Origin of the sequence: Streptomyces sp. NPDC021225 (genome assembly GCF_044332865.1) — a bacterium.
In the GTDB taxonomy this organism is placed as follows: domain Bacteria; phylum Actinomycetota; class Actinomycetes; order Streptomycetales; family Streptomycetaceae; genus Streptomyces.
In genome coordinates, this window is record NZ_JBIRPV010000012.1 from 224,667 (window position 1) to 280,003 (window position 55,337).

Consider the following 55,337-nt stretch of genomic DNA (forward strand, 5'->3'; position numbering starts at 1 on the left):
GGCCGGCAAGTTCGACCTGACCTTCCATGTCGAGGGCTTCGGCACGGCCGTGATAGGCGCGTTGATCATCTCCATCGTCTCCTGGGCGCTGCACGTCGTGCTTCCCGACGACAAGGACTGACCGCCGTCGAGGATGATGGGACGCATGAGAGCCCCGTCGCCCTACCGTGTCTGTTTCGTCTGCACCGGCAACATATGCCGCTCGCCGATGGCCGAATCCGTCTTCCGCGCCTACGCCGAGGAAGCCGGGCTCGACGGCCGTGTCGAGGTGGACAGCGCGGGCACCGGCCCGTGGCACGAGGGCGACGGAGCGGACGGCCGTGCCATCACCACGCTCACGGCCCACGGCTATGAGCAACGTCACATCGCGCGCCAGTTCCAGGCCGCCTGGTTCTCCGGCCTCGACCTGGTGATCGCTCTCGACAGCGGCCATCTGCACGAGCTGCGCGCCCTGGCCCCGACGCCGGAGGACGCCGCGAAGGTGCGGCTGCTGCGCGGCTACGACCCCGAGGCCGACCCGGACGCCCCCGGCGGCCTGGACGTGCCCGACCCGTACTACGGCGGGCCGGAGGAGTTCGAGACCTGCCTGGTGATGATCGAGGCGGCGAGCGAGGGGCTGCTGGACGCGGTGAGCGAAGCCCTCGCCGCCTCGGAGCCGACCCCGGGACCGGCCGCGGAGGCGACTGCGGAACCGGCCGCTGAGCCGACCGCGGCGCCCGCCGCCCGGAAAGAGGACGCATGACCGGCGACGGCACCCGGGCGGTGCGGGCCGGGCTGCCCGAGCCCGAGGCGTACGAGCCGACCCTGCCGGGCCCGGCCTTCGCCGCCCACTACCACCTGCCCGGCGACGCGGACCTGCTCCGCGGCCCGTACACCTACGGCCGGGACGCCAACCCCACCTGGACCCGGCTGGAGCGGGCGATCAGCGAGCTGGAGTCGCCGGACGCCGAGGCCGAGACGGTGGTCTTCGCCTCCGGCATGGGCGCGATCTCCGCGGTGCTGCTGTCCCAGCTGGGGCAGGGCGACGCGGCCGTCCTGCCCTCCGACGGCTATCAGCTCCTGGCCCCGCTGGGCGAGCGGCTTGCGGGCTACGGCATCGAGGTGCGCACCGCGCCCACCGGCGGCGACGCCCAGCTGGCCCTCCTGGACGGCGCGCCGGACGCCGACAGCGGGCCCCGGCCCGTCAAGCTGCTGTGGATCGAGTCCCCGGCCAACCCCGGCCTGGACGTGTGCGACATCCGCCGCCTGGCCGACGCCGCCCATGAGCGGGGCGCGCTGGTCGCCGTGGACAACACCCTGGCCACCCCGCTCGGCCAGCGCCCCCTCGAACTCGGCGCGGACTTCTCCGTCGCCAGCGGCACCAAGGCGCTCACCGGCCACGGCGACGTCCTGCTCGGCTATGTCACCTGCCGCGACCCGGGCCTCGCCGCCTCCGTGCGCACCTGGCGCAAGATGGCCGGCGGCATCCCCGGCCCGATGGAGGCATGGCTCGCGCACCGCTCCCTGGCCACCCTCCAGCTGCGCGTCGACCGCCAGGCCGCGACGGCGCTGGCCCTGGCCGAGGCGCTGCGCGGCCGCCCCGAGGTCACCGGGCTGCGCCACCCCGGGCTGCCGACCGACCCGGCGCACCGCGTGGCGGCGGCCCAGATGCACGGCGGGCGCTTCGGCTGTGTGGTCTCCTTCGTCCTCCCCGGGCAGGAGCACGCCGATCGCTTCCTGGCCGCGCTGCGCCTGGTCGACGGCGCGACCAGCTTCGGCGGCGTGAGGTCCACGGCCGAGCGGCGCGGGCGGTGGGGCGGCGACGCCGTGCCGGACGGCTTCATCCGGTTCTCGGTGGGCGCCGAGGACCCGGACGACCTGATCGCGGATGTGCTGCGGGCGCTCGACAAGGCACTCGACAACGCCCCCGACAAGGCTTGACGCGTCACAAGCGGTCACGCGCCCCCGCGGGATCAGGCCATGCTTCACGGGCGTCTCAAGCCTCCCCCCTCGTGGCTTGAGACGCCCCGGTTCCCTCGTGGAGAACCGCTCGAACAAGGCTAGTTGACTCAGCGTCAGTGTCCAATCACAGTAGCGACATGGACCTATCGGCATATTTATAGTTGGCCTGCGGCGGGGGTGCGTCGAGCGGAGGGGAACCGCATGGATCTGGCCCTCTTGCGCACATTTGTCACGGTTCACCGGGCCGGGTCCTTCACCCGCGCCGCCGCGCTGCTCGGGCTCTCCCAGCCCGCCGTCACCGGCCAGATCCGTACCCTCGAACGCCAGCTGGGCCGCCCCCTGTTTCTGCGCACCGCGCGCGGGGTCGTCCCCACCAGCGTCGGCGAGGAGCTCGCCCACAAGGCCGCGCCCCACCTCGACGCGCTGATGGAGATCACCGAGGCCGGGCTCGACGACAGCTCCGTCGCCCGCACCCTGCACCTCGCGGGCCCCCCGGAGTTCACCGCGCTGCGGGTCCTGCCCGCCCTCGCCCCGCTCATCAACCAGGGGCTGGGGGTGCGCTGCGCCTTCGGCAGCGCCGAGGAGCTGTTCGAAGGGCTGGCCGCCGGCCACCACGACCTGGCCGTCACCACCGCCCGGCCCCGCGGCCGGCTGCTGGCCGCCGTCCCGCTGTGCGACGAGGAGCATGTGCTGGTGGCCGCCCCCCGCTGGGCGGCCCGGCTCGGCGGCCCCGCGGTGTTACAGGTCAAGGGCGTCAGCGCGCTGGAGCGGCTGCCGGTCGTCGAGGTCCATGAGAGCCTGCCGCTGATCACCCGCTACTGGTCGGCCGTCTTCGACGCCCCGCCGATCACCGCGGGCACGGTCATCACCCCGGACCTGCGGGCCGTCCTCGCCTGCGTCGCGGCGGGCGTCGGCCTCGGCGTGCTGCCGCGCTATCTGTGCATGGACGCGCTGGACGCCGGGGAGGTCGTCGCCCTGCTCAACCCCTCGGTGCCGCCGCTGCGCACCTACTTCCTGGTCATCCGGACGGGCGCGCTCGCCCTGCCGCACATCGCGCGGGCGCACGAGTGGCTGCTGCGCGCCGCTGTCGACTGGTGAGTCGAGAATGACCGGTGAGTCGCCCTTGACCGGTGGGTCGGGGTTTCACCGGGCGGCACATGCGGCAGATCTCCACCATGACCGAACGACCTGTGGTCAAGCGCACCGCCCGTGCCATCCTGCTCGACGGGGCCGCCGAGCCCCGGCTGGTCCTGATCAAGCGGACCAAGCCCGGCGAGGAGCCGTACTGGATCACGCCGGGCGGCGGGATGGAGCCCGAGGACACCACGGTCGTCGACGCGCTGCACCGCGAGGTCGACGAGGAGCTCGGCGCGAAGGTGACGGATGTGGTGCCCGCCTTCGTCGACACCGTCCCGCACCCCGACGAGGCCTCGGCCGGCGTGAAGGTGCAGCACTTCTTCGTCTGCCGCCTGGGGTCCATGGACCTGTCGCGGCGCCATGGCCCGGAGGTGGACGAGCCCTGCGGGGAGTACGAGGTGGTGCGCGTCCCCTTCACCCGCGAGGGGATCGCCTCGGTGGGAGTGGTGCCGCCGTCGCTGCGCGCGTATCTCGACGCGAACATCGAGGGCGTGCTGGCGCTGCTCGCCGACGACCTCGGCTGACCCCGGCCCCACCGGAGCCGGACCGGCCGGCTACCCGAACCAGCCGCTGAACGGCTGCCCGGCGCCCTCGGGCGCCCGCTCCCGCGCCCTGGCCAGCACGCGCTCGGCCTCCCGCTGCCACGCCTCGGGGCGCACGGGCACGGTCCCTGTCCCAGGCCCCGCCGCCCCTGCCGCGGGCTCCGGCTGCGGCTCGGGCTCGGGCTCCGGGCGGGTCATGGGCTCGCGACGCCCCTCGCGCACATCGGCGGCCGCGCCGAAGAAGTCGCCGCCCTTGCGCTTGAAGTCGTCCGTGCCCCAGTCCCGCTCCCGTTCGGCGGAGCCGCCGGCCCCGCCGCCGTCCGCGCCCCCGACCGCCGGGGCACTGTGCCGCCGCTGCGAGGACACCTTCTGGAGGTGCGGGATGTGCTTGGCGCAGTGGATGTACGCCTCCTCGACCGTCACCTCGACCCACACCACCGCCCGCCGCCCCGGCACCGGGTCGACCGGCAGCCCGGGGTGGGCGGCGCGCATCTCGGCGTCCGCCACGACCCGCGCCCGGCCGTTGATGTGCAGGCCGATCCGGTCGCGCATGAAGTCGATCATGAGAATCCCGAGGTGGGGATTCTCCTCGATGTTCCCGAGGCTGGCCAGGACGCCATTGCCCCGGTACTCGGGGTAGGCCAGGGTCCGGTCGTCGAACACCCGCAGAAATCCGGGCGGCCCGGCGCGGAAGGTGCTGTCGCACTCGCCGTGCCCGTCGGCCGTCGCCAGGAAGAACATCTCCTGGCGGGCCACGAACTCCCGCATCCGGTCGTTGAGCCGGTCCAGCACCTGCTCGTCGTAGAAGCGGTCGGCGCGGTCGACCGTGTCCAGGCGCCGCTGAAGCCGATGTTCGCCTTCGCTGCCCGGACGGCTCGTACGGTCCAGGTCGGCCACGGGCGCGCCGGCCGCCGCGGTCCGTGCCGCCGCGATCCGTGCTGTCGCCGTCGTCGCCGTCGCCCGCTCGTGCTCGACGTCGTCCACGCTCACTCGTCCCTCACCCTGCGTTCGCTCGAGTCAGTGATCCACTGCTCGCCCAGCCCCCAAGTCCCCTGCTCCTCACTACTCACTACTGCGTCACGGCCCCCCGCCGTGTTGCAGTTCCCGTCGCCCGCGGGTCCCCGCCGACCCCCCGTCGGCTAGTCCCCCGCCGCCACGAGCTCTTCGAGGGAGTCGTGCCGGATGCGGTGCGAGGGGATTCCGATGCCTCTCAGGGTGTCCACCCCGCTGCGGATCATCCCGGCCGGCCCGGAGAGATACGCGTCGTACGTACTCCAGGGGCCGTACTGCCGCACGGCGTCCGGCAGCCGGCCGCTGAGCCCGTTCGTCGGGCTGTCGGAGACGACCGGGCGGACCGAGAGCCAGTGGTGGGCCTGCGCCAGCCGCAGCATGGTGTCGATGTCGTACAGGTCGTGGTCGCTGCGGGCGCCGTAGAAGACCTCGACCGGGCGGTTGCGGCCGTGCTCGGCGACGTCCTCGACCAGGGCCTTGATCGGCGCTATGCCGGTGCCGCCGCCCAGGCAGAGCAGGCCGTTGTCGCGGGAGTGGTCGATCACCATCGAACCGGCCGGGGGGCCGAGGCGGATCACATCGCCGGGGCGGGCGCGGTGCACCAGCGCCGAGGACACCCAGCCGGCCGGTACCGCCTTGACGTGGAAGGACAGCAGACCGTCCGCGCGCGGCGCGGAGGCGAAGGAGTAGTGCCGCCACACCCGGGGCCACCAGGGGGTCTCCAGGGAGGTGTACTGGCCGGCGAGGAAGGGGTACGGCTGGTCGGGGCGCACCGTGATGACCGCGATGTCCTGGGTGCGCAGCTCATGGCCGACGACCTCGGCCTGCCACCACGCGGGCGCGCGCAGCTCGTCCTCGGCGGCCGCGTCGATCATGATCTGCGAGATGGCGGTGTACGCCCGGACCCAGGCGCCCTCGGCCTCGTCGCTCCAGGTCGTGGTCGCGTAGCGGGTGAGCGCGCCGATCAGGCACTCGCCGACGGCCGGGTAGTGCTCCGGCTGGGTGCCGTACTTGCGGTGGCCGCGGCCGAGCCCGGAGAGGTACTCGGTGAGGATGTCCGGGTCGTCCACCAGCTTGGCGGCGGTCAGCAGGGCTCTGAAGAGCCGGTCGCGCTGGGCGTCCATCGCGGCGGGGAACAGCGGCCGCAGATAGGGGTGCTGGACGAACAGCAGCGCGTAGAAGTACGAGGTGACCTTGTCCGCGATGGGCTCGACCTCGGCCATCGTGCGGCGGATGAGGATCGCGTCGGGCGACGCCGTCGGGTCCCCGATGAACTGGTCCTCCGGCCGGACGTCCTGCGCGCCGGGCGCCTCGTCGGGGCGCTGGTGCTCCTCGCGCTCCCGTACGGGCCTGGCCTCGACTCCGGCTCCGGCCCTGGAAGGAGACGGCGGCGGAGGCGGGGGCGGAGGCGGCGCGGGGGATGCGGTCGGCGCGGGGGATGCGGGCGGCGCGGGGGATGCGGTCGGCGCGGGCGGTGCGGGCGGCGCCGGGGTCTGTGTACGGCGGTCGGCGCCCGTGCCGACCGGCCGTATCGGGCTCACCGGGCGGCTGGGCGCCTGGCGGCCGGCTTCCTGGTCCGGACCCGGGGACGCTTCCTCGTCCCGCCTCCTGCTCGGGGTGAACCAGCCCCAGTCGCCACTGCTTCCGCCGGTGCCGCCGGTGCCGTCGTTGCCGGCCGACGACGTGGTGGTCGGAGCGTCCATGGTTGCCTCGCCTCGAACGTCTTTCTGTCGGTCTTCGCACTTCCGAAGCCGGAATGTGCCCGCAATTCCCCGCTCTGTGCCACTGGTTCAGGTGAGTTTGGTCCGGATGGCCCGCCCCGTACTTCTCCATGGGCAGCATGCCATGCTTGTCCACCGCACAGGACAGATAGTCGGAACTCCGGGTAACGGCACCTGTGTTCCGTTAGGCTGGATTGTCCCGATGTAGCCCTGCGACAACAGCCGCGCAGAACCCGGATCCGACCCTACCGGGCCCGGATGAATTCACAAGCCCCAACTCCAGTGGTTCCGTTACACCCGGCAACCTGCGTAATTACTGGTAGCTACCTGCCAATTCGTAGGCCTCTCGCAGATCGCGGCCGGTATAGCCGTGCGATGCGATTTCGCTCACATGATGGTCGGCGTTGACCGCGATCGAGACCGGCACCACGGCGAACAGCTCCGCGTCCGACATCGAGTCGCCATAGGCGACGCAGTCCTCCCTGCTCAGACCGAACTTCGCACAGAGTTCATCGGCGATGCGCACCTTGGCCGCCGGGGTGAGGATGCCCTCCGGATCCAGCGGCTCGCGGAACGGCACGGCCGGCCAGCGCGACCCCTGCGCGGCGTCCGCGCCCCATTCCAGCAGCCGCTCCACGAAGAAGCCGGGAGAGAGCGAAATCACCGCGCACCGCTCCCCGCGCTCCCGGATGTCCGCCCACACCTCGTGGATACCCGCCAGCCACGGCGCCTCCTCGAACGCCGCCGCCACTTGCCGCTCCGTCAGCTCCCCCCACAGCGCGCAGGCCCGCACGGCGAACTGCGCGGTGCTCAGCTCCCCGTCCGCGAACGCCCGCTCCAGCTCGCCGATCTCCCGCTCCACCCCGAGCTGACGGGATATCTCGACGGCTGCGGCCGAGCCGTGGATGAGCGTCCCGTCCAGATCGAACAGATGCAGTCTGGTCATGAGGGCGAGCCTAGGGCCTGCCCGGGCCCGGGGCGTGTCCGGGCTCAGGGCCTGCCCACGGCCCGGTACGCGCGCGGAGTACGGCGGGAGTACGCCCGGATACTCCCGCCGTCAGACGCGGTGCGGACCCCCGCGGACGACCGTGGAGACATGAAGCCGAACCTTTCGCGGCCCGCCCGCAGGGCCCTTCTCGTCGTCCATGTCGTCGTCTCCGTCGGCTGGCTCGGGCTCACCCTGTGTCTGCTCGCGCTGGGCATCGCGGGGGCGGCCTCAGGATCGGCGGACACCGCCGAGGCCGCCTATCGCGCCATGAAGATCTTCGGCGACTGGCTGATCGCGCCGATCAGCCTGGCGTCCCTGCTGAGCGGGGTGGCGCTGTCGCTCGGCACGCCCTGGGGACTGGCCCGGTACCGCTGGGTCGTCACCAAGTTCTGGCTGACGGTGCCCGCGGCGGGCGCCTCGATCTTCGCGCTGCGGGCCGAGATCGCCTCCGCCGCGGCCGACGCCTCGGCGGGCCGGGCCGTACCGTCCTCCGTCGATCTGGTCATCGCGCCCTCGGTGGCGCTGGGCGTCTATCTGTTTCTCACCGCCATCTCGGTCCTCAAGCCGTGGGGGCTGACGGCGCGCGGGCGGCGGCTGCGGGCCGGTTCCCGCCCCACCGGGGCCGGGACGCGCTCCGGCCGCCGCGTGGCCGCCCGCTCACAGGCGTGAGGGGGGCCGTGCGTACAGGCGACGGGCGGCAGCCGGGCGACGGGAGGGCGGGCGCGCAGCGCTTCCGTTGAGGGTGGTGGTGGGCGACGGGAGGGCGGGCGACGGGCGGGCGGGTCAGCGTACGGCTGCCTCGTCTGCCGTCTCAGGGGCGGGGGACGCACCGCCCGCGGCGACGACCCGCCCACCGGTGCGCGCGGTGCGCCGTTCGAGCGCGGCCGAGAAGACGGCGGTGGCGAGCGCGGCGACGGCCATGAGGGCGCCGACCCAGTTGGGCGCGGTGTAGCCCCTTCCGGCGGAGATGACGAGCCCGCCGAGCCAGGCGGCCAGGGCGTTGCCCAGGTTGAAGGCGCCGATGTTGGCCGCCGAGGCGAGCGTCGGCGCGTTCGGCGCCTGGTCCATGACCCGCTTCTGGAGCGGCGCCACGGTCGCGAAGCCGAAGGCCCCGACCAGCACGATCGTGACGGCCGCCGCGACCTTGTCATGGGCGGTGAAGCTGAACGCCGCCAGGACGACGCCGAGCCCGCCGAGGGTGATGTACAGCATCCGCATCAGGGACCGGTCGGCGTAGCGCCCGCCGATCAGGTTGCCGCCGACCAGGCCGAGGCCGAAGAGGACGAGCAGCCAGGTCACGGAGGAGTCGGCGTAGCCCGCCACGTCCACCATCATCGGCGTGATGTAGGTGATCGCGGCGAAGACGCCGCCGAAGCCGAGCACGGTCATGGTCATGGCCAGCCACACCTGCGGATTGCGGAACGCCGCGAGCTCCTGGCCGAGGCGGGCGGCGGCCGGGCCGGGCTGCCGGGGCACGAGGGCGGCGATGCCGGCCAGCCCGAGCACGCCGAGCCCGGCTACGGCGAGGAACGCGGCGCGCCAGCCGAGGGTCTGGCCGATCCAGGTGCCCATGGGCACGCCGACCACGTTGGCGATGGTCAGGCCGGTGAACATGGTGGCGATGGCCCGGGCCCGCTTGTCGGGGGCCACCAGGTCGGCGGCGACGACCGCGCCGATGCCGAAGAAGGCGCCGTGCGCGAACGAGGCCAGCACCCGCCCGGCGAGCAGCAGCAGGAAGGCGGGGGCGAGCGCGGAGAGCAGATTGCCCGCGATGAACAGCCCCATCAGCATCATCAGCATCTGCTTACGGGCCAGCCGGGTGCCGAGCAGGGTCAGCAGCGGGGCGCCGATGACGACGCCGAGGGCGTAGCCGGTGGTCGCGTATCCGGCGGTGGGGATCGAGACGTGGAACTCGTCCGCCACCTCGGGCAGCAGTCCCATGATCACGAATTCGGTGGTGCCGATGCCGAAGGCGCCGATGGCGAGCGCCAGCAGGGCGAGAGGCATGTCGTGGAGTCCTCAGAACGATTGCGCGGAAGTTTTGGACGCGTCGACAATAATTGCATACGCACTTACTTGCAAGCGCCGACATTTTCATCGAGTGCACTACGCTGGGGGACACGACACCCAAGGAGGGGTTCCATGCCGGATGTGCAGACCGAGGAGCCGTTGGCCGACGAGCCGCTGCCCGGCGGGCAGGCCCTCGCCCAGGGCTGGTGCGCCCTGTCCGCCCTGCACGGCCGCATCGAGACGCGCGTCGAGCGCGCGCTACAGGCCCGTCACGGGCTGAGCGTCCGCGAGTTCTCGGTGCTGAACGTGCTCAGCGCCCAGCACGACGGCCCGGGCGGCCATCTCCAGATGCGCCAGCTCGCCGAGTCCGTCGTGCTCAGCCAGAGCGCGACCACCCGCCTGGTCACCCGCCTGGAGGACCGCGGCCTGCTGTCCCGCTACATCTGCCCGGACGACCGCCGCGGCATCTACACCAACGTCACCGCGGCGGGCCGGGAACTGCTCGACCAGGCGCGCCCGACCAACGACACCGCGCTGCGCGAGGCCCTGCAGGACGCCGCCGCACGGCCCGAGCTGGCCCCGCTGGTGACGGCCGTCGAAGGGCTGTGGGCCCCCGCGTAGGCTGCCCGCCATGAGCAACCTCGAGATCCGCGGTGCCACCACCGAGGACATACCGGCCATCGTGGCCATGCTGGCCGACGACCCGCTCGGCGCCCGGCGCGAGTCCCCGGACGACCTGGCCCCCTACCTGGCGGCGTTCGAGCGGATCACGAGCGACGGGGGCCAGCGGCTGGTGGTCGCCGTACGGGACGGCCGCACCGTCGGCACCCTCCAGCTCACCGTCATCCCCGGCCTGTCCCGGCAGGGCGCCACCCGCTCGATCATCGAGGCCGTCCGCATCCACGCCGACGAGCGCGGCGGCGGGCTCGGCACCCAGCTGATCGAGTGGGCCGTCGACGAGTCGCGCCGCGAGGGCTGTGTGCTGGTGCAGCTCACCTCGGACGCGACCCGTACCGACGCCCACCGCTTCTACGAGCGCCTCGGCTTCGAGGCCTCGCACGTGGGGTTCAAGCTCGCGCTCTAGAGAACGCCGAGGTCGATCGCCTCGGCCATCCGCCGGTAGCCCGCGTCATTGGGGTGCTTGTGGTCGCCGCTGTCGTACGCCGGGTCGAGCGTCTGCGGATCCGACGGCGCGGCCATGACGGCGGCGAAGTCGACCACCGCGTCGAACTCGCCGGAGCCGCGGATCCACGCGTTGATCGCGGCGCGCTTCGCCTCGGAGCGGGCGGTGTGGTACTCGGCGCCCTTGAAGGGCAGGATCGTGGCGCCCACGACCCTGACGCCGCGGGCGTGGGCCCGCGCGATCAGCTCGCGGTAGCCGGCGATCACCTGCTCGGCGGAGACCTGCGGATTGGGCTTGTAGGTGGGCAGATCCACCTCGCTGAAGCCGATGTCGTTGAGCCCCTGGAGCAGGATCACCGACCCGACGCCCGGCTTGTCCAGCACATCCCGCTGGAACCGGGCGCCCGCCCGGTCCCCGTACCAGGGCGAGTCGTGCAGCAGCAGATTTCCGCCGATGCCGGAGTTGAGGACCGGGCGCGGGGTGCCGGCGGCCGCCAGGCGCTCGGCCAGCAGATCCGGCCAGCGGCTGTTGGCGTCGTACGTCGAGCCGAAGCCGTCGGTGATGGAGTCGCCGAACGCGACCACGGATCCGCGGCGCCCGGTGCCGCCGGTCAGCTCCACGTCCGACAGGTAGTACCAGGAGTGGGTGGACGCGGTGAACGCCGCGCCGTCGCGGTCGGCGCCGTGGTCGCCCTCCGCGCGATAGGTCTTCGCGTACGCCTGGGCGTGAAACGTGGCCGGGCCGGTCGGCTCGGCGAAGTACAGCGTCACCGTCAGCGACTCGAAGGGCGCCACGCGCACCGGCGCCGCGTCGCTGGCCGCCTCGCCGCCCGCCGGGATCGTCACCTCCCGCCGGTGCCCGAAGGTCAGCCTGCGGGCGCTTCCGGCCTCGACCGACGCTCCGCGCGCGGTCCGGGCGACGGTCGCGCCCGCGATCCGCAGCGGCTCGTCGCCGTAGCGGTTCGACAGCCGGATCCGGGCCGCGGTGCCACCGGAGGTCACCCGCACGACCTGGCGCACGGTCTGGTCGGCGAAGCCCTTGAGGGCCCAGTTCTCCTCGAAGCCCTCACTGGGGCGCTGGACGGGGGCGGCCCACCCGGCCGACCAGACGGTCCCGGGTCGGGCGCCCGGGGTTCGGGCGGCGGCCGGGCCGGAAGCGGCCAGGACGGCGGTCAGGGCGAGCAGGGACGCACCGACACGCAGCGCTGAGGAGCGCATGACGGATCTCCTTGGGACATGGCGGACGCGGGGCCGCCGGATGTGGGTACGGAGATCAGCCTGCGGAGGTACACGGCGGTCACCCAGCCCCCGGCGGTGCGTACCACCGCCAGGGTCAGGCACGGATCGGAGCCGGGGCGCGCCTCACGCCCCCGGGCGCCACCCCTTCGGGTCCACCCCGCCCGGCACCGCGCCATCGGGCTCGTACGGCTCCCGGGTGAAGACGAAGGTGCCCAGATCGAGGTGGACGTTGTCCGCCCCGCCGTACGGGCCGCCGCCCGCGCCCCGCACCACGCGCAGCGTCTCCCCCGCGTAATAGCCGTCGAGCCCGGTCCAGGTGCCGTCCGGCTCCGCCCGGAACCGCGAGCCGCGCCCCCTGCCGTTCAGCGGGCTCAGCTCAAGACCCCGCTCGGGGCGCAGACGCAACAGGAACGGGGTGGGGCCCCAGTACCAGGGCCCGGTCAGGGCCACCAGCTCCGGATCCGCCTCGGTCAGCGGCCGCCACGGCGCGGGCACCGGCGGCTCGTGCTCGGCCGCGATCCGTACGAGGTCGGCGGCGACGGCGCCGACCGCGGGCCCCGAGGTGGCGTTGGCCAGCGCGATCCCGGCCAGCCCGTCCTCCGGGCTCGCCCACAACGCGGCCAGGAAGCCCGGCATGGAGCCGGTGTGGCCGATGAGGACGCGGCCGTCGCGGCGGGCCAGCTGGATGCCGAGCCCGTAGCCGCCGTCCCAGTCGTCGTCCTCGGGCGCGACCGCCGGGGCGCGCATCTCGGCCAGCGTCCGGGCGCCCAGCACCCGCTCGTCCCCGTCCATCAGGAAGGCCGCGTACCGGGCCAGGTCGGCGGCCGTCGACCACAGCTGTCCGGCCGGGGCCATCCGGCCGGTGTCCACGGCGGGTTCGGGCAGCAGCGCATCCGCCCAGGGGTGCACCGCCCAGCCCTCGGCGTGCGGGGCCCGGGGCAGCGGCGAGGTGCGCCCCATCCCCAGCGGCTCCAGCACCTCACGCCGCAGCACCTCGTCCCAGGGCGCGCCGCGCAGCCGCTCGACGAGCGCGCCCAGCAGCGCGAAGCCGGGGTTGGAGTAGTGGTGGCGGCGGCCGGCGGGGTGGCGCAGCGGGCGCTCCCCGAAGATGTCGGCCGTCTCGGGGCGCAGTTCGCCCGGCGTGCGCTCCCACCACGGGCCGCGGGCCTCCGCGGCCAGGCCCGAGGTGTGGGAGAGCAGCTGGGCGATGGTCGCGTCCCCGGCCTCCGGCACGTCCAGGTGGCGGGACAGCGGGTCACCGAGGCGCAGCAGCCCCTCGTCGCGCAGCCGCATTACCAGCACCGCCACAAAGGTCTTGGTGAGCGAGCCGATGCGGTACTGGGTGTCCGCGTCCGGCGTGCGCCCGCCCACCCGTCGCCCACCACCACCCTCAACGGAAGCGCTACGCGCTCCAGCCTCGCTCACCTCGCCGCGCGCGCCCACCCACCACAGCCGTCCGTCCCGCACCACCGCGCCCACCAGGGACGGCGCACGGCCCTCCGTCTGGCCTACGGCGATCCGGCGGAGCAGGGCACGGCGGGTGGCGGGCAGCGGCGACGCGGTCTCTTCCATGGGCGCGGTCATGCCCGCACCCTATGGCCCGCGTCCCATGCCCGACGGGGCAATTTCGTACGCCCGTTGGCCTTGACGTCGGCGTCAACGTCTACCGTCGAGGCCATGCGGATCGGAGAGCTGGCCGAACGGGCGGGTACGACCACCCGCACACTGCGCCACTACGAGGCGCTCGGGCTGCTGCCCGCACGCCGCGCGGGCAACGGATACCGGGCGTACGACGAGGACGACCTGCGGCTGCTGCGGCAGATACAGACGCTGCGGGACTTCGGCTTCGGTCTGGAGGAGACCCGGCCGTTCGTGGAGTGCCTGCGCGCCGGCCACCCCGCGGGTGACTCCTGCCCGGCCTCGCTCGCGGTGTACCGCCGCAAGCTGGCCGAGCTGGACGACTGCATCGCGCGGCTGAACGGTGTGCGGCGGCAGGTCGGGGCACAGCTCGCCGAGGCGGAGCGGGCGCTGGCCGCGCTGAAGGCCGCGGCGGCGGCGCCGGGGGGACCCGAGCCACGCTGCGAGCTGACACCCCAAGAGCCCCACGAGCCGCATGAACCGCATGAACCGCATGAACCGGAGACAGGACCGAGAGGGGAACGGAATGGCGACGACACAGACCGGGACAGGGGGAGTGGTCACGGTGACGGACGACACCTTCCAGCGGGAGGTCCTGGAGTCCGCGCTCCCGGTGCTCGTGGAGTTCACGGCCTCGTGGTGCCCGCCGTGCCGGATGATCGCGCCGGTGCTGGCCGAGGTGGCGCGGGAGGAGGCGCACCGGCTGAAGGTGGTGGAGCTGGACGTGGACGCCAACCCGGGCACCACGGCGGCGTACGGCGTGCTGTCCATGCCGACGCTGATGGTGTTCCAGGACGGTGAGCCGGTGCGGTCGATGGTGGGCGCCCGCCCCAAGCGGCGGCTGCTGGAGGAACTGGCCGACGTGATGTAGCCGACGTGGTGGCGACGCCCGGATCGCCCAACACCCCTCCGATAGCATGTTCGGCCTCATGACGATCGCCGCCAACATCTATCAAATCGGCCAAAACAATTGATATCTATAGCGTCTCGGGTGTTTTCGCGAATAAATAGCAGCATAAAGTTCGCCGCGTGGCGTCAACCACGGGCGATACTGTGGGCCACGGCGGGTCTGGTGACCCTCGGATTCCTCATCGCGCTGGAGATCGCCGCACGTCACTACGGCCTACCGGGGCCGATGACCAATCAGGCGCGAGAGGTGATCTTCCCCCCCAAATCGGGGCCTTTGCTGTACGCCAGCATGGCGTTGATGATGGTGGTGCTCCCCTGGCGGGAACGGCTCATCGCGGCCGGTGTCGCGATCGGCATCGATGTCGTCTTCTTTCTGGTGCGGTGGGCGGCCGGCGCCGAGATCACCGAGGGCCACCCCTTCGGCAACGGCGCGTTGTGGGTGGTTCTGGGCTATGCGGTCATCGCTGTCACGCGCCGCACCGGCCCGGAACGTGTCCTGCTGCTGAAGGGTGTCGGGCTGGCCCTGCTGCTGGTGGCCGGCCGCAAGACCGGCGATATCTGGCTGCTCATCACGTCGAAGGCCCACCCGATGGTGCTCGACCCGTATGTGGCAATCGCCGATCACGCGCTGGGCAACCCGTCGTGGCTGGTGGGCCGGATGGTCGAGGCCACCGGTCCGATCGGCACCCATCTCCTCGACTGGGTCTACGTTCAGCTCGCGGTGGCCGCGGTGGTCGTCTCGCTGTACCAACTGCGCAACGTGGCGGTCGAGCGCCGCTTCCCGAGCCATTACCTGGTGCGCACCTTTCTGGTGATCGGCCTCCTCGGGCCCGCCATCTACATGATCTTCCCGGTGGTCGGACCGGTCTTCGCCTACGGCCCGGGCGCCTCCGGCACCGGCGGCCCGCAGTGGGCGCTGGCCAACCTGTGGCCGGACACCCCGCCGCCGATCAGTGCCCCGCACGCGTTCACCTACGACGACATCACCCCACGCAACTGCATGCCCAGCCTGCACACGGCATGGGCCACCGCGATCTTCATCCACTCCCGCAAGGGCCCACGGACTCTGCGGTTCGCGGGCACCTTCTGGCTGATCGCCACGCTCACCGCGACGCTGGGATTCGGCTACCACTACGGCGCGGATCTCATCGCCGGCGTGGTGTTCACGCTCACCATCGAGGCAGCGCTGCGCTCGCACGAACGTGGCTGGGACCGGTCGGGAATCCAGCTGGTCGCCTACGGCACAGCGGTCTTCGCCGCGCTCCTGGCGTCGTATCGCTATCTGCCGATGAAGATGGCCGAACATCCGTGGGTGTTCGGACCACTTCTCCTGCTGGCGATGGGCTCCGTGATCTACGGCTACGTACGGACCACCAGACTGTGGGACCCGACGCCCGCACCGGCGCGGCAACCGCAACCGCAACCCGAACCGGTGTGAGCCCTTCGTGCCGCTCGATCAGGTCTGGGCCATGTCCACGAAGCGCGAGTAGTGGCCCTGGAAGGCGACCGTGATCGTGGCCGTCGGACCGTTACGGTGCTTGGCCACGATCAGGTCCGCCTCGCCCGCGCGCGGCGACTCCTTCTCGTACGCGTCCTCCCGGTGCAGCAGGATGACCATGTCGGCGTCCTGCTCGATGGAACCACTCTCGCGCAGGTCCGAGACCATGGGCTTCTTGTCCGTCCGCTGCTCGGGTCCACGGTTGAGCTGCGAGAGCGCGATGACCGGGACTTCCAGCTCCTTGGCCAGCAGCTTGAGGTTTCGCGACATGTCCGAGACCTCCTGCTGACGGCTCTCGGGGCGCCGCGCGCCACCGGACTGCATCAGCTGGAGATAGTCGATGACGACCAGCTGGAGATCACTGCGCTGCTTGAGCCGGCGGCACTTCGCGCGGATCTCCATCATCGACAGGTTCGGGGAGTCGTCGATGTAGAGAGGGGCCGCGGACACATCGGGCATACGGCGGGCCAGCCGCGTCCAGTCCTCGTCCGTCATGCTTCCGGACCGCATGTGATGCAGCGCCACCCGCGCCTCGGCGGACAGCAGTCGCATCGCGATCTCATTGCGCCCCATCTCCAGGGAGAAGATGACGCTGGGCATGTTGTTCTTGATGGAACAGGCGCGCGCGAAGTCCAGGGCGAGGGTGGACTTGCCCATCGCGGGACGGGCGGCGATGACGATCATCTGGCCGGGGTGCAGCCCGTTCGTCAGCGCGTCCAGGTCGGTGAAGCCGGTGGGCACACCGGACATCTGCCCGCTGCGGGAGCCGATGGCCTCGATCTCGTCGAGCGCGCCCTCCATGATGTCGCCGAGCGGCAGATAGTCCTCGCTGGTGCGCTGCTCGGTGACGGCGTAGATCTCCGCCTGGGCGTTGTTGACGATCTCATCCACATCGCCGTCCGCCGCGTATCCCATCTGGGTGATGCGGGTGCCGGCCTCGACCAGACGGCGCAGCACCGCGCGCTCATGGACGATCTCGGCGTAGTACTCGGCGTTGGCGGCGGTGGGGACCGACTGGACGAGGGTGTGGAGATACGAGGCGCCGCCGACGCGGGCGATCTCGCCGCGCTTGGTGAGCTCGGCGCCGACGGTGATGGGGTCGGCCGGCTCGCCCTTGGCATACAGATCGAGGATGGCCTGATAGACCGTCTCATGGGCGGGGCGGTAGAAGTCGTTGCCCTTGAGGACCTCGACGACATCGGCGATGGCGTCCTTGGACAGCAGCATGCCGCCCAGGACGGACTGCTCGGCGTCCAGGTCCTGCGGGGGAACGCGCTCGAAGCCCGCCCCCTCCCAGGTGCCCGACTCGCGGCCGCGCTCATGCTGTTCGTCACGGCCCCGGCCGCCTTCACCGCGACGGAACCGGGGGGAAGGCAACCGGTCGACCGGGCCGGAGTCCGCCCAGGGGTCGTCCATGGGCTCGGGCATGCTCACCCCGCCACCTCCTCCCGTCCGCGGTGCGGACCTCACCGCGCGTCTCTTTCTTACGCCACGGCTATGACAAACAGGGCGCCCGACGTCCGGTTCCGACGCTTCGGATTCGAGTGGAATCGAGGCCGGAACAGGCGGCGGGCGCCGCACCACGGTAGGCCCGTCTCCCCCCTCAGCCAACTTGGTTATCCACAGGGCATGTGGATGATGGGGGCCATCCTGTGGAGAAGTCCCGCGATCCTGTGCACGGGCCGGGGGACAGTGCTGTGGACAAACACACAATCAACCCAGACTTGCGCGACTGACCTGCGGTTTCTTCATCCAGGGGCTGTGCAGGAGAAAAACTTCGGCGCCTGGATCAAGATCGCGACAAACGGCGCAGAGAACAGCGTCCCGCGCCATCGCATGTAAGGGATGCCCTTGGGTTGTGTCTCTTACCTGTGGAAGATTAGATTGCCCTCATGACTCTGGCCCCAGCGACCGAGCGGAAGACCGCCCGGCGACACGATCGCGAGATCGTCGCGCTCGCCCTTCCCGCCTTCGGCGCACTGGTGGCCGAGCCACTCTTCGTCATGGTCGACAGCGCCGTCGTCGGCCACCTCGGCACCCCACAGCTCGCCGGACTCGGCGTCGCCGCCGCCCTGCTCACCACCGCCGTCAACATCTTCGTCTTCCTCGCCTACGCCACCACGGCGGCCGTCGCCCGCCGCGTCGGCGCGGGCGATACGGCCGGAGCGCTCCGCCAGGGGCTGGACGGCATCTGGCTCGCCCTTCTCCTCGGCGGCGCCGTCATCGCCGTCACCCTGCCGACCGCCCCTGACCTCGTCGGGCTCTTCGGTGCCTCGGGCACCGCGACCCCCCACGCCGTCACCTATCTGCGCATCAGCTCGCTCGGCATCCCCGCGATGCTGGTGGTGCTCGCCGCCACCGGCGTGCTCCGCGGCCTCCAGGACACCCGGACCCCGCTCTATGTCGCCATCGGCGGCTTCGCGGCCAACGCCGCCCTGAACGCCGCCCTGGTCTACGGCGCCGGGCTCGGCATCGCGGGCTCCGCCTGGGGCACGGTGATCGCCCAGTGCGCCATGGCCGCCGTCTATCTCACCGTCGTCGTACGAGGCGCCCGCCGCCATGGCGCCTCGCTGCGCCCGGATCTGGCCGGGATACGGGCCTGCGCCCACGCAGGGGTGCCGCTGCTGGTCCGTACGCTGGCCCTGCGCGTCGTGATGGTGATCGCGACCGCGGTGGCGGCCCGGCTCGGCGACGATGAGATCGCCGCCCACCAGATCGTGCTGTCGCTGTGGAATCTGCTGGCGTTCGCCCTGGACGCCATCGCTATCGCGGGCCAGGCGATCATCGGGCGGTATCTGGGCGCGGGCGACTCCGAGGGAGCGCGCGCGGCCTGTCGCCGCATGGTCCAGTGGGGCATCGCGTCCGGAGTGGTGCTGGGCCTGCTGGTCATCGCGGCCCGCCCGCTGTTCATCCCCCTGTTCACCTCGGACCCGGCGGTGCGCGACACCCTGCTGCCCGCCCTGCTGGTGACGGCCGTCATCCAGCCGGTGGCCGGTGTCGTCTTCGTCCTCGACGGGGTGCTGATGGGCGCGGGGGACGGGGGATATCTGGCCTGGGCGATGATCGCCACGCTGGTCGTCTTCGCCCCGGTCGCGGTGCTGGTGCCCTCCCTGGGCGGCGGACTCACGGCCCTGTGGTGGACCATGGCGCTGATGATGTCGGTCCGGCTGGCCACCCTGTGGCTACGGGCCCGCTCGGGCCGCTGGGTCGTCACCGGCGCGGTGCGCGGCTGAGCCCGGTAGGGCGGGCCGACACAACCACAGCGGACGAACACCGCGGTGGAGGAACACCGCGGTGGACAAGCACAAGGGCCGCGACCCCGGCGTGGGTCGCGGCCCTCAGTCGTGCAGTGCACGGGGACCACCGGTCAGGCGGCGACGACCTCGACGCCCACCTTGGCGGCAACCTCGGCGTGCAGACGCACCGAGACCTGGTGCGCGCCCAGGGTCTTGATCGGGGCGCCCACCTCGATCCGGCGCTTGTCCACGTCGGGGCCACCCGCGTCCTTGATCGCCGAGGCGATGTCGGCCGGGGTGACGGAGCCGAAGAGACGGCCGGCGTCGCCGGCGCGGGTCTTCAGGCGCACCTTGACGCCCTCGAGCCGCGCCTTGACCTCGTTGGCCTGCTCGATCGTGGCGATCTCGCGGATGCGACGACCGCGGCGGATCTGCTCGACGTCCTTCTCGCCGCCCTTGGTCCAGCGGATCGCCAGACCACGCGGAACCAGGTAGTTACGGGCGTAACCGTCCTTGACGTCCACGACGTCGCCGGCGGTGCCGAGGCCGGAGACCTCGTGGGTGAGGATGATCTTCATGACTCGGTCACCCTTCCCTTATCGCGCGGTGGAGGTGTAGGGCAGCAGCGCCATCTCACGGCTGTTCTTCACGGCCGTGGCGACGTCACGCTGGTGCTGGGTGCAGTTGCCGGTGACCCGGCGGGCACGGATCTTGCCGCGGTCGGAAATGAACTTCCGCAGCAGGTTCGTGTCCTTGTAGTCGACGTAGGAGATCTTCTCCTTGCAGAACACGCAAACCTTCTTCTTAGGCTTGCGAGCAGGCGGCTTCGCCATTGTCTCTCTCCAGTGTGATCAAGAAGTTTGTGCTGGTCGCCCAGACCAGGCCCGGCACGTTTCACGTGAAACAGCGGTTTCACGTGAAACGGCGCATACGACCTAGAAGGGCGGCTCGTCCGAGTAGCCGCCGGAGTTGCCGGAGCCGCCGCCCCAGCCACCGCCACCGCCGCCCTGCTGACCGCCGGCCGGGGCGCTGGTCGCCCACGGGTCGTCGGCCGGAGCGCCGCCGCCCTGCTGGCCGCCGCCACCGGGGCCGCCGCCCCAGCCACCGCCGCCACCCTGGCCGCCGCCCTGGCCGCCGCCGTATCCACCCTGGCCGCCGCGGCCAGCGGTCTTGGTGACCTTCGCCGTGGCGTTGCGCAGGCTGGCGCCGACCTCATCGACGTCCAGCTCGTAGACCGTGCGCTTGACTCCCTCGCGGTCCTCGTAGGACCGCTGCTTCAGCCGGCCCTGCACGATGACGCGCATGCCGCGCTGAAGCGACTCGGCGACGTTCTCCGCTGCCTGCCGCCACACCGAGCACGTGAGGAAGAGGCTCTCGCCGTCCTTCCACTCGTTGGTCTGCCGGTCGAAGGTACGGGGAGTGGACGCGACACGGAACTTCGCGACCGCCGCACCCGACGGGGTGAAGCGCAGCTCGGGGTCGTCGACGAGATTGCCGACGACCGTGATGACGGTCTCGCCTGCCATTGGGGGAACCTCTCGGCGGGTACTGCTGGGCTGCTTGCTACTCGTTGCGATTCGGCCCGATGACCGCTGAACGCTTTACGCGGTCAGTGGGTCTCGGGACGGAGGACCTTGGTCCGGAGGACCGACTCGTTCAGGTTGAGCTGACGGTCGAGCTCCTTGACGACCGCGGGCTCGGCCTGCAGGTCGATGACCGAGTAGATGCCCTCGGGCTTCTTGTTGATCTCATACGAGAGACGACGACGGCCCCAGGTGTCGACCTTCTCGACCTTGCCGTTGCCCTCGCGGACGACGGAAAGGAAGTTCTCGATCAGCGGGGAGACAGCGCGCTCCTCGAGATCGGGGTCGAGGATGACCATCACCTCGTAGTGACGCATGTGGAACCCACCTCCTTTGGACTCAGCGGCCACGGTCGATCCGTGGCAGGAGGGTCGTGATGCGTACCGCATCGGCGTCTGCACAGACACCGCTGCGGACGGTACAGACTACCCGGCGACTGCCGCCGGGTTGAAATCCGGCGGTCTCCCGCCGCAATCTGTACACATCGGGTGTGAGCGGCGTTACAGTTTCGCCGCTTTGCCATATGGGCCTATACGGAGGTGCCCCATGGCACAGGCAGCACGACCTCACCACGGACTTCTCTCCTTCCTCGACACCGATGGCAAGTCGCATCCGGTCGAGAACACCTTCGCCGCGGCGACCCTGCTGATCGGCGTGATCGCGTTCATCACCGCCCATTTCCCCGATCTCCACCTGCTCAGCTCGTGGACGGGCCTGGTCGGGATCATCACCGGACTGTGGGGACAGCTGATCTCCGCGACCACCGGCGAGCGGTTCCTTCTGATCATCGGGCTCGGCGCATCCGCCGTCGGCTTCTATCTCGGCATGGCGCACGGCGGCCTCTTCGGCGGCGTCCTGGGCTGAGTTCCGGCCCGGCCCGTTGCCCCCGGGCCCAAACGGGGCGCGTCCTTGTCGCAGTAGGCTTCGGCGCGAGAGCCGGAGCCCCGACCACGGGGACAAACCTGCCGAGGAGCGCCCCGCATGAGCCTGACCCTGAGGACGATCAGCCGAGAGCAGCATCTGGCATACATCCAGAGCCTGCCCGCGGCCAGCCACATGCAGGTTCCGGCATGGGCTGACGTCAAGACGGAGTGGCGCTCGGAGAGCCTCGGCTGGTTCGACACCAGTGGCCAGCTGGTCGGCGTCGGCCTCGTCCTCTACCGGCAGCTGCCCAAGATCAAGCGCTATCTCGCCTATCTGCCCGAGGGCCCGGTCATCAACTGGTACTCGCCCCACCTCGAGGACTGGCTGCGCCCGATGCTCGCGCACCTCAAGCAGCAGGGCGCCTTCTCCGTGAAGATGGGCCCGCCGGTCATCATCCGGCGCTGGGACGCCGCCGCGATCAAGTCGGGCATCCAGAACCCGGATGTGAAGCGGCTGCGCGACATCGAGGCGACGTTCATCGAGCCTCGCGCCTTCGAGGTCTCCGACCGGCTGCGCCGCATGGGCTGGCAGCAGGGCGAGGACGGCGGGGCCGGCTTCGGCGATGTCCAGCCCCGGTACGTCTTCCAGGTGCCCCTGGAGAACCGCTCCCTGGAGGACGTCCACAAGGGCTTCAACCAGCTGTGGCGGCGCAACATCAAGAAGGCCGAGAAGGCCGGCGTCGAGGTCGTCCAGGGCGGCTACGAGCACCTGGCGGAGTGGCAGCGGCTCTACGAGATCACCGCGGAGCGCGACCACTTCCGGCCGCGCCCGCTCAGCTACTTCCAGCGCATGTGGCAGGCCCTCAACAGCGAGGACCCCAACCGGATGCGGCTGTACTTCGCCATGCACGAGGGCGAGGCCGTCGCCGCGGCCACCATGCTGATCGTCGGCGGCCACGTCTGGTACTCCTACGGTGCCTCCGCCAACCACAAGCGCGAGGTCCGGCCCTCGAACGCGATGCAGTGGCGCATGCTGCGCGACTCCTACGCGCTGGGCGCCACCGTCTATGACCTTCGTGGCATCAGCGACTCGCTGGACGAGAACGACCACCTCTTCGGTCTCATCCAGTTCAAGGTGGGGACCGGCGGCGAGGCCGCCGAGTACCTCGGCGAGTGGGACTTCCCCCTCAACAAGCTGCTGCACAAGGCGCTGGACATCTACATGTCGCGCCGCTGACTTCGCCGAGTTCTTGACTCTCCACCTACGCTGCATACCTCCAATACACCGCGGCAACGAGAAAGGTTCCGGGACCGGCCAATGGCGCTCACCCTCTATGTCGACACCGCGCGCTGGCGGGCGCACCAGCAGTTGGTGATCCAGCAGTTCCCAGGCATAGTCCCGGTCTGCAAGGGCAACGGGTACGGCTTCGGCCACGAGCGGCTGGCCGAGGAGGCCGCCCGCATCGGCGCCGACATCCTCGCGGTGGGGACCACCTACGAGGCCGCCCGGATGAAGGACTACTTCAGCGGCGACCTGCTGGTGCTCACCCCCTTCCGCCGGGGCGAGGAGCCCGTGCCGCTGCCGGACCGGGTGATCCGCTCGGTGTCGTCGGTCGACGGTGTGTACGGCCTGGTGAACGCGCGCGTGGTCATCGAGGTCATGAGCAGCATGAAGCGCCATGGCGTCGCCGAGGCGGACCTCCCCAAGCTGCACGCCGCGATAGAGAACGTCCGGCTGGAGGGCTTCGCCATCCACCTCCCCCTCGACCGCACCGACGGACTGGACGGGGTCGAGGAGGTCATCGCCTGGATGGACCGGCTGCGCGCCGCCCGGCTGCCGCTGCACACCATGTTCGTCAGCCACCTCAAGTCCGAGGAGCTGGGCCGCCTACAGCAGCAGTTCCCGCAGACCCGGTTCCGCGCACGCATCGGCACCCGGCTGTGGCTCGGCGACCACGACTCGACCCAGTACCGGGGCGCGGTGCTCGACGTCACCCAGGTCGCCAAGGGCGACCGCTTCGGCTACCGCCAGCAGAAGACGGCCTCCGACGGCTATCTGGTGGTCGTGGCGGGCGGCACCTCCCACGGCGTCGGGCTGGAGGCCCCCAAGGCCCTGCACGGCATGATGCCGCGGGCCAAGGGCGTCGCGCGCGCCGGGCTCGCGACCGTCAACCGCAACCTCTCGCCGTTCGTGTGGGCGGGCAAGCAGCGGTGGTTCGCCGAGCCGCCGCACATGCAGGTGTCCATCCTGTTCGTACCGAGTGATGTCGCGCCCCCGCAGGTGGGCGACGAGCTGGTGGCCCACCTGCGGCACACCACGACGCAGTTCGACCGGCTGGTCGACCGCTGAGCCACCCGGCACGGCCCGGAGTGACCAGAGCGACCGGAAGGGCCCGGAGCCGCGCGATCACCTCGCGGCTCCGGGCCCTTGGCCGTGCTCGTCCCGCCCCGCGGGAGCTCACTCGCGTCTGACGCCCCACTCCACCCGCGCCGGCTCCTCGTACGCCGGCGCGTGCCGCGCCTCCCCCAGGACGAACACATCCGGGGCCCGGTCCAGCACACCGCCCGACGGGTCGTCCGACCCGTCCCTGCGCACCACGTCCCGCTCGGGCACCAGCACATCCCGCACGACCAGGGCGCACAGATACAGCGTCCCCAGCACATGGACGATGATCGCCAGCTGGTACCCCTCCGGCGGCAGCCCCCGGTGCTTGTCACCGCTGCCGATGTACGCCAGGTACATCCAGATCCCGAGGAAATACATCACCTCGCACGCCTGCCACACCAGGAAGTCGCGCCACCGCGGCCGGGCCAGGACCGCCAGCGGGATCAGCCACAGCACGTACTGCGGCGAGTAGACCTTGTTGGTGATCACGAAGGCGGCGACGACCAGGAACGCGATCTGCGCCAGGCGCGGCCGCCGGGGCGCGCACAGGGCGAGCGCCGCGATACCGGCGCAGGCCAGCAGCATCAGCAGCGTGGCGTACAGGTTGACGTTGTCGAGGGAGCTCCCGGTGCGCTGGGAGATGACCAGCCACACGGAGCCGAAGTCGACGGGCCGGTCCCGGCTGAAGGTGTAGAAGGCGAGCCAGCCCTCGCGAATGTGGAAGCCCCCGCGGCTGCTGATCATCACCGGGACGTTCACGACGAGCCAGGCCCCCAGCGCCCCGCCCAGCGCCGTCCCGAAGGCGCGCAGCCGGCCGGCCCGCAGGCACAGCACCAGCACCGCCCCGAGCAGCAGTATCGGGTAGAACTTCGCGGCCGTCGCCAGCCCCAGGAAGACGCCGGCCGCCAGCGGGCGGCCGCGCGACCACATCAGCATCCCGATGGCCGTGAGCGCCACCGCGAAGAGGTCCCAGTTGACGGTCGCGGTGAGCGCGAAGGCGGGGGCGAGGGCGACGAGCAGGGCGTCCCAGGGGCGGCGGCGGTGCGTACGCGAGACACAGACGGCGACGACCGCGGCGCAGACCATGAGCATGCCCGCGTTGACCATCCAGTAGATCTGCTCCTGGTGCTGGAGCGACCCGCCGTGCGGGGTGAGCCGGGAGGCGACCTCCATGAAGAGGCCGGTGAGGACCGGATACTCCAGGTAGTCCATCCCGTCCGTGGCGCCCGGTATGCGGTGGAAGTAGGGAACGACGTTTTCCGCGAAGCCGCGGCCCGCGTACAGATGCGGTATGTCGGAGTAGCAGGCGTGGGTGTACTGGCCGGTGACGCTGGAGAACCAGCCGCCGTTGTAGCAGGGGATCTTCTGCACCATGCCGAGGGCGAACATCCCGATGGCGACGAGCGCGATGATCCGCACGGGGGTCCACCAGCTGACGCCAAGCAGCGCCCGGCGCCCGGCCGGGCCGCCGATCAGCTCGCTGCCGGCCGCGGCCACGGCGTCCTCGGCGGTCGGCCGTACGGGCTCGGCCTCGGGGTCCCTGCGCACGCTCGTCATGGGATCCATCCTGCCGTACGGGCCGGGGGAGGGCCGTGAGGCCCGCCCCAGAGGCCCGCGCCGCCTCGGGGCGGCGAAGGGGCCGGGGCGGCCCGGAGAGCCCCGGAGAACGGCGGCGGCCGCGCCGGAGCGGATGACGCTCCGGCGCGGCCGCCGATGGTGGTACGGGCGAGGGTCGCTCACCTGCGGGCTCAGCCGCCTGCGTCAGCCGCCTCCACCGAACCAGCCGCCGTTATCGCTGCCCGGGGGTTCCGTGCTCGGCGTGCTGGTGCCGCCACCGTTGCCGTTGCCCCCGTTGTTACCGTTCCCTCCGTTGTTGTTGCCGCCGTTGTTGTTGCCCCCGTTGCTGCAACCGATCTCCAGCGGGTCACAGGTATCCGTCGGGGACGGGCTGTTGGTCGGGGTCTCGGAGGACGGGGTCTCGGACGGGGTCTCCGAAGGCGTCTCGGACGGAGTCTCCGAGGGGGCCGTCGTCGTGGGCGGAGCGGTCGGGCTCGCGCCGTCGCCGAAGATCTCCTTGCCGATCGGCTCGGGCTTCGGGAAGTTCTCGACCTTCTTGCCCTTCATGGCCTGGCGCATGTAGTCGGCCCAGATCTCGGCCGGGTACGAGGCACCGTGGATCGACGCCTCCGGTCGGCCAGTGCCCACGCCGCGCATGGACAGGAACTTCTGGTTCTTGGCCTTGTCGTTCACCCGCCACATGCCGATCGCTGTGGACAGCTGCGGGGTGTAGCCGGAGAACCAGGCCGACTTGTTCTCATCGGTGGTACCGGTCTTGCCCGCGGCGGGACGGCCGATCTGCGCCGAGGTGCCGGTGCCCTTCTCGACGACGTTCTTCAGGACGTCGGTGACGTTGTCGGCCACGTTCGGGTCGAACGCCGTCGTGAGCTCGTAGTCGTCCTTGTGGTTGTAGACCTCGATGCCCTTGTGCTCGACCGTGTCGACCGAGTACGGACTGGCCTGCTTGCCGCTGGCCGCGAAGGTCGCGTACGCCCCGGCGAGCCGGATGGCGCTCGGGGCCGAGGTGCCCAGGGAGAACGTCGGGGTGATCGAGGCCAGCTGGTCCTTGTTGAGACCCGCGGCGATCGCCGCGTCCCGCACCTTGTCGGTGCCGACGTCCATGCCGAGCTGGATGAAGGGGGTGTTCACCGAGAACTGCATCGCGGTGCGCAGGTTGATCTTGCCCCGGTCCTCGTCACCGTCGTTTCTCTGGTGCCACTCCTTGCCGTCCTTGTCGTGCCAGACGGTCCCGTTGTAGTCCCGCAGCGTCAGCTTGTTGTCGCCGTTGTAGATGCTCTTGGGGGAGACCACAGTGCGTTCCGAGTCGGGCTGATCCCGCGGACCGTCCTTGTCGCGGACGCCGTTGGTCATGGCGGCGGCCAGCACGAAGGGCTTGAAGGTGGAGCCAACCTGGACACCGGTGTAGTCGGCGTTGTTGGTGTAGTGCTCCAGGGCGTTCTTGCCACCGTAGATGGCGACGATCTTGCCCGTCTTGGGTTCCACCGAGGCCCCGCCGAACTGCACGTACTTGTCATACTGAGGCCGGAGCTTCGGGTTGATATTTTCCTTGGTCACCTTCTTCACGGCCGTCTCGAGCTGGTCCATCTTGTTCTGGTCGAAGGTGGTGTGGATCTGGTAGCCACCCTTGTCCAGCATGTTCTTGGTGATCTTGCTGTTCGCGATGATGTAGTTGTCGGCCAGGTCGGTGAGATAACCGATCTGGCCTTCCTTGTTCGTCGCGACCTTCGGCTCCCGCGGCGTCGGGAACCTCTTGGCGATGAGCTCCTCGCTTTCGGCCTTGGACATCCTCCCCACCTCGGCCTCGCGCTTGAGGATCCACTCCCAGCGCAGCTTGGCCCGCTTGGTGTTCGCCGTCTTGCTCGCGGCTGCGCCGTAGCCGCCGGCCGGGTCGTAGAGGTTGGGGCCGTTGAGGGTCGCGGCGAGGAAGGCGCTCTGGCTCGGCGTCAGGTCCTTGCAGTCTGTGTCGTAGTACGCGCGGGCCGCCGCCTGACAGCCGTAGGCGCCACGCCCGTAGAAGGCAGTGTTCAGATAGCCGGCGAGGATGTCTTCCTTGTCCATGGTCGCGCCGACCTTTATGGAGATGAACAGCTCCTTGACCTTGCGCGTGACCGTCTGCGACTGGTCCAGGTAGGTGTTCTTGACGAACTGCTGGGTGATGGTGGAACCGCTCTGCGTGGCCCCGCCCTTGGCCATGTTGACGACCGCGCGGGCGATACCCATCGGGTCGACGCCGTTGTCGTCGTAGAAGCTGGCGTTCTCCGCGGAGATCACCGCGTTCTGCATTCCCTTCGGGATCTCGCTGAGGGGCACGATCTGGCGGTTGTACTCACCACCGCCCGAGACCACCATCTGCTTGCCGCTCGCCCAGTAGTAGACGTTCTTCTCAACCTTGGACGCGGCCTGCGCGTTGGGCACCTCCACCAGCCACAGCCCGATGCCCACGGCGCCGACAAGCATGGCGAAGAAGAAGAGGAAGGTCCCGGTCACCAACCTCCAGGACGGGACCCAGCGCCGGAAACCGTCCTTGCCCGCGCGCGGGTAGTCGATGAAGCGTTTCTTGACGGGGCGTCCATCGCCGCCCCCCCGCCCTCGGCCGCCGGCGGCGCGTCGACCGCCGCCGTGGCCACCGCCCCCGGCATCGGGATCGGCTCCTCTTCTGCGGCCGGAGCCGCGCTGTGCGGCGCGCCGGGCTTCGGCCCGGCCGCCGTAAGGGCGCTCCTCCCCATGCGGGGCGGAGCCCGACCCGGTGGCGCTTCGCGGCTCGGCCGCGCGGCGGCCTGATGACTGCTGCGCGGCGCGCCGGGCCGCTGCTCGTCCGCCGCCTTGTGGCTGCGGCGGCTTGCGACGGTGCTCGCTCATGGAACGACTACTCCTCGGGCAGGCGCTATCGCCTGAAAGCGGCAGGTGGCTTTCGGTCCCCCCGATGTGCGCTCCGGCCACCGGTGGCAACCGGGCGCACTTCATCCAGGACGAGGACGCCTGATGGCGTCACTTGGTTCCCGGTGCTGTGCATGGCGAACAGAGTACGCACGGTCAAAACCAGCCGAGGCGTGATCTTCGCTCCATAACAGTCAGTTCGCGTCCCACGAATTGGTGATGTGACGCCGTTCACGATGGTCCCTCTTGTCCCGCCACCATCACGGTTCTATCGTCTGGATGTATCGAGTCGATACATCAGCTCGGCATAAAGGACCCAGGAGACAGAGGAGGCGGGTGTGGGCAGACGCTCGGGTGTGCTTGAGTTCGCCGTCCTCGGCCTGCTCCGCGAGTCCCCGATGCACGGCTACGAGCTGCGGAAACGCCTGAACACCTCGCTCGGGGTGTTCCGTGCGTTCAGCTACGGCAGTCTCTATCCCTGCCTCAAGACGCTGGTCGCCAACGGATGGTTGATCGAGGAGCCTGGCAGCGCGCCCGAGGAAGCCCTCGCGGCGACGCTCGCCGGCCGCCGCGCGAAAATCGTCTACCGGTTGACGGCGGAGGGGAAGGAGCGCTTCGAGGAGCTGCTCGCCCACACCGGCCCGGACGCGTGGGAGGACGAGCACTTCGGCGTCCGCTTCGCCTTCTTCGGACAGACGTCGCGGGATGTGCGGATGCGGGTCCTTGAGGGGCGGCGCAGCCGCCTCGAGGAGCGCCTGGAGAAGATGCGGGCCTCTCTCGCCCGCACCCGTGAGCGGCTCGACGACTACACCCTCGAGTTGCAGCGGCACGGGATGGAGTCGGTGGAACGTGAAGTCCGCTGGCTCAACGAGCTGATTGAGAGCGAGCGGGCCGGGCGCGATCAGCGCGGCGGCCCCGCGGGCCAGGACCGGCCCCAGAAGCTGGAGCAGGGCCGGTCCCCCGAGCTGGCCCCGTCAGGAGAGCAGGACCAGTCAGAAGATACGGGCGGCCTGCCCCGGCACCGGGGTGGTTCCCGGCCGGATCCGTCCGATGACACCACCAAATGAGGCCCCGCACCCCGCAGGGCTTCGTCGAGTACACACAGGGAGCAACCGGAATGGGTTCGGTTCGCGTAGCCATCGTCGGCGTGGGCAACTGCGCCGCCTCGCTGGTGCAGGGCGTCGAGTACTACAAGGACGCCGACCCGGCCACCCGCGTGCCGGGTCTGATGCACGTGCAGTTCGGCGACTACCACGTGCGTGACGTGGAGTTCGTGGCCGCCTTCGACGTGGACGCGAAGAAGGTCGGCCTCGACCTCGCCGACGCGATCGGCGCCAGCGAGAACAACACCATCAAGATCTGCGACGTGCCCTCGACCGGTGTCACCGTGCAGCGCGGCCACACCCTCGACGGCCTGGGCAAGTACTACCGCCAGACGATCGACGAGTCCGAGGAGACTCCGGTCGACGTCGTCCAGATCCTCAAGGACAAGCAGGTCGACGTCCTGGTCTGCTACCTCCCGGTGGGTTCCGAGCAGGCGGCGAAGTTCTACGCCCAGTGCGCCATCGACGCCAAGGTCGCCTTCGTCAACGCGCTTCCGGTCTTCATCGCCGGCACCAAGGAGTGGGCGGACAAGTTCACCGAGGCGGGTGTCCCGATCGTCGGGGACGACATCAAGTCGCAGGTCGGCGCCACGATCACGCACCGGGTCCTGACGAAGCTGTTCGAGGACCGCGGTGTGGTGGTGGAGCGCACCATGCAGCTGAACGTCGGCGGCAACATGGACTTCAAGAACATGCTGGAGCGCGAGCGCCTGGAGTCCAAGAAGATCTCCAAGACGCAGGCCGTCACCTCCCAGATCACGGACCGCGAGCTGGGCGAGGACAACGTCCACATCGGCCCGTCCGACTTCGTGGCCTGGCTGGACGACCGCAAGTGGGCCTACGTCCGGCTCGAGGGCCGCGCGTTCGGCGACGTCCCGCTGAACCTGGAGTACAAGCTCGAGGTGTGGGACTCCCCGAACTCCGCGGGCGTCATCATCGACGCGCTGCGCGCCGCGAAGATCGCCAAGGACCGCGGCATCGGCGGCCCGATCCTCTCGGCCTCCTCGTACTTCATGAAGTCGCCCCCGGTGCAGTACTTCGACGACCAGGCGCGGGAGAACGTGGAGAAGTTCATCAAGGGTGAAGTCGAGCGCTAGCGAGACAGAGTGCTGAGCGCGGCTTGATCACGGGCCTCCGGGTAATCCACCCGGAGGCCCGTGTGGTGTGTGAGGCTGGCGCCATGCCCGTTGTGCGTGATCTCCGCGTACTGCTACAGCTGCGCGACTTCCGGCGTCTCCTGGCCGTTCGTCTGCTGTCCCAAACGGCCGACGGCGTCTATCAGGTCGCGCTGGCCGCGTACGTGGTCTTCTCCCCCGAGAAGGAGACCTCGGCCGCGGCGATCGCCTCTGCCATGGCGGTCCTTCTGCTCCCCTACTCCCTGCTGGGCCCGTTCGCCGGCGTGCTGCTGGACCGGTGGCGCCGCCGACAGGTCCTGCTCCATGGCAACGCCCTGCGCTCCGCGCTGGCCGCCGGCACGGCGGTTCTGGTCCTCGCGCAGGTTCCCGACTGGCTCTTCTACGTCTCCGCGCTGTCGGTCACCGGCGTCAACCGTTTCGTCCTGGCCGGGCTCTCCGCCTCGCTGCCGCGAGTCGTCGACAGCCAGGAGCGCCTGGTGATGGCCAACTCCCTGTCCCCGACAGCGGGAACGCTCGCGGCCACCGCCGGTGGCGCCCTGGCCCTCGTGGTGAGCATCGCGGTCCCGGACGGCTCATCGTCCGACGCCGTGGTGGTCCTGATGGGGTCGGCGCTCTATCTCAGTGCCGCGGTCGCGGCACTGAGAATGCCGCCCGGACTTCTGGGACCCGATCCATCCGCGCTCCAGCCGCGCCTGGGCGCGGCCCTGCTGAGTACCGTGCGCGGCCTGGCCGCCGGTCTGCGTCACCTGTGGGAGCGCCGGGATCCCACTGTGGCTCTGGCGGCGATGACATCGATGCGCTTCTGCTACGGCGCGCTGACGGTGATGGTGCTGATGCTCTGCCGGTATGCGTGGGCACGGACCGAGTCGGAGGGCCTGGGGCTTCTGGGGCTCGCCGTGGCCGTCTCGGGGGCGGGATTCTTCGCGGCGGCGGTGATCACTCCGGGGGCGGTGGCCCGGCTGAGCCCCACCTCACACCCGGACGGCAGGCTGCGCTGGATCACGGTGTGTGCCGCGTCCGCGGCCGTGCTGGTGCCGGGACTGGGGCTGCCCTTCGAGCTCACTCCGATGCTGGCCGCCGCCTTCGTCCTCGGTCTCATCACCCAGGGAGCCAAGATCGCCACCGACACCGTGGTGCAGTCCTCGATCGCCGATGACTTCCGCGGCCGGATCTTCTCCCTGTACGACGTGCTCTTCAACGCGGCCTTCGTCGGGGGAGCCGCGATCGCCGCACTGACGCTGCCGCCCGACGGCCGCTCGGCCACCCTGGTGATCCTGGTGGCCACGCTCTACGCGGCGACCGCCCTCGGCGTCATGTTTCACGTGAAACATGACGAGCGCGAGGCCGCACAGGCCGATGTTTCACGTGAAACCTGATGGGTCAGCCCTGAGGCTCAGCCGCCCACCACTCCTGGAGTGCCACGACCACGGCGTCCCGCTCCATGGGGCCGTGCTCCAGCCGCAGCTCCAGCAGATGCTTGTACGCCTTACCGACCTGCGGGCCCGGCCCGATGCCGAGAATCTTCATGATCTCGTTGCCGTCCAGGTCCGGCCGGATGGCATCGAGCTGCTCCTGCTGCTGCAACCGCCCGATGCGCTCCTCCAGCCCGTCGTACGCGCGCGACAGAGCGGCCGCCTTGCGCTTGTTGCGCGTGGTGCAGTCCGAGCGGGTCAGCTTGTGCAGCCGCTCCAGCAGGGGGCCCGCGTCCCGTACATAGCGCCGGACCGCCGAGTCCGTCCACTCACCCGTGCCGTAGCCGTGGAAGCGCAGATGCAGCTCGACCAGGTGGGAGACGTCCTTCACCAGCTCATTGGAGTACTTGAGCTTGATCATCCGCGACTTGGCCATCTTGGCGCCCACCACCTCGTGGTGATGGAAGGAGACCCGGCCGTCCTTCTCGAATCGGCGCGTGCGGGGCTTCCCGATGTCATGCAGCAGAGCCGCCAGCCGCAGCACCAGGTCGGGCCCGTCCTTCTCCAGGGCGATGGCCTGCTCCAGCACGGTCAGCGAGTGCTCGTACACATCCTTGTGGCGGTGGTGCTCATCACGCTCCAGGCGCAGCGCCGGAAGCTCCGGGAGGACATGGTCGGCGAGCCCGGTGTCGACGAGGAGCCGCAGCCCCTTGACAGGATGGGCGGCCAGGATCAGCTTGTTGAGCTCCTCGCGCACCCGCTCGGCCGAGACGATCTCGATCCGGCCGGCCATCGCCTTCATCGCGGCGACCACCTCGGGCGCCACCTCGAAGTCGAGCTGGGCCGCGAAGCGCGCGGCGCGCATCATCCGCAGCGGGTCGTCGGAGAAGGACTCCTCAGGGGTGCCGGGTGTACGCAGCACCCTCGCGGCGAGGTCCTCCAGACCGTCGTGCGGGTCGATGAACTCCTTCCGCGGGAGCGCGACGGCCATGGCGTTCACCGTGAAGTCCCGACGGACCAGGTCCTCGTCGATGGAGTCGCCGTACGAGACCTCGGGCTTCCGCGACGTACGGTCGTACGCTTCCGACCGATAAGTCGTGATTTCGATCTGGAACCCCTGATTCGCCCCGTCTCCGTTCCGGCCCTCCTTGCGGCAGCCGACCGTGCCGAAGGCGATGCCGACCTCCCAGACCGCGTCGGCCCATGGGCGGACGATCTTCAGCACATCCTCCGGCCGCGCGTCCGTGGTGAAATCCAGATCGTTACCGAGACGGCCCAGCAGCGCGTCCCGCACCGATCCGCCGACCAGGGCAAGGCTGAACCCGGCCGCCTCGAAGCGGCGGGCAAGGTCATCGGCTACGGGAGAAACTCGCAGAAGCTCGCCCACGGCGCGACGCTGCACCTGGCTGAGCTCGTTGGTCGACTGCGAGTGGTTGCTGTCAGTGTTGGCGTTCGGCACAACAGAACAGGGTACGTGGCCACAGGCCCCGGAGCCTCCTCGTCGATCCAGGCATCGAACCGGTGACGATCTTGTGGAGCCCTCCACAGCACTTCATCACAGCGAGCATCGTTACCATTTCGTGGACGCATATTGCGGTGACCACTGACGACTACTGACGACGAGGGACGGGCGAGCGCGTGGCCGAGCCGGCAGAGCTCCAGGGGACAACTTCCGCTCGCGCCCGCCGGTGGCTGCGGCGCTCAGGGGCGCTGCTCGCCGCGGCGCCCCTGCTGGCGGGTGTCCTACAGATCCCGGCGGCCCCCGGCGCCCACGCCCAGCCCGCCCCGGCCCAGGCCAAGGCCACCGGTTCGCGCACCGTCGACGTCGCCATCGACTCGCTCACCCCGACCACGCCGTCGAAGAGCGACACGCTCACCATCGCCGGGACGGTTACCAACAAGGGCCGCTCGACGATCAACGCCTCCTACGTCAGCCTCCGGGTCGGCCCGACCATGAACGGCCGCAACGACATCGACACGGCCGCCAAGCGCAAGGACTACACGGTCGGCCTCGACGGCACCGAGGTCGCCGGCAAGTACGAGCAGAAGATCGGCAACCTGCCCGCCGGCATCAGCCGTGACTTCACCCTCTCCATACCGGTGAAGGAGCTGAACCTCGGCGGGAGCGGCGTCTATCAGCTCGGTGTCTCCCTCACCGGCCAGACGCGGAGCCAGCCCTGGCCCCAGGTGATGGGCATCGAGCGGACCTTCCTGCCCTGGCAGCCGACCGCGGCCGCCAAGAGGAGCAAGCTCACCTTCCTGTGGCCGCTCATCTCCTCCACCCACCTCACCGCCCGCACCGGCGCCGATGAGCAGCAGACGCCGATCTTCCAGAATGACGACCTCGCGGCGGAGCTCGCCCCCGGCGGACGGCTCCAGCAGCTCGTGGCCCTGGGCAAGAACCTGCCCGTCACCTGGGTGATCGACCCGGACCTGCTCGCCACGGTCGACGCGATGACCAAGCCGTACGAGGTGCAGGGCCAGACGGAGGACGAGACGACGGACGGCCGGGGCCAGGCCGTGGCCAAGCAGTGGCTCAACGACCTCCAGCAGGCCATCGAGGGTCACCAGGTGGTGGCCCTGCCCTTCGCCGACCCGGACCTCGCCTCGCTCGCGCACCGCGGCAAGGCCACGGGCGCCCTCAGGCACCTCCAGACCGCCACCGCGCTCGCCTCGATGACCGTGGACACTGTTCTGCATGTGAAGCCCCGTACGGACTTCGCGTGGCCGGTGAACGGCGCCGTCGACTCCTCGATCGTGGACGTCGCCACCTCCGCCGGCGCACACAACATCATCGCCCGCAGCGACAGCCTGCGCGAGACCGGCGATCTGCCCTACACGCCCACCGCGGCCCGCCAGATCGGCGGGGGCAATACGGCGGTGGTCGCCGACGCCCGGCTGTCCACCGCCTTCATGGGCGACATGACGAGGGCGGAGAACGCCACCCTCGCCGTCCAGAAGTTCCTCGCCCAGACCCAGATGCTCACCCTCCAGGCGCCGGACAAGCAGCGCAGCGTCGTCGTGGCCCCGCAGCGCATTCCCACCACCAGCCAGGCCCAGGCGATGGCGGCGGCCCTGGGCGGGCTCTCCGGCCGCTGGACGCAGCCTGCCACTCTGGGGGAGGCCGCCAAGGCCCAGCCCGACCCGCGCGCCACCCAGCGGGTGCCCTCAGCCCGCTCGTACCCGGCCGCGCTGCGTCGCCAGGAGCTGCCGACCGACGGATTCCGCAAGATCCAGCAGACCCAGGCGACCCTCGACCGGTTCGAGGAGATCCTCACCGCCAAGGACCGCGTGGTCACCCCGTTCGGCAGCGCGATCACGCGGGAGATGTCCACCTCGTGGCGCAACGACCCACGGGGCGCGACCGGCTTCCGTGACTCCGTCCAGGCCTACCTCCAGGGGCTCACCGAGAAGGTGCGCCTCGTCAAGAAGACGGACATGACCCTGTCGGGGCGCAGCGCCACGATTCCGGTGACCGTCCAGAACAACCTTCTGCAACCGGTCCAGCTGCGGCTGGTCCTGCGGTCCGGCCAGGGCAACCGCCTGGCGGTCGGCGACCCCCAGGTGGTCACGGTCCAGGGCGGGCACAGCCAGTCGGTGAAGTTCGGCACCACGGCCAACGCGAACGGACGTGCCTGGGTGACCGCCCAGATGTACACCGTGGACGGCCAGGCGTACGGCCCCGAGATGTCCTTCACGGTGAATGTCACCGAAATCACGTCCACGGTCATTCTGGTGATCGCGGGCGGGGTCCTGCTGCTCGTCCTCGCCGGGATCCGGATCTACCTCCAGCGCAAGCGGTCCGCCGCCAGGAGTGATGAAGACGCAGCGGGGAACGGCGAGAAGCAGGACGGAGAGGCGGCCGAGGGTGAGCGGGCCGAGCCCGGCGAGGACGAGCGTCCGCGCGCCACGGTGCCCGGGCAGCCGAGTGACCCGGTGCCGGACACCGGATCGCAAAGCGCTGGCCCATCCGGCTCGGGTGAGAAAGTGGACCATTGAGCAATGGCGTGGCCGGCCGGCCGCAGCGGACGATGAGGTGGGGTAGCGATGAACGCGCCGTATGACGGTGATCGCGGCCAGGGCGCGGGCAATGACCCCGCCGGCCGGGTACCGCCGCCGCAGAGCGGCCCGCACGCCCACCAGAGTCCTTACGAACCGGAGCCGCACCAGCAGGATCCGTATCTGGGGGACCCCCGCGACATCTCCTACAGCCAGCTGCCGTACGTGCAGGACCCCTATATGCAGGATCCGTACGTCACCGGCTCCTTCACGCCGTACCCGTACGCGGCGCAGGACTCCTACGCCCATGACCCGCTGACGGATCCGCTGTACGACCGGGGCGGGTACCAGGCGCCCCCGTCCGGCGGGTACCAGCAGCAGCCCTACCAACAGCCGCCCGCCGCCCCGCACGGACACGACCCGCGCCTGTGGCCGGCCGAGCCGGCTGCCGCCGCTGACGGCCCCGCCCACCAGCCCTATGGCGGCAACCTCGACGCCACGCAGTACCTGGGCACCGGCCCGCAGGCCGGCTACGCCGCCGAGGAACAGCAGCAGCCGGACGCGTTCGCACACCTCTTCCGCGACCAGCAGCCCTACGAGCCCCAGCGCCCCCAGCAGCCCGCGGCCGGGTATCCGCCCGCGGGATCACCGCAGGGGCAGGCACCGGCGCCCGAGCCGACCGGCCCCGTTCCCGCCCAGCCGGCCGCCCCCGCGGGGGCGGCCGCGGCGGTGGCCGAGCCGGAGACGGCCGAGCCGGAGAAGAAGCGCTCGGGCGGCCGAGCGGGAAACCTGCTGAAGTCCAGCGCGGTGATGGCGGCCGGAACGCTGGTCTCCCGGCTCACCGGCTTCGTCCGCCAGCTGGTGATCGTCGCCGCCATCGGCGCCGCCACCCTCGGCGACACCTACGCCGTCGCCTACCAGCTGCCCGCGATGATCTACTTCCTCACCGTGGGCGGCGGCCTCAACTCGGTCTTCGTCCCGCAGCTCGTCCGCTCCATGAAGGAGGACGAGGACGGCGGCGACGCCTACGCCAACCGCCTGCTGACCCTCGTGATGGTCGTCCTCGCGGCCCTCGTCGCCGTGTCCGTGTTCGCGGCCCCCACGCTGGTCCGCACGCTCTCGCCGTCCATCGCGGGCAATCCCCACGCCAATGCGGTGGCGATCACCTTCGCCCGCTACTGCCTGCCCACCATCTTCTTCATGGGCGTGCACGTCGTGGTGGGCCAGATCCTCAACGCCCGGGGCAGCTTCGGCGCCATGATGTGGACCCCGGTCCTCAACAACATCGTCGTCATCGCCAGCTTCGGCCTGTTCATCTGGGTCTTCGGCACCGCCAGCACCTCCGACATGGGGGTCACCAACATCACCCCCGAAGGGGTCCGGCTGCTGGGGATCGGCACCCTCCTCGGCCTCACCGTCCAGGCGCTGGCGATGTTCCCCTATCTCCGGGCCGCCGGCTTCCGCTTCCGGCCCCGCTTCGACTGGCGCGGCCACGGCCTGGGCAAGGCCGCCAAGCTCGCCAAGTGGACCGTCCTGTTCGTCCTGGCCAACCAGGCCGGCAACGTCGTGGTGACCCGGCTCGCCACCGCGGCCGGCGCCAAGGCCGACAACCAGGGCTTCCCCGGCACCGGCCTCATCGGCTACCAGAGCGCCCAGCTCATCTGGGGCATGCCGCAGGCGATCATCACGGTCTCCGTCATGGCCGCCCTGCTGCCCCGGATCTCCCGCGCGGCCCACGACGGGGACACCGGCGCGGTCCGCGACGACATCTCGCAGGGCCTGCGCACCTCCGCCGTCGCCATCGTCCCGCTCGCCCTCGGATTCGTCGCGCTCGGCATCCCCATGTGCACCCTGATGTTCGGCTCCTCCGGCACCGAACAGGCCCGCTCCATGGGCTACATCCTCATGGCGTTCGGCCTCGGACTCATCCCGTTCTCGGTGCAGTACGTCGTCCTGCGCGGCTTCTACGCCTACGAAGACACCCGCACCCCCTTCTACAACACGGTGATCGTCGCCGCCGTCAACGCCGCCGCCTCCGGGCTCTGCTACGTCATCCTCCCCGCCCGCTGGGCCGTGGCGGGCATGGCCGCCTCCTACGGCCTGGCCTACGCCATCGGCGTGGGCGTGGCCTGGAAGCGGCTCCGCAAGCTCCTGGGCGGCGATCTGGACGGGCGGCACGTCGTCCGCACCTACACCCGTCTGGTGGGCGCCGGCATCCCCGCCGCCGTCCTCGGCGGCGTGGCCTCCTACGCCATCACCGGGGCGCTGGGCGCCGGCCCGACCGGCTCCCTAGCGGCTCTGGCGGGCGGCGGTCTCGTTCTTATCGCGGTCTTCTACATTGCGGCGAAACGGATGCGCGTTGCGGAGCTGACCGCCATGGTCGGTATGGTCCGCGGACGACTTGGTCGCTGATCGTTCAGCACAACCATCGTCTGCCATCGTGTGTCGTGCATAGCGGCGGACTGTGGGCACAATTGTCTTGGCTCGGAGTAGGCGCAACGGATGGGGAGGCAGGAACGACGGTGGCGGAACGGAGCACGGCTGCCGTCGACGTGGCCGACAACAGCGGAGATGAAGCGCTGACCGCCGAGGCGGGCAAGGCCACGTCCGACGGGGTGGGAACCGAAACGAAAGCCGACACGGAAGCGAAGAAGGCCGCGGGCACCGACACCAAGGGCGCCGCGGCCGACACAAGCAGCCCAGAGCTGCACAGCGGCCACAAGTTGGCCAGACGCTACCGGCTGGAGGAATGCGTCACCCGTCTGGACGGATTCAGCAGTTGGCGTGCCGTGGACGAGAAACTCCGCCGCGCCGTCGGAGTCCATGTCCTGCCGGCCGACCACCCGCGGGCGCGCCCGGTGCTGGCCGCCGCCCGTTCGGCGGCGCTGCTCGGCGACCCCCGATTCGTCCAGGTCCTCGACGCCGTCGAGGAGAACGACCTCGTCTATGTGGTCCACGAGTGGCTTCCCGACGCCACCGAGCTCACCGCCGTGCTCGCCTCCGGGCCGCTCGAGCCGCATGAGGCCTACCAGCTCGTCAGCCAGGTGTCCCAGGCCATGGCCGCGGCCCACCGCGAGGGCCTGGCGCATCTGCGGCTCAACCCAGGCTCCGTCCTGCGCACCGAGTCCGGCCAGTACCGCATCCGCGGCCTCGCCGTCATGGCCGCCCTGCGCGGCATCACCTCCGACCACCCGCAGCGCACGGACACCGAAGCCATCGGCGCGCTGCTGTATGCCGCCCTGACCCAGCGCTGGCCGTACGAGAGGGACGCCCACGGCCTCTCCGGGCTACCCAAGGGCGTCGGCCTGATCGCTCCCGACCAGGTCCGCGCGGGGGTCCACCGCGGTCTGTCCGAGCTGGCGATGCGCGCGCTCGTCAATGACGGCGCCACGGCCTCCCGGCAGGACCAGCCCTGCACCACCCCCGAGGAGCTGTCCAAGGCCGTCGCCGCCATGCCGCGGATCCGCCCGCCGGAGCCCGTCTTCACGACCCCCGACGCCTTCCAGCGCACCACCTACCAGCAGGGTGCCTACGGCCAGCCGCCCCACCGCGGCCGCCAGCCCCTCGCCCCCCGCCCGGCCGCTCCCATGCCGCCCCCGCCCCCGCTTCAGACCCGCACGGGCAAGGCCCTCAAGTGGACCGTCTCCGCCCTGCTGATCGCGGCCCTCGGCCTCGGCAGCTGGCAGCTCGCGGACACGCTCCTCAAGGAGGAGAAGAAGTCCCCGCCCAGCAGGTCTCAGCAGAACGGGAACGACGACAAGCCCACGAAGCCGGCCAGCAAGCCAATCAAAATCGTCAATGCCAGGGAGTTCGCCCCCGACGGCAGCCCGCAGAAGCCCGCCCAGGTCAAGCTCACCTACGACGGGGATCCCTCGACCTCCTGGCGCACCAACAGCTTCATCGACGGTCCGGAATTCGCCCCGAGCGTCAAGAAGGGCGTCGGAATCATCTACGACCTCGGCTCCGAGCAGACGCTGAGCGGCGCCTCCATCGGGCTGCACTACGGAGGCTCCTACACGGAGATCTCGCTGTACGCCACGGATTCCCTCTCCCCGTCCGTCTCGGCGTCCGACCCCGTCGGTTCGTTGAAGAAGCTCGATTCGGCCAAGGTCACGAGCAAGTCCGCCGAGCTGAAGATCAAGAGCAACGTGAAGACCCGCTACGTCCTCGTCTGGCTCACGGCGCTTCCCTACTCCGCCCCGGAGCCGAACTTCGACAACCCCTACAAGCAAGCCATCACGGACGTGAAGTTCACCGGCTGAGTCGGCCGGGCGGGGAGGGGGCTCCAGGGTGGACAACGCCAGATTCGGCGACACGAGCGACGGCGAGGTCCTCAAGCGCCATGTCACCGGCGACCCGGATGCCTTCGCCGAACTCGTGCGGCGCCACCGCGACAGACTCTGGGCGGTGGCGCTGCGCACGCTCGGCGACCGCGAGGAAGCCGCCGACGCGGTCCAGGACGCGCTCGTGTCCGCCTACCGGGCCGCTCACACCTTCCGGGGCCAGTCGGCCGTCACAACGTGGCTGCACCGCATCACCGTGAACGCCTGCCTGGACCGGGCCCGCAAGGCCGCCTCCAGGCGTACATCCCCCATTGCCGAGACCGAGCGGCTGGAGCAGCTGCTCGAACCTCATGAATCGGCCGCCGCTCCGGCGGAACGCGGAGATCTTCACCGCGAGCTGATCCGTGCGCTGGGCACCCTGCCCCCCGAGCAGCAGGCAGCACTCGTGCTCGTCGATATGCAGGGCTACCCGGTGGCCGAGGCCGCGAAAATCCTGGAGGTCCCCACCGGCACGGTCAAAAGCCGCTGCGCCCGGGGACGCGCACGCCTGCTGCCGCTGCTGACCCATCTCCATCCGAACGGGAGGGGTAGCGGCTCGCCGGGCGGGGCAAGGAACCGGACGCAGGGGACTTCCGTCCCACCGGCGGCAGGACCGAACGACGCAGATGCCGTGAAGGGCGGAGGTGGCCGAGCGTGACATCGTCGACCGACACGGATGAGCACCCGGAGGTCACGGAGATCTCCGCGCTCGCCGAGGGGCTGCTGCCCCCCGACCGCTCCTCCCAGGTGCGCGACCATCTCGCCGCCTGTGTGCTGTGCGCCGAGGTAAGAGACTCCCTGGACGAGATCCGATCGCTTCTGGGGACCCTGCCCGGCCCCGTGCAGATGCCCGCCGACATCGCGGGCCGTATCGACGCGGCACTCGCAGCGGAAGCCCTCCTCGACGCGACCGCCCCGGACGACCGCATCGGTGTTTCACGTGAAACGCCGACCCTCGGCACATCGTCGCCCGATACGATCGCCCCGGACGACGGCGCCTACGTTTCACGTGAAACGGCGAAGCCGACGCGCTCCCGGAAAGCGATCGGCGAAGTGGAGCCGATCTCGCCCGGCGCCGCCGAGCGGCCGACGGGTCGCCCCCGAGCCGCCACCGGACCGGGACGCCGGAAGTCCGGGCCCGACACCCGGCCCACTCGGCCCCGACGCTGGCCCAGGACCGTGCTCGGCGCCGCCTGCGCGGCTGCTGTGATCGGCCTCGGCTCCTTCCTCGTCCAGTCGGGCTCCACCAACCCGAGCAACGACGTGGCCGACACACAGACGTCGAAGAAACAGGTCTCATCCGACGACGCGGCAGCGCTCTCCGCGGCGACCCTCAAGTCACGGGTGCATGCCCTCCTCGCTGACCAGAAGACGTCCACCGCGTCCGGAGACGTGAGGGCGCAGGACACTCCGGATATGCCGCTGCGCGCCGAGGACCCCCCGGTGCCGTCCTGCGTGCAGGCAGGGACCGGCCGCTCCGAGGTCCCGCTTGCCGCACAGAAGGACACCTACGCCGGCAAGGACGTCTTTCTTGTGGTGCTGCCGCACCCGGCCGACAGCGACCTCGTCGACGCCTTCGTGATCGACTCGGCCTGCGTGGCCCAGTCGCCGTCGCCCGCCGGTGCTCGCCTCGTGGCCCGCACCTACCCGCGGGACTGACCCCGCGCCTGCCCGCGAGGCTGAGGAACACGGCACACGGCGGGCCGCCTGACACCACACGGGAATGCGGGCCCCGTAGGATCCGTTGGGTGGGATGGCGGCGGTTTTCCGGAGAGCGCCGGACGTCGCCGCCCAGTCAGTAGTCGGCACTCGGCAGAGACAAGGAAGACATCCGTGAGCGACGTCCGCAACGTGATCATCATCGGTTCCGGGCCCGCGGGCTATACGGCCGCGCTCTACACCGCCCGGGCTTCCTTGAAGCCGCTGGTCTTCGAAGGCTCCGTGACCGCCGGTGGTGCGCTGATGAACACCACCGACGTGGAGAACTTCCCCGGCTTCCGTGACGGGATCATGGGCCCCGACCTGATGGACAACATGCGGGCACAGGCGGAGCGCTTCGGCGCCGAGCTGATCCCCGACGACGTTGTCTCGGTCGACCTCAGCGAGGACATCAAGACCGTCACCGACTCCTCCGGCACGGTCCACCGGGCCAAGGCGGTCATCGTCACCACCGGCTCGCAGCATCGCAAGCTCGGCCTGCCCCGCGAGGACGAACTCTCCGGCCGTGGCGTCTCCTGGTGCGCCACCTGTGACGGGTTCTTCTTCAAGGACCAGAACATCGCCGTCATCGGCGGTGGCGACACCGCGATGGAGGAAGCGACCTTCCTCTCCCGGTTCGCCACGTCGGTCACCGTGGTCCACCGCCGTGACACGCTCCGGGCCAGCAAGGCGATGCAGGACCGCGCCATCGCCGACCCCAAGATCTCGTTCATCTGGGACAGCGAGGTCACCGAGATCCACGGGGACAACAAGCTCTCCAGCCTGACCCTGAAGGACGTCAAGACCGGCGAGACCTCCGAGCTGCCGGCGACCGGTCTGTTCATCGCCATCGGCCACGATCCGCGCACCGAGCTCTTCAAGGGCCAGCTCGACCTGGACGACGAGGGCTACCTGAAGGTCGCATCGCCGTCCACCCGGACCAACCTGCCGGGTGTCTTCGCCGCGGGTGACGTCGTGGACCACACCTACCGCCAGGCGATCACCGCGGCCGGCACGGGCTGCTCCGCCGCCCTGGACGCCGAGCGGTACCTCGCGGCTCTCGCCGACAGCGAGAACGCCACCGACTGACCCCTTCCCCCGCACCAAACCGATAAAGGAGAGAACCATGGCCGGTGCCACGGTGACCGTGACAGACGCCGACTTCGAGGAGAAGGTCCTCAAGAGCGACAAGCCGGTGCTCGTCGACTTCTGGGCCGCGTGGTGCGGTCCGTGCCGCCAGATCGCTCCGTCCCTGGAGGCCATCGCGGCGGAGCACGGCGACAAGATCACCATCGCCAAGCTCAACATCGACGAGAACCCCACGACCGCCGCGAAGTACGGCGTGATGTCGATCCCGACGCTGAACGTCTACCAGGGCGGCGAGGTCGCCAAGACCATCGTCGGTGCCAAGCCGAAGGCCGCCATCGAGCGCGACCTGGCCGACTTCATCGGCTGACCCGTCAGCCGTCGCTCCACAACGAAGGGGCTGCCCGCTTGGGGCAGCCCCTTCGTGTTTCACGTGAAACCACGGCCTCACATCTGCGGCTTCACAGCGGCCGGAGGGCGGGCTCCTTCTGGACCGCCCCGAGCAGCCGGTCCAGAGCCAGCTCGACGTCCTCCTTCCAGGAGATCGTCGTTCGCAGTTCCAGCCTCAGCCGCGGATACCGGGGATGCGGCCGCACCGTCTTGAATCCCACGGCGAGCAGATGATCCGCGGGCAGCACACACGCGGGCTCCTTCCAGGTGGCGTCCCCGAAGGCCTCGATCGCCTTGAACCCGCGCCGTATCAAATCCTTGGCCACCGTCTGCACCATCACCCGGCCCAAGCCCTGTCCCTGATATCCGGGCATCAGCCAGGCCGTCATCAGCTGAACGGCGTCCGCCGCCACCGGGCTCGTCGGAAAGGCCGTGGATCGCGGCACATACGCCGGAGGCGCGTAGAGCACAAAGCCCACCGGCACATCGTCGACATAGACCACCCGGCCGCAGGAACCCCACTCCAGCAGAACGGCCGAGATCCAGGCTTCCTTCTCCAGCTCCGGACGTCCGGCCCTTACCGCGGCCTCGCCGCTGACCGGGTCGAGCTCCCAGAAGACGCAGGCGCGACAGCGCTTGGGGATGTCCGGAAGGTTGTCCAGCGTGAGCGGTACGAGCCGACGCCCCATGAAGCCAGTCCCTCACTTCCGTCGCCGGCCGCGTTGCGAGCGGCCGACAGCGCACTACGCCCCCTGAGCAGACTGCCGACGAATCCGCCGACCGCCCCCAGTCCCAATCCCGTTGCCAGCAGCCCGGTACGGCTCACCGACCGCATGGCCTTGCCTTCCGCATAAGACGCCTCCACAGGGATCCGCCCTACCTGTTCGCATCGTATCCGTGCCGACATTGCACCGATACCGCCCTTGAGCAAAGAGCGGGTCGTGTTCCGACCTCGCCGGAAAACGACCCGCCCCGCTCTGTCCGTAAGACCTGTGTCCTACTCGTCCTCGTCCGCCGCGTCCGAGAGCCGCTGCTCCAGGACCGGTCCCTCGCCCGGGGCAAGCGCTCCGAGAATGCGCTCCAGATCCTCTATCGAGGCGAACTCGACGACGATCTTCCCCTTCTTCTGACCGAGGTCCACCTTCACCCGGGTCTCAAAGCGGTCGGAGAGCCTGGAGGCGAGATCCGTGAGCGCGGGGGAGACCTTCGTCCCGGCTCGTGGCCCCTTGCCCTTCTGCGCCCTGCCCGGCCGCGAGCCCATCAGGGTCACGATCTCCTCGACCGACCGTACCGAGAGCCCCTCGGCCACGATCCGGTACGCCAGCCGGTCCTGCTCTTCCGGATCATCGACGCCGAGCAGCGCACGGGCGTGGCCCGCGGAGAGAACCCCCGCGGCCACCCGGCTCTGCACCTTGGGGGACAGCTTCAACAGCCGGAGCGTATTGGAGACCTGGGGGCGGGAACGCCCGATACGGTCCGCCAGCTCGTCATGCGTGCAGTCGAAGTCCTTCAGCAGTTGGTCGTAGGCGAACGCCTCTTCCAAGGGGTTGAGCTGTGCGCGATGCAGATTCTCCAGCAGCGCGTCCAGCAGAAGCTTCTCGTCCTCGGTGGCCCTGACGATCGCGGGAATCTTCTCCAGGCCCGCCTCCCGGCAAGCCCGCCAGCGACGCTCCCCCATGATGAGCTCATAGCGCTCGGGAGCCAACTGCCGCACCACGATGGGCTGAAGAAGCCCGACCTCCTGGATCGAGGTAACCAGCTCGGCCAGAGCATCCTCGTCGAACACCTCACGCGGCTGCCGCGGATTCGGGGTGATGGAGTCCAGCGGCAGCTCGGCGAAGTGCGCTCCGGCCACCTCCTCCACGACGGGCTGAACCGCCTCCTCCTGCTGCGGCAGCGCGACGTCGCTGTCCTCCACAACGACACGGGAGGGCAGCGAGGCGACCTTGGCCGCTGCCACACCACGCTCCTGTGTCAGCACCGGGACCGCCGACGGGGAGGTGGAGACCCCCGTCGCGGTGACCGTTCCCGCCACCGGCGCGGGCCCGGAGCCATCCGTCCCCTTCGGCGCGGGAGGGATCAGAGCCCCGAGCCCACGGCCCAGTCCTCTGCGTCGCTCACTCACTGAATCCCCTCCTGCATGGTGTGCTGGTCGTGCTGGCTGATCAATGGGAGGGCGTGGGCGCGCTGGGCGTCATAGTGGACCTCGCCCCCTCCGGCCCCTCTGAGTGCGATCTCCCGGGCCGCTTCGAGGTAGGACAGCGCTCCGCTGGACCCCGGGTCATAGGTGAGGACGGTCTGCCCATAGCTGGGAGCCTCGGAGATACGCACCGACCTCGGAATGCTCGTCCGCAGCACCTCATGGCCGAAGTGGCTGCGGACCTCATCGGCGACCTGCGAAGCCAGCCGGGTCCGGCCGTCGTACATCGTGAGCAGGATCGTCGAGACATGAAGCTTGGGGTTGAGATGCCCGCGCACCAGGTCGACGTTGCGCAGCAGCTGTCCCAGCCCCTCCAGGGCGTAGTACTCGCACTGGATCGGGATCAGGACCTCCGCCCCGGCGACGAGTGCGTTGACCGTCAGCAGACCGAGAGAAGGGGGGCAGTCGATCAGGATGTAGTCCAGCGGCTGCTCATAGGCCTGGATGGCCCGCTCCAGCCGGCTCTCCCTCGCCACCAGCGAGACCAGCTCGATCTCCGCACCCGCCAGGTCGATCGTGGCCGGAGCGCAGAACAGTCCCTCCACATCGGGCACGGGCTGCACCACATCGGACAGCGGCTTGCTGTCCACCAGCACGTCATAGATCGACGGGACCTCGGCGTGGTGATCGATACCCAGCGCCGTCGAGGCATTGCCCTGTGGATCGAGGTCGATGACCAGCACTCGGCCGCCGTGGAGTGCGAGAGAAGCGGCCAGATTGACCGTGGTGGTGGTCTTGCCGACCCCGCCCTTCTGATTGGCGACCACGATCACCCGGGTCTGCTCCGGCCTGGGAAGTCCCTCGCCCGCGCGACCGAGGGCTTGGACCGCCAGTTCCGCGGCGCGGCCAATGGGGGTGTCGTCCATCGGGGGCAGTGTTTCACGTGAAACATCCTCCCCCGCCGATTCGGTACGGGGGCCGGGGACCGGGTCGGTCATCGGCCCCGCGATGTTGGCGTCGGACCGCAAGGATTCACTCTCCTCGACATCAGGCTCGCGATGAACAGAGCCTGCCATGCTTTTGGGGTTGTGAACCAGCGAGGCCCGTTCTCCTGTGGATGAATCCACATCCCGTCGGGGCCGACGGTCGCGCGGCAGTGCGGCCGCGCGCCCACGACTGATGATTCCATGCAGCAAGGAGCGACGTTTCACGTGAAACACGATGCACGGACAGCCTCACCGATTCGTGGCGACACTCCGGTATGCGTAGTTTTGGCAGCTTGTATGGAGCAGCCGAGCCCGTCCTATGGAGCAATGCCGACTACGACCTCGGCAGTGGCACCGCCCGGGGGCCCGCTCAGCGGCGGCGCCGGGGGCCCTTCCGGGCCGCCTTGGCCCGCTTGGCCGCGAAGCGCACACCGCCGGGGCTCTCGCCGACCTCGACCCGCACCACAGTGGAGAGAGGGTCCACGATCCCCTCGCCGACATGGAGCACCGAAGTCCCGACCACCCCGAGCTTGCTCAGCGCGGCACGGGCTTGTTTCAGCTCCTCCTCCGCCGTATCTCCCTTGAGCAGCAGCATCTCCCCGTACGGGCGCAGCAGGGGAACGCCCCAACCGGCCAGCCGGTCCAGTGGGGCCACGGCGCGCGCCGTCACCACATGCATCGGGGGGAGCTTCCCCAGGACCTCCTCGGCCCGGCCCCGCACCACCGTCACATGGTCCAGCCCCAGCAACTCGACAACTTCCTGGAGGAAGTTCGTACGGCGCAGCAGCGGCTCCAGCAGCGTGATCCGCAGGTCCGGGCGCGTCAGGGCGAGCGGAATGCCGGGCAGCCCGGCGCCCGAGCCCACATCGCACACGGTGACCCCTTCAGGGACCACCTCGGAGAGCACCGCGCAGTTCAGCAGATGACGCTCCCACAGCCGAGGTACCTCACGCGGACCGATCAGACCGCGGGTGACTCCGACGTCGGCGAGCAGTTCCGCGTACCGGACGGCCTCCAAGAAGCGCTCACCGAATACCTCCCGTGCCTCCTCGGGCGCCGGGGGGAGCTCCGCTGCTTCCGTCACGGGGACCGTCCTTCCATACCGAACACTGTGGTGACCGAACACTGTGGTGAACGCTGATGCGAGGCTGACAGCTGATGCAAGGCTGACAAGATTCGGCCCCGCCTGCGAACAGACGGGGCCGTGTGGATCATGAGGCTGGACCGGTTCAGACCGGAAGCACGACCACGCGACGCTGGGGCTCCTCGCCCTCCGACTCGCTGCGCAGTCCGGCCGCCGCCACCGCGTCGTGCACGACCTTCCGCTCGAACGGCGTCATCGGCTTCAGCTTCACCGGCTCACCGGTGTCCTTGGCCTCCTCCGCGGCCTTGGTGCCCAGCTCGGTGAGCTCGGCACGCTTACGGGCCCGGTACCCGGCGATGTCGAGCATCAGCCGACTGCGGTCGCCGGTCTCCCGGTGCACCGCGAGCCGGGTCAGCTCCTGGAGCGCCTCCAGTACCTCACCGTCCCGGCCCACCAGCTTCTGCAGATCACGGCTGGTCGATTCACTGATGATCGACACCGCGGCACGGTCGGCCTCGACGTCCATATCGATGTCGCCGTCGAGGTCCGCGATGTCCAGCAGCCCCTCGAGGTAGTCGGCCGCGATCTCCCCTTCCTGCTCGAGGCGGGTCAGGGTGTCGACACCCTCGGCAGCAGGGGTGGTGCCTTCCGTCACGGATGGACTCCTTCTTACTTCTTGGACGGGTGCTTGGGACGCTGCTGGCCCTTACGCTGCCCGGACTTGGCAGTGCGGGCGGAGCCGGAAGCCGAGCCGCCGGCCGGCTTACCGCCCTGCGCCCCCTTCTTCTGCGCCACGCTGCGCTGCTGCTTCTCCGGCGCGGAGTCGGCCGACTTTTCCAGCGAGGGCTTCTCGGCCGTCTCCTGGGACTGCGCCGTGGCCTTGGCGTGGCCCGAGGCGGTCTGGCGCTGCGACTTGCTCTGGCGCTTGGGCTGCTGCCGGTTCGCACGAGCCGTCTCGGCCGCCTTCTTGGCCTCGACCTCGGCCGGCTCCTCCTTGAGCTGGCCCTTGGCCCGCAGCCGCTCCTGACGGGCCTTGTAGGCGACGCTACCGGGGGTCGGGTTGCGGCGGATGATGAACATCTGCTGGCCCATGGTCCACACGTTGGTGGTCAGCCAGTAGACGAGGACACCGACAGGGAAGTTGATACCGAAGACGGCGAACATCACCGGGAAGACGTACATCAGCATCTTCTGCTGCTGCATGAACGGCGTCTTCACCGTCAGGTCGACGTTCTTGGTCATCAGCTGGCGCTGGGTGAAGAACTGCGACGCCGACATCAGGACGATCATGATGACCGTCACGACCCGGACGTCCGTCAGCGTGGCGCCGAGGGACTCGACCTGCGAGGCGGACGACATGAACTTCACGGACAGCGGAGCGCCGAAGATGTGCGCCTGACGGGCGCTGTCCAGCAGCTGCTGGTCGATGAAGCCGACCGTGCGGTTGTTCGCGATGTGGTTCAGGACCTGGTACAGCGAGATGAAGAACGGCGACTGCGCCAGGATCGGGAGACAGCTCGAGAGCGGGTTGGTACCCGTCTCCTTGTAGAGCTTCATCATCTCTTCGGACTGGCGCTGCCGGTCGCTCTTGTAGCGCTCCTGGATCGCCTTCATCTTCGGCTGGAGCGCCTGCATGTTCCGCGTCGCCTTGATCTGCTTCACGAAGAGCGGGATCAGGCAGATACGGATCAACACGACCAGAGAAACGATGGACAGACCCCACGCCCAGCCACTGTTCTTGTCGAAGATGAGGCTGTAGAACGCGTGGAACTGGACGATGATCCAGGAAACTACGTCATAAAGAGGACTGAGGATCGTGTCCACGAATCAGGCTCCTTGGGCGTTGGGCTGGGTCTCGGGCTGTGCGGCAGGCTCCCCGGCGGGATGACCGCCGAGGCGGTTGCGCAGCCGCTGGTGCCAGACCGGACGCTTTCGGGGAGGAACGTGGTCGACGCCACCGAGCGACCACGGATTGCAGCGCAGGATGCGCCACGCCGTCAGCGCCGTTCCTTTCACCGCGCCGTGCCGGTCAATGGCTGTGTAGCCGTAGTGCGAGCACGACGGGTAGTACTTGCAGACCGGTCCCAGCATCGGGCTGATGGTCCACTGGTACAGCTTGATCAACCACAGCAGCGGGTACTTCATCGCGGCACCCCTCCCAGTAGCCGCCGCACCGCGGTGTCGAGGTCGCGCGCCAGCTGGTCGTGGCCCGCCTCACCCGAACCGGGCAGCGCCCGTACGACCACAAGGCTACCTGCGGGAAAAAGTTCGAGGCGGTCGCGCATGAGATGGCGCAGTCTCCGCTTCACCAGGTTACGCACGACTGCACCGCCGACCGCCTTGCTCACGACGAAACCCGCACGCGCCGGGGGAGCACTCTCCCCAGGTGCGTGCGGGTCCGTTTCACCGCTGGCAAGACCGCTGCGATAGTGCACGACGAGAAGCGGGCGTCCGGCCCGGCGCCCTCGGCGTACCGCGGCTGCAAAGTCCTCGCGCCGCCTCAGCCGTTTTTCGGTAGGCAGCACGTCATGGACCTTGGGTCAGGCTGCTCAGGCCGACAGACGGGCGCGACCCTTGCTACGGCGGGACGCGAGAATCGCGCGGCCGGCACGGGTACGCATACGCAGCCGGAAGCCGTGGGTCTTCGCGCGGCGGCGGTTGTTCGGCTGGAAGGTGCGCTTGCTCACTCGGGGGCTCCAGAAATGAATCGGGTGGTGGCGGGACATCGCCTGGCTGTCACCGTGCGCCCACGAGTAGCTCGCAATACGCCCGAGTGCACCGCTTCATGATCTCCGGACCCAGGGTCCGCGATCCTTGCCCATCGGAGGCAGGCGGCAGCAGCCATCGACAACTCGACCTGGTTACGGTACGCGCGATTACGCCATCCGGTCAAACCGACAGCGCCCGGCGGCGCGGCCGTGCCGCGCCGCCGATCGGGAACGCGAACCCCGCGCTTCCGGGGGCAGGGGAACGCGGAGCGACATCGCATGGCACATTTGTACACACCCTGTGGACAACGACTTGAACCGCGTACCTCGGCCTGACTACCGTGGCTGGGCTCCGATTCCTTCCCGCCCGTCCCGAGAACCGCATATTCGTGGGAACTGTCGGCGTCCCCCCACCCAGCGAGTGAGAGAGCGTGCCCTGTGGCTGACGTACCTGCCGATCTTGCCGCAGTGTGGCCACGTGTGCTCGAGCGGCTGCTAGGAGAGGGAGCCGGCCAGGGCGGACAAGGCGTCGAGGCCAAGGACGAGCACTGGATCCAGCGATGCCAGCCGCTCGCCCTTGTCGCGGACACTGCGCTGCTGGCCGTGCCCAACGAATTCGCCAAGGGCGTGCTGGAGGGCCGCCTGGCCCCGATCGTCAGCGAGACGCTCAGCCGCGAGTGCGGCCGCCCGATCCGGATCGCGATCACCGTCGACGACTCCGCCGCCGAACCGGTGGTCCCGCAGCAGCCGCAGCGCGACACCTACGAGGCCTACGACAACCGCGACAGCTACGACGCCCGGGACGGCTACGACGCCCGGGACGCCCGGGACGGCTACGACGGCCGCGACGGTTACGGCCGCCCGGCGGGGGACGAGCTGCCGACGGCCCGCCCCGCCTACCCCGGCTATGAGCAGCACCGCCCCGAGCAGCAGCACCGCCCCGAGCCCGGCGCCTGGCCCCGGCCCCGCGACGAGTACGGCTGGCAGCAGCCCCGACTCGGCGGCTTCCCCGAGGGCGATCCGTACGCCTCGCAGCGTCCCCAGCCCGGCTATGACCAGCCGCGCTACGACCAGCAGCCGCACTCCGATTACCGGGGCCCCGGCGCGGAGCGGCCCGCGCCCGGGCCGCTCCCGGGCGCCGGCCCTGGTCCCGATCGGTCGCCCTACGAGCAGCCGCGCCGGGAGCTCCCCGATCCGCTCGAGCGGTCCCGCGGCGGCCCGCCCGCGCTGCCCTCGCAGACCGGCGCCCCCGGCCCGCTCGCCGCGCAGCCCGCGCCCGCGCCCGGCCCCGGTGAGCCGACCGCGCGCCTGAACCCGAAGTACCTCTTCGACACCTTCGTCATCGGCGCGTCCAACCGCTTCGCGCACGCCGCGGCGGTCGCCGTCGCCGAGGCGCCCGCCAAGGCCTACAACCCCTTGTTCATCTACGGGGAGTCCGGGCTCGGCAAGACCCACCTGCTGCACGCGATCGGGCACTACGCGCGCAGCCTCTACCCGGGGACGCGGGTGCGCTATGTGAGCTCCGAGGAGTTCACCAACGAGTTCATCAACTCCATCCGCGACGGCAAGGCGGACGCGTTCCGCAGGCGCTACCGCGACATGGACATCCTTCTCGTCGACGACATCCAGTTCCTCGCGAGCAAGGAGTCGACGCAGGAGGAGTTCTTCCACACCTTCAATACGCTCCACAACGCCAACAAGCAGATCGTGCTGTCCTCCGACCGGCCGCCCAAGCAGCTGGTGACCCTGGAGGACCGGCTCCGCAACCGCTTCGAGTGGGGCCTGATCACGGATGTGCAGCCGCCGGAGCTGGAGACGCGCATCGCGATCCTGCGCAAGAAGGCGGTGCAGGAGCAGCTGAACGCGCCGCCGGAGGTGCTGGAGTTCATCGCCTCCCGTATCTCTCGCAACATCCGTGAGCTGGAGGGGGCGCTGATCCGGGTCACGGCCTTCGCCAGCCTGAACCGCCAGCCGGTGGACCTCGGCCTCACCGAGATCGTGCTGAAGGACCTGATCCCCGGCGGCGAGGACGCCGCCCCGGAGATCACCGCCACCGCGATCATGGCCGCGACCGCCGACTACTTCGGGCACACGGTCGACGATCTGTGCGGGGCCTCGCGCAGCCGGGTGCTGGTCACCGCGCGGCAGATCGCCATGTATCTGTGCCGTGAGCTGACCGATCTGTCGCTGCCCAAGATCGGGGCGCAGTTCGGCGGGCGGGACCATACGACCGTGATGCACGCGGACCGCAAGATCCGGGCTCTGATGGCCGAGCGGCGCTCCATCTACAACCAGGTGACCGAGCTGACGAACCGCATCAAGAACGGCTGACAGAGACGGCTGCGGCGCGGCTCGCGCGCCGGATTCCGCCCAGGGCGCTTGGGGAGAAACGACTCCCGCAAGCGCCCTTCGTCGTTCCGGCCCCCCTCCGGCCGGGCCCGGCTCCTCCCGCCGGCCGCCTCGCCGCGGCGCACCCCCGTCCCGGCCTGTTCGATTCCATGCCCTCGGACGCGGCTTCTCCACAGATCCACGGCCGATCCACCGTCCACACCCTGGGGATGCCCCGGTTGTCCAGACTGTGTCCACAGGGGCGGCCGCCGGAGCGGCATCAGGGGAGGTCAGCGGGGTGTGGAATTGTGACAATCGACAGTCCACAGACTGTGGACGACCGGGATACCCACAGGGCTCGCTCCGCGTTGTCCACCGCCCGCCCACAGCCGGAGCCCCGTCACCCACAGCTTCTCCACACCCTCATCCACTGTTCGGCAATGAAACAGGCGTGGTCACCGAGATGAGTGAAAGGCGTCACACCAACGAGCCGGGTTGGGCTGTGGGGAAGGTGGGTAAAACTGGGGACGCAGCTGGGGAGAACCAGGGCTCGCCTGTGCATCGGGTGTGCAGAACTCTTCGGCGTCCACAGAAGACCGCGGTTGTCCACTGCCGCCGCCCACAGGGTCAGTGGATAAAAAATCGGTGCTGACCTGCGAGAAGTCAGTTGTCCACCGTTTCCACAGGGCCTACTACTACGACCACTCAGTTAGAGCGGGAAATTCGCTTCGAAGTGGGGCCTGTGCACAACCGGGCACCGAGCCGCCCGACACCTCGGGCGCCGATTTGACCCGGAGCCGCACCGACTGTCGGCGGCGTACGTCAGACTGGTCTCCGGCGATTGCGCCGACGACGAAGGCCAGCAGGGCGAGCCAGCAACAGCAGGAGGCGGTTCCGGTGAAGATCCGGGTGGAGCGCGATGTACTCGCGGAGGCAGTGGCCTGGGCGGCCCGCAGCCTTCCGGCCCGTCCACCGGTGCCCGTCCTCGCAGGCCTTCTGCTGAAGGCGGAAGACGGTGCCCTCAGCCTCTCCGGCTTCGACTACGAGGTCTCGGCCCGTGTGTCGGTCGAGGCCGATGTGGAAGACGGCGGCACGGTCCTGGTCTCCGGCCGTCTCCTCGCCGACATCTGCCGCGCTCTCCCCAACCGCCCTGTGGAGATCTCCAGCGACGGTGTGCGGGTGACCGTCGTCTGCGGCTCGTCGCGATTCACACTCCACACCCTCCCTGTGGAGGAGTACCCGGCCCTGCCGCAGATGCCGACGGCGACCGGCACCGTGCCCGGCGATGTGTTCGCCGCCGCCGCGGCGCAGGTGGCCATCGCGGCCGGCCGCGACGACACCCTGCCGGTGCTCACCGGTGTGCGGATCGAGATCGAGGGCGACACGGTCACGCTGGCCTCCACCGACCGCTACCGCTTCGCGGTCCGCGAGTTCCTGTGGAAGCCCGAGACGCCGGACATCTCCGCGGTCGCGCTGGTGCCCGCCAAGACGCTCCAGGACACCGCCAAGTCGCTGACCAGCGGTGACACGGTGTCTCTCGCGCTGTCCGGCTCGGGCGCCGGCGAGGGCCTGATCGGCTTCGAGGGCGCCGGGCGCCGGACCACGACCCGGCTGCTCGAAGGCGATCTCCCGAAGTACCGCACGCTCTTCCCGACCGAGTTCAACTCCATCGCGGTGATCGAGACGGCTCCGTTCGTGGAGGCCGTCAAGCGCGTCGCGCTGGTCGCCGAGCGCAACACCCCGGTCCGGCTGACCTTCGAGCAGGGCGTGCTGATCCTGGAGGCCGGGTCGAGCGACGACGCACAGGCTGTGGAGCGCGTCGACGCCCAGCTCGACGGCGACGACATCTCGATCGCCTTCAACCCGACGTTCCTGCTGGACGGGTTGAGCGCGATCGACTCCCCGGTCGCCCAGCTGTCCTTCACCACGTCGACCAAGCCCGCGCTGCTCAGCGGCAAGCCGGCCGTGGATGCCGAGGCGGACGAGGCGTACAAGTACCTGATCATGCCGGTGCGTCTCAGCGGATGAGCGGGTGTTGCCCACAGCTGAGCGGCAACACGTGGGCGTAGGCTCGGACTCAGGTGCGAAACGCAATGACTACGGCATAAAGGATCACTGATGGAGCTCGGTCTCGTCGGTCTCGGCAAGATGGGCGGCAATATGCGCGAGCGCATCCGCCGCGCAGGTCACACCGTCATCGGGTACGACCGCAACCCGGACGTCGCCGATGTCCACAGCCTCGGCGATCTTGTGGACAGGCTGAAGGGACCGCGCGTGGTGTGGGTCATGGTGCCGGCCGGCATCGCGACCCAGACCACCATCGACGAGCTGGCCGAGCTGCTGTCGCCCGGCGACATCGTGGTCGACGGCGGCAACTCCCGCTGGACCGATGACGAGAAGCATGCCGAGCAGCTGAACGCCAAGGGCATCGGCTTCGTCGACTGCGGCGTCTCCGGCGGCGTCTGGGGCCTGGAGAACGGCTACGCGCTGATGTACGGCGGGGCCGCCGAGCATGTGGCGAAGGTTCAGCCGATCTTCGATGCGCTCAAGCCCGAGGGCGACTTCGGCTCGGTCCACGCCGGGAAGGTCGGTGCCGGCCACTTCGCGAAGATGGTCCACAACGGCATCGAGTACGCGATGATGCAGGCCTACGCCGAGGGCTGGGA

At 70.0% G+C, this 55,337-nt stretch carries 49 protein-coding genes and 2 pseudogenes (1 of these 51 only partly in view); 28 read left to right on the forward strand and 23 right to left on the reverse strand.

Annotated elements, in window-relative coordinates:
• The 5 genes and pseudogenes from ACH4S9_RS37735 to ACH4S9_RS37755 form a co-directional block, all read left to right on the forward strand.
• Positions 1 to 121, forward strand: the 3' end of a protein-coding gene (locus ACH4S9_RS37735) for a phage holin family protein (protein ID WP_311726028.1). The gene continues 260 nt to the left of window position 1, outside the view; the window shows 121 of its 381 coding nt (coding positions 261–381); its start codon lies beyond the left edge, outside the window; the stop codon is at positions 119 to 121.
• A gap of 24 nt (positions 122 to 145) precedes the next feature.
• A pseudogene (locus ACH4S9_RS37740) lies at positions 146 to 637 on the forward strand (low molecular weight protein-tyrosine-phosphatase); the annotation flags it as partial.
• Between the two features lie 101 nt (positions 638 to 738).
• The gene (locus tag ACH4S9_RS37745) at positions 739 to 1,920 is read left to right on the forward strand and encodes a cystathionine gamma-lyase (RefSeq protein WP_398376195.1); all 1,182 of its coding nucleotides are present in this window, start codon (positions 739 to 741) and stop codon (positions 1,918 to 1,920) included.
• A 222-nt stretch (positions 1,921 to 2,142) separates the two neighbouring features.
• Complete coding sequence (locus ACH4S9_RS37750; RefSeq protein ID WP_311726025.1) at positions 2,143 to 3,039, forward strand: LysR family transcriptional regulator; 897 nt, start codon at positions 2,143 to 2,145, stop codon at positions 3,037 to 3,039.
• Positions 3,040 to 3,116: 77 nt separating this feature from the next.
• Positions 3,117 to 3,602 (forward strand): NUDIX hydrolase, encoded by a 486-nt coding sequence (locus tag ACH4S9_RS37755; RefSeq protein WP_311726024.1) that lies wholly within the window; start codon positions 3,117 to 3,119, stop codon positions 3,600 to 3,602.
• Between the two features lie 30 nt (positions 3,603 to 3,632).
• Here ACH4S9_RS37755 and ACH4S9_RS37760 read toward each other — a convergent pair whose 3' ends face one another.
• The 3 genes from ACH4S9_RS37760 to ACH4S9_RS37770 form a co-directional block, all read right to left on the reverse strand.
• Entirely contained in the window at positions 3,633 to 4,508 is an 876-nt protein-coding gene (locus ACH4S9_RS37760) for a pyridoxamine 5'-phosphate oxidase family protein (RefSeq protein WP_398376234.1), read from the reverse strand.
• 251 nt (positions 4,509 to 4,759) lie between these two features.
• Entirely contained in the window at positions 4,760 to 6,334 is a 1,575-nt protein-coding gene (locus tag ACH4S9_RS37765; RefSeq protein ID WP_398376197.1) for a globin domain-containing protein, read from the reverse strand.
• 331 nt (positions 6,335 to 6,665) lie between these two features.
• Positions 6,666 to 7,298: an HAD family hydrolase gene (locus tag ACH4S9_RS37770; RefSeq protein WP_398376198.1), complete on the reverse strand. Its 633-nt coding sequence runs from the start codon at positions 7,296 to 7,298 to the stop codon at positions 6,666 to 6,668.
• Positions 7,299 to 7,448: 150 nt separating this feature from the next.
• Here ACH4S9_RS37770 and ACH4S9_RS37775 point away from each other — a divergent pair, with 150 nt between their 5' ends.
• Positions 7,449 to 8,009 (forward strand): DUF2269 family protein, encoded by a 561-nt coding sequence (locus tag ACH4S9_RS37775; RefSeq protein ID WP_398376200.1) that lies wholly within the window; start codon positions 7,449 to 7,451, stop codon positions 8,007 to 8,009.
• A 114-nt stretch (positions 8,010 to 8,123) separates the two neighbouring features.
• Here the strand turns inward: ACH4S9_RS37775 and ACH4S9_RS37780 are convergent, their stop codons facing one another.
• The gene (locus ACH4S9_RS37780) at positions 8,124 to 9,347 is read right to left on the reverse strand and encodes an MFS transporter (RefSeq protein WP_398376201.1); all 1,224 of its coding nucleotides are present in this window, start codon (positions 9,345 to 9,347) and stop codon (positions 8,124 to 8,126) included.
• 135 nt (positions 9,348 to 9,482) lie between these two features.
• Here ACH4S9_RS37780 and ACH4S9_RS37785 point away from each other — a divergent pair, with 135 nt between their 5' ends.
• A complete protein-coding gene (locus tag ACH4S9_RS37785; protein ID WP_398376204.1) occupies positions 9,483 to 9,971 on the forward strand; it encodes a MarR family winged helix-turn-helix transcriptional regulator in 489 nt (162 codons plus the stop codon).
• A gap of 10 nt (positions 9,972 to 9,981) precedes the next feature.
• Entirely contained in the window at positions 9,982 to 10,434 is a 453-nt protein-coding gene (locus ACH4S9_RS37790; protein ID WP_311726018.1) for a GNAT family N-acetyltransferase, read from the forward strand.
• Here ACH4S9_RS37790 and ACH4S9_RS37795 read toward each other — a convergent pair.
• Together ACH4S9_RS37795 and ACH4S9_RS37800 are read right to left on the reverse strand one after the other, a co-directional pair.
• Complete coding sequence (locus ACH4S9_RS37795) at positions 10,431 to 11,690, reverse strand: SGNH/GDSL hydrolase family protein (RefSeq protein ID WP_398376205.1); 1,260 nt, start codon at positions 11,688 to 11,690, stop codon at positions 10,431 to 10,433. The two genes, ACH4S9_RS37790 and ACH4S9_RS37795, sit on opposite strands and share 4 nt — an antisense overlap.
• A 144-nt stretch (positions 11,691 to 11,834) precedes the next feature.
• On the reverse strand, positions 11,835 to 13,295 hold the full coding sequence (locus tag ACH4S9_RS37800) for a serine hydrolase domain-containing protein (RefSeq protein WP_398376207.1): 1,461 nt from the start codon (positions 13,293 to 13,295) through the stop codon (positions 11,835 to 11,837).
• A gap of 93 nt (positions 13,296 to 13,388) precedes the next feature.
• Here ACH4S9_RS37800 and ACH4S9_RS37805 point away from each other — a divergent pair.
• The 3 genes and pseudogenes from ACH4S9_RS37805 to ACH4S9_RS37815 form a co-directional block, all read left to right on the forward strand.
• Positions 13,389 to 13,799 (forward strand): annotated as a pseudogene (locus tag ACH4S9_RS37805) (MerR family transcriptional regulator); the annotation flags it as partial.
• Positions 13,800 to 13,875: 76 nt separating this feature from the next.
• On the forward strand, positions 13,876 to 14,220 hold the full coding sequence (trxA, locus tag ACH4S9_RS37810) for a thioredoxin (RefSeq protein ID WP_311726015.1): 345 nt from the start codon (positions 13,876 to 13,878) through the stop codon (positions 14,218 to 14,220).
• 120 nt (positions 14,221 to 14,340) lie between these two features.
• Complete coding sequence (locus ACH4S9_RS37815) at positions 14,341 to 15,696, forward strand: phosphatase PAP2 family protein (RefSeq protein ID WP_398376208.1); 1,356 nt, start codon at positions 14,341 to 14,343, stop codon at positions 15,694 to 15,696.
• An 18-nt stretch (positions 15,697 to 15,714) separates the two neighbouring features.
• Here ACH4S9_RS37815 and dnaB read toward each other — a convergent pair whose 3' ends face one another.
• Positions 15,715 to 17,172, reverse strand: a complete 1,458-nt coding sequence (gene dnaB / locus ACH4S9_RS37820) for a replicative DNA helicase (protein WP_311726194.1) — start codon at positions 17,170 to 17,172, stop codon at positions 15,715 to 15,717.
• Positions 17,173 to 17,648: 476 nt separating this feature from the next.
• On the opposite strand from dnaB, the gene ACH4S9_RS37825 reads away from it, so the two are divergent.
• Complete coding sequence (locus ACH4S9_RS37825) at positions 17,649 to 18,989, forward strand: MATE family efflux transporter (RefSeq protein ID WP_398376209.1); 1,341 nt, start codon at positions 17,649 to 17,651, stop codon at positions 18,987 to 18,989.
• A gap of 134 nt (positions 18,990 to 19,123) precedes the next feature.
• Here the strand turns inward: ACH4S9_RS37825 and rplI are convergent, their stop codons facing one another.
• From rplI to rpsF, 4 genes are all read right to left on the reverse strand, one after another.
• Positions 19,124 to 19,570, reverse strand: a complete 447-nt coding sequence (gene rplI, locus ACH4S9_RS37830) for a 50S ribosomal protein L9 (RefSeq protein ID WP_311726013.1) — start codon at positions 19,568 to 19,570, stop codon at positions 19,124 to 19,126.
• An 18-nt stretch (positions 19,571 to 19,588) separates the two neighbouring features.
• Entirely contained in the window at positions 19,589 to 19,825 is a 237-nt protein-coding gene (gene rpsR, locus ACH4S9_RS37835) for a 30S ribosomal protein S18 (protein WP_003978893.1), read from the reverse strand.
• Positions 19,826 to 19,927: 102 nt separating this feature from the next.
• Entirely contained in the window at positions 19,928 to 20,518 is a 591-nt protein-coding gene (locus ACH4S9_RS37840) for a single-stranded DNA-binding protein (RefSeq protein ID WP_361185668.1), read from the reverse strand.
• Between the two features lie 83 nt (positions 20,519 to 20,601).
• Positions 20,602 to 20,892: a 30S ribosomal protein S6 gene (rpsF, locus tag ACH4S9_RS37845; RefSeq protein WP_014177942.1), complete on the reverse strand. Its 291-nt coding sequence runs from the start codon at positions 20,890 to 20,892 to the stop codon at positions 20,602 to 20,604.
• Positions 20,893 to 21,121: 229 nt separating this feature from the next.
• On the opposite strand from rpsF, the gene ACH4S9_RS37850 reads away from it, so the two are divergent.
• The 3 genes from ACH4S9_RS37850 to ACH4S9_RS37860 all read left to right on the forward strand — a co-directional run bounded on the left by ACH4S9_RS37850 (position 21,122) and on the right by ACH4S9_RS37860 (position 23,788).
• A complete protein-coding gene (locus ACH4S9_RS37850; protein ID WP_311726011.1) occupies positions 21,122 to 21,439 on the forward strand; it encodes a hypothetical protein in 318 nt (105 codons plus the stop codon).
• Between the two features lie 117 nt (positions 21,440 to 21,556).
• On the forward strand, positions 21,557 to 22,675 hold the full coding sequence (locus ACH4S9_RS37855) for a peptidoglycan bridge formation glycyltransferase FemA/FemB family protein (RefSeq protein WP_311726010.1): 1,119 nt from the start codon (positions 21,557 to 21,559) through the stop codon (positions 22,673 to 22,675).
• Between the two features lie 81 nt (positions 22,676 to 22,756).
• Complete coding sequence (locus ACH4S9_RS37860; RefSeq protein ID WP_311726008.1) at positions 22,757 to 23,788, forward strand: alanine racemase; 1,032 nt, start codon at positions 22,757 to 22,759, stop codon at positions 23,786 to 23,788.
• A 108-nt stretch (positions 23,789 to 23,896) separates the two neighbouring features.
• Here the strand turns inward: ACH4S9_RS37860 and ACH4S9_RS37865 are convergent, their stop codons facing one another.
• Together ACH4S9_RS37865 and ACH4S9_RS37870 are read right to left on the reverse strand one after the other, a co-directional pair.
• Positions 23,897 to 25,381, reverse strand: a complete 1,485-nt coding sequence (locus ACH4S9_RS37865; RefSeq protein ID WP_358848075.1) for a glycosyltransferase 87 family protein — start codon at positions 25,379 to 25,381, stop codon at positions 23,897 to 23,899.
• A gap of 204 nt (positions 25,382 to 25,585) precedes the next feature.
• The gene (locus ACH4S9_RS37870; protein WP_398376212.1) at positions 25,586 to 28,261 is read right to left on the reverse strand and encodes a transglycosylase domain-containing protein; all 2,676 of its coding nucleotides are present in this window, start codon (positions 28,259 to 28,261) and stop codon (positions 25,586 to 25,588) included.
• Between the two features lie 356 nt (positions 28,262 to 28,617).
• Between ACH4S9_RS37870 and ACH4S9_RS37875 the strand changes: the two genes are divergently transcribed.
• The 3 genes from ACH4S9_RS37875 to ACH4S9_RS37885 all read left to right on the forward strand — a co-directional run bounded on the left by ACH4S9_RS37875 (position 28,618) and on the right by ACH4S9_RS37885 (position 31,894).
• Entirely contained in the window at positions 28,618 to 29,346 is a 729-nt protein-coding gene (locus ACH4S9_RS37875) for a PadR family transcriptional regulator (RefSeq protein WP_311726004.1), read from the forward strand.
• 50 nt (positions 29,347 to 29,396) lie between these two features.
• Positions 29,397 to 30,479, forward strand: a complete 1,083-nt coding sequence (locus ACH4S9_RS37880; protein ID WP_311726003.1) for an inositol-3-phosphate synthase — start codon at positions 29,397 to 29,399, stop codon at positions 30,477 to 30,479.
• 83 nt (positions 30,480 to 30,562) lie between these two features.
• Positions 30,563 to 31,894 carry an MFS transporter gene (locus tag ACH4S9_RS37885; RefSeq protein ID WP_311726002.1) on the forward strand — a complete coding sequence of 444 codons (1,332 nt, stop codon included), beginning with the start codon at positions 30,563 to 30,565 and terminating at the stop codon, positions 31,892 to 31,894.
• Positions 31,895 to 31,898: 4 nt separating this feature from the next.
• Here ACH4S9_RS37885 and ACH4S9_RS37890 read toward each other — a convergent pair whose 3' ends face one another.
• The gene (locus tag ACH4S9_RS37890) at positions 31,899 to 33,389 is read right to left on the reverse strand and encodes a CCA tRNA nucleotidyltransferase (protein WP_398376213.1); all 1,491 of its coding nucleotides are present in this window, start codon (positions 33,387 to 33,389) and stop codon (positions 31,899 to 31,901) included.
• Between the two features lie 179 nt (positions 33,390 to 33,568).
• Between ACH4S9_RS37890 and ACH4S9_RS37895 the strand changes: the two genes are divergently transcribed.
• The 7 genes from ACH4S9_RS37895 (at position 33,569) to trxA (ACH4S9_RS37925) (ending at position 43,405) form a co-directional block, all read left to right on the forward strand.
• Positions 33,569 to 35,929, forward strand: a complete 2,361-nt coding sequence (locus ACH4S9_RS37895) for a DUF6049 family protein (RefSeq protein WP_398376215.1) — start codon at positions 33,569 to 33,571, stop codon at positions 35,927 to 35,929.
• A 48-nt stretch (positions 35,930 to 35,977) separates the two neighbouring features.
• Entirely contained in the window at positions 35,978 to 38,341 is a 2,364-nt protein-coding gene (murJ, locus tag ACH4S9_RS37900) for a murein biosynthesis integral membrane protein MurJ (protein ID WP_398376216.1), read from the forward strand.
• 110 nt (positions 38,342 to 38,451) lie between these two features.
• Positions 38,452 to 40,191, forward strand: a complete 1,740-nt coding sequence (locus tag ACH4S9_RS37905) for a protein kinase family protein (protein ID WP_361189462.1) — start codon at positions 38,452 to 38,454, stop codon at positions 40,189 to 40,191.
• Between the two features lie 28 nt (positions 40,192 to 40,219).
• Positions 40,220 to 40,909 (forward strand): RNA polymerase sigma factor SigM, encoded by a 690-nt coding sequence (sigM, locus tag ACH4S9_RS37910; protein ID WP_398376217.1) that lies wholly within the window; start codon positions 40,220 to 40,222, stop codon positions 40,907 to 40,909.
• A complete protein-coding gene (locus tag ACH4S9_RS37915; protein WP_398376218.1) occupies positions 40,906 to 41,910 on the forward strand; it encodes an anti-sigma factor family protein in 1,005 nt (334 codons plus the stop codon). Before sigM ends, ACH4S9_RS37915 begins: the two co-directional genes overlap by 4 nt.
• Positions 41,911 to 42,084: 174 nt before the next feature.
• On the forward strand, positions 42,085 to 43,038 hold the full coding sequence (gene trxB, locus ACH4S9_RS37920; protein WP_311725995.1) for a thioredoxin-disulfide reductase: 954 nt from the start codon (positions 42,085 to 42,087) through the stop codon (positions 43,036 to 43,038).
• Between the two features lie 37 nt (positions 43,039 to 43,075).
• On the forward strand, positions 43,076 to 43,405 hold the full coding sequence (gene trxA, locus ACH4S9_RS37925; RefSeq protein WP_311725994.1) for a thioredoxin: 330 nt from the start codon (positions 43,076 to 43,078) through the stop codon (positions 43,403 to 43,405).
• 91 nt (positions 43,406 to 43,496) lie between these two features.
• Here trxA (ACH4S9_RS37925) and ACH4S9_RS37930 read toward each other — a convergent pair whose 3' ends face one another.
• The 9 genes from ACH4S9_RS37930 to rpmH form a co-directional block, all read right to left on the reverse strand.
• Positions 43,497 to 44,114 (reverse strand): GNAT family N-acetyltransferase, encoded by a 618-nt coding sequence (locus ACH4S9_RS37930; protein ID WP_055545947.1) that lies wholly within the window; start codon positions 44,112 to 44,114, stop codon positions 43,497 to 43,499.
• A gap of 308 nt (positions 44,115 to 44,422) precedes the next feature.
• Positions 44,423 to 45,550: a ParB/RepB/Spo0J family partition protein gene (locus ACH4S9_RS37935; RefSeq protein ID WP_311725993.1), complete on the reverse strand. Its 1,128-nt coding sequence runs from the start codon at positions 45,548 to 45,550 to the stop codon at positions 44,423 to 44,425.
• A complete protein-coding gene (locus ACH4S9_RS37940; protein WP_398376220.1) occupies positions 45,547 to 46,641 on the reverse strand; it encodes a ParA family protein in 1,095 nt (364 codons plus the stop codon). The genes ACH4S9_RS37935 and ACH4S9_RS37940 overlap by 4 nt, the downstream gene beginning before the upstream one ends.
• Positions 46,642 to 46,921: 280 nt before the next feature.
• Positions 46,922 to 47,635: a 16S rRNA (guanine(527)-N(7))-methyltransferase RsmG gene (rsmG, locus tag ACH4S9_RS37945; protein ID WP_014177963.1), complete on the reverse strand. Its 714-nt coding sequence runs from the start codon at positions 47,633 to 47,635 to the stop codon at positions 46,922 to 46,924.
• A gap of 145 nt (positions 47,636 to 47,780) precedes the next feature.
• Positions 47,781 to 48,290, reverse strand: a complete 510-nt coding sequence (locus tag ACH4S9_RS37950) for a protein jag (protein ID WP_398376222.1) — start codon at positions 48,288 to 48,290, stop codon at positions 47,781 to 47,783.
• A gap of 14 nt (positions 48,291 to 48,304) precedes the next feature.
• Positions 48,305 to 49,459, reverse strand: coding sequence for a membrane protein insertase YidC (gene yidC / locus ACH4S9_RS37955; protein ID WP_311725991.1), 1,155 nt, complete (start codon positions 49,457 to 49,459; stop codon positions 48,305 to 48,307).
• 3 nt (positions 49,460 to 49,462) lie between these two features.
• Complete coding sequence (yidD, locus tag ACH4S9_RS37960; protein ID WP_065962016.1) at positions 49,463 to 49,780, reverse strand: membrane protein insertion efficiency factor YidD; 318 nt, start codon at positions 49,778 to 49,780, stop codon at positions 49,463 to 49,465.
• Positions 49,777 to 50,160 carry a ribonuclease P protein component gene (rnpA, locus tag ACH4S9_RS37965; RefSeq protein ID WP_352130617.1) on the reverse strand — a complete coding sequence of 128 codons (384 nt, stop codon included), beginning with the start codon at positions 50,158 to 50,160 and terminating at the stop codon, positions 49,777 to 49,779. The genes yidD and rnpA overlap by 4 nt, the downstream gene beginning before the upstream one ends.
• A 24-nt stretch (positions 50,161 to 50,184) precedes the next feature.
• Positions 50,185 to 50,322: a 50S ribosomal protein L34 gene (gene rpmH / locus ACH4S9_RS37970; protein WP_003956500.1), complete on the reverse strand. Its 138-nt coding sequence runs from the start codon at positions 50,320 to 50,322 to the stop codon at positions 50,185 to 50,187.
• A gap of 459 nt (positions 50,323 to 50,781) precedes the next feature.
• Here rpmH and dnaA point away from each other — a divergent pair, with 459 nt between their 5' ends.
• The 3 genes from dnaA to ACH4S9_RS37985 form a co-directional block, all read left to right on the forward strand.
• Positions 50,782 to 52,674 (forward strand): chromosomal replication initiator protein DnaA, encoded by a 1,893-nt coding sequence (gene dnaA / locus ACH4S9_RS37975; RefSeq protein ID WP_398376225.1) that lies wholly within the window; start codon positions 50,782 to 50,784, stop codon positions 52,672 to 52,674.
• 894 nt (positions 52,675 to 53,568) lie between these two features.
• A complete protein-coding gene (gene dnaN, locus ACH4S9_RS37980) occupies positions 53,569 to 54,699 on the forward strand; it encodes a DNA polymerase III subunit beta (protein ID WP_311725988.1) in 1,131 nt (376 codons plus the stop codon).
• A 90-nt stretch (positions 54,700 to 54,789) separates the two neighbouring features.
• The coding region (locus ACH4S9_RS37985; protein ID WP_398376227.1) for an NAD(P)-binding domain-containing protein at positions 54,790 to 55,337 on the forward strand (548 nt) is incomplete at its 3' end.

Bases quoted from the DNA above. Each gene is read 5' to 3' on its own strand.
- ACH4S9_RS37745 (WP_398376195.1), top strand. From the start codon at position 739: ATGACCGGCGACGGCACCCGGGCGGTGCGGGCCGGGCTGCCCGAGCCC.
- ACH4S9_RS37750 (WP_311726025.1), top strand. From the start codon at position 2,143: ATGGATCTGGCCCTCTTGCGCACATTTGTCACGGTTCACCGGGCCGGG.
- ACH4S9_RS37755 (WP_311726024.1), top strand. From the start codon at position 3,117: ATGACCGAACGACCTGTGGTCAAGCGCACCGCCCGTGCCATCCTGCTC.
- ACH4S9_RS37765 (WP_398376197.1), bottom strand. From the start codon at position 6,334: ATGGACGCTCCGACCACCACGTCGTCGGCCGGCAACGACGGCACCGGC.
- ACH4S9_RS37770 (WP_398376198.1), bottom strand. From the start codon at position 7,298: ATGACCAGACTGCATCTGTTCGATCTGGACGGGACGCTCATCCACGGC.
- ACH4S9_RS37775 (WP_398376200.1), top strand. From the start codon at position 7,449: ATGAAGCCGAACCTTTCGCGGCCCGCCCGCAGGGCCCTTCTCGTCGTC.
- ACH4S9_RS37780 (WP_398376201.1), bottom strand. From the start codon at position 9,347: ATGCCTCTCGCCCTGCTGGCGCTCGCCATCGGCGCCTTCGGCATCGGC.
- ACH4S9_RS37785 (WP_398376204.1), top strand. From the start codon at position 9,483: ATGCCGGATGTGCAGACCGAGGAGCCGTTGGCCGACGAGCCGCTGCCC.
- ACH4S9_RS37790 (WP_311726018.1), top strand. From the start codon at position 9,982: ATGAGCAACCTCGAGATCCGCGGTGCCACCACCGAGGACATACCGGCC.
- ACH4S9_RS37795 (WP_398376205.1), bottom strand. From the start codon at position 11,690: ATGCGCTCCTCAGCGCTGCGTGTCGGTGCGTCCCTGCTCGCCCTGACC.
- ACH4S9_RS37800 (WP_398376207.1), bottom strand. From the start codon at position 13,295: ATGACCGCGCCCATGGAAGAGACCGCGTCGCCGCTGCCCGCCACCCGC.
- trxA (WP_311726015.1), top strand. From the start codon at position 13,876: ATGGCGACGACACAGACCGGGACAGGGGGAGTGGTCACGGTGACGGAC.
- dnaB (WP_311726194.1), bottom strand. From the start codon at position 17,172: ATGGACGACCCCTGGGCGGACTCCGGCCCGGTCGACCGGTTGCCTTCC.
- ACH4S9_RS37825 (WP_398376209.1), top strand. From the start codon at position 17,649: ATGACTCTGGCCCCAGCGACCGAGCGGAAGACCGCCCGGCGACACGAT.
- rplI (WP_311726013.1), bottom strand. From the start codon at position 19,570: ATGAAGATCATCCTCACCCACGAGGTCTCCGGCCTCGGCACCGCCGGC.
- rpsR (WP_003978893.1), bottom strand. From the start codon at position 19,825: ATGGCGAAGCCGCCTGCTCGCAAGCCTAAGAAGAAGGTTTGCGTGTTC.
- ACH4S9_RS37840 (WP_361185668.1), bottom strand. From the start codon at position 20,518: ATGGCAGGCGAGACCGTCATCACGGTCGTCGGCAATCTCGTCGACGAC.
- rpsF (WP_014177942.1), bottom strand. From the start codon at position 20,892: ATGCGTCACTACGAGGTGATGGTCATCCTCGACCCCGATCTCGAGGAG.
- ACH4S9_RS37850 (WP_311726011.1), top strand. From the start codon at position 21,122: ATGGCACAGGCAGCACGACCTCACCACGGACTTCTCTCCTTCCTCGAC.
- ACH4S9_RS37855 (WP_311726010.1), top strand. From the start codon at position 21,557: ATGAGCCTGACCCTGAGGACGATCAGCCGAGAGCAGCATCTGGCATAC.
- ACH4S9_RS37860 (WP_311726008.1), top strand. From the start codon at position 22,757: ATGGCGCTCACCCTCTATGTCGACACCGCGCGCTGGCGGGCGCACCAG.
- ACH4S9_RS37865 (WP_358848075.1), bottom strand. From the start codon at position 25,381: ATGACGAGCGTGCGCAGGGACCCCGAGGCCGAGCCCGTACGGCCGACC.
- ACH4S9_RS37870 (WP_398376212.1), bottom strand. From the start codon at position 28,261: ATGAGCGAGCACCGTCGCAAGCCGCCGCAGCCACAAGGCGGCGGACGA.
- ACH4S9_RS37880 (WP_311726003.1), top strand. From the start codon at position 29,397: ATGGGTTCGGTTCGCGTAGCCATCGTCGGCGTGGGCAACTGCGCCGCC.
- ACH4S9_RS37885 (WP_311726002.1), top strand. From the start codon at position 30,563: ATGCCCGTTGTGCGTGATCTCCGCGTACTGCTACAGCTGCGCGACTTC.
- murJ (WP_398376216.1), top strand. From the start codon at position 35,978: ATGAACGCGCCGTATGACGGTGATCGCGGCCAGGGCGCGGGCAATGAC.
- trxA (WP_311725994.1), top strand. From the start codon at position 43,076: ATGGCCGGTGCCACGGTGACCGTGACAGACGCCGACTTCGAGGAGAAG.
- ACH4S9_RS37930 (WP_055545947.1), bottom strand. From the start codon at position 44,114: ATGGGGCGTCGGCTCGTACCGCTCACGCTGGACAACCTTCCGGACATC.
- ACH4S9_RS37940 (WP_398376220.1), bottom strand. From the start codon at position 46,641: ATGGCAGGCTCTGTTCATCGCGAGCCTGATGTCGAGGAGAGTGAATCC.
- yidD (WP_065962016.1), bottom strand. From the start codon at position 49,780: ATGAAGTACCCGCTGCTGTGGTTGATCAAGCTGTACCAGTGGACCATC.